Annotated in this window: 53 protein-coding genes (1 of these 53 running past the window's edge); 27 read left to right on the top strand and 26 right to left on the bottom strand. The window is 47.2% G+C overall.

Annotated features, from left to right (window positions below; genetic code table 11):
- Positions 1–167 carry the beginning of an NHL repeat-containing protein gene (locus QUB10_RS03120; protein WP_333199463.1) on the bottom strand. It extends 2,590 nt beyond the left edge of the window, so the window shows 167 of its 2,757 coding nt (coding positions 1–167); the start codon lies at positions 165–167; its stop codon lies off the left edge, out of view.
- Between the two features lie 301 nt (positions 168–468).
- Positions 469–1,866: an amidase gene (locus tag QUB10_RS03115; protein WP_333199461.1), complete on the bottom strand. Its 1,398-nt coding sequence runs from the start codon at positions 1,864–1,866 to the stop codon at positions 469–471.
- A 303-nt stretch (positions 1,867–2,169) separates the two neighbouring features.
- Between QUB10_RS03115 and QUB10_RS03110 the strand changes: the two genes are divergently transcribed.
- Both QUB10_RS03110 and QUB10_RS03105 read left to right on the top strand, forming a co-directional pair.
- Complete coding sequence (locus QUB10_RS03110) at positions 2,170–3,438, top strand: type IV pilus twitching motility protein PilT (protein ID WP_333199459.1); 1,269 nt, start codon at positions 2,170–2,172, stop codon at positions 3,436–3,438.
- A gap of 68 nt (positions 3,439–3,506) precedes the next feature.
- On the top strand, positions 3,507–4,307 hold the full coding sequence (locus QUB10_RS03105) for a circadian clock KaiB family protein (protein ID WP_333199457.1): 801 nt from the start codon (positions 3,507–3,509) through the stop codon (positions 4,305–4,307).
- A 467-nt stretch (positions 4,308–4,774) separates the two neighbouring features.
- On the opposite strand, the gene QUB10_RS03100 is transcribed toward QUB10_RS03105, so the two are convergent.
- On the bottom strand, positions 4,775–6,415 hold the full coding sequence (locus QUB10_RS03100) for a thioredoxin-like domain-containing protein (RefSeq protein WP_333199456.1): 1,641 nt from the start codon (positions 6,413–6,415) through the stop codon (positions 4,775–4,777).
- A gap of 295 nt (positions 6,416–6,710) precedes the next feature.
- Between QUB10_RS03100 and QUB10_RS03095 the strand changes: the two genes are divergently transcribed.
- Both QUB10_RS03095 and QUB10_RS03090 read left to right on the top strand, forming a co-directional pair.
- Complete coding sequence (locus QUB10_RS03095) at positions 6,711–7,421, top strand: hypothetical protein (protein WP_333199454.1); 711 nt, start codon at positions 6,711–6,713, stop codon at positions 7,419–7,421.
- Positions 7,421–7,897: a DUF2726 domain-containing protein gene (locus QUB10_RS03090; RefSeq protein WP_333199451.1), complete on the top strand. Its 477-nt coding sequence runs from the start codon at positions 7,421–7,423 to the stop codon at positions 7,895–7,897. Before QUB10_RS03095 ends, QUB10_RS03090 begins: the two co-directional genes overlap by 1 nt.
- Before the next feature lie 260 nt (positions 7,898–8,157).
- Here the strand turns inward: QUB10_RS03090 and rppB are convergent, their stop codons facing one another.
- The 6 genes from rppB to QUB10_RS03060 form a co-directional block, all read right to left on the bottom strand.
- Positions 8,158–9,489, bottom strand: a complete 1,332-nt coding sequence (gene rppB / locus QUB10_RS03085; protein ID WP_333199449.1) for a two-component system sensor histidine kinase RppB — start codon at positions 9,487–9,489, stop codon at positions 8,158–8,160.
- Position 9,490: 1 nt separating this feature from the next.
- Positions 9,491–10,204 carry a two-component system response regulator RppA gene (gene rppA / locus QUB10_RS03080; RefSeq protein WP_333199447.1) on the bottom strand — a complete coding sequence of 238 codons (714 nt, stop codon included), beginning with the start codon at positions 10,202–10,204 and terminating at the stop codon, positions 9,491–9,493.
- Positions 10,201–13,350, bottom strand: coding sequence for an efflux RND transporter permease subunit (locus tag QUB10_RS03075; RefSeq protein WP_333199445.1), 3,150 nt, complete (start codon positions 13,348–13,350; stop codon positions 10,201–10,203). The genes rppA and QUB10_RS03075 overlap by 4 nt, the downstream gene beginning before the upstream one ends.
- 106 nt (positions 13,351–13,456) lie before the next feature.
- Entirely contained in the window at positions 13,457–14,116 is a 660-nt protein-coding gene (locus QUB10_RS03070) for a hypothetical protein (RefSeq protein ID WP_333199443.1), read from the bottom strand.
- Between the two features lie 391 nt (positions 14,117–14,507).
- Complete coding sequence (arsM, locus tag QUB10_RS03065; RefSeq protein ID WP_333199441.1) at positions 14,508–15,476, bottom strand: arsenosugar biosynthesis arsenite methyltransferase ArsM; 969 nt, start codon at positions 15,474–15,476, stop codon at positions 14,508–14,510.
- A gap of 83 nt (positions 15,477–15,559) precedes the next feature.
- Positions 15,560–17,188: a hypothetical protein gene (locus tag QUB10_RS03060; protein WP_333199439.1), complete on the bottom strand. Its 1,629-nt coding sequence runs from the start codon at positions 17,186–17,188 to the stop codon at positions 15,560–15,562.
- A 761-nt stretch (positions 17,189–17,949) separates the two neighbouring features.
- On the opposite strand from QUB10_RS03060, the gene psaA reads away from it, so the two are divergent.
- From psaA to QUB10_RS03035, 5 genes are all read left to right on the top strand, one after another.
- Positions 17,950–20,244: a photosystem I core protein PsaA gene (psaA, locus tag QUB10_RS03055; RefSeq protein ID WP_333199437.1), complete on the top strand. Its 2,295-nt coding sequence runs from the start codon at positions 17,950–17,952 to the stop codon at positions 20,242–20,244.
- 110 nt (positions 20,245–20,354) lie between these two features.
- On the top strand, positions 20,355–22,583 hold the full coding sequence (gene psaB / locus QUB10_RS03050) for a photosystem I core protein PsaB (RefSeq protein ID WP_333103716.1): 2,229 nt from the start codon (positions 20,355–20,357) through the stop codon (positions 22,581–22,583).
- Between the two features lie 86 nt (positions 22,584–22,669).
- Positions 22,670–23,755, top strand: coding sequence for a DMT family transporter (locus QUB10_RS03045; protein WP_333199435.1), 1,086 nt, complete (start codon positions 22,670–22,672; stop codon positions 23,753–23,755).
- Positions 23,756–23,997: 242 nt separating this feature from the next.
- Positions 23,998–25,353 (top strand): AAA family ATPase, encoded by a 1,356-nt coding sequence (locus QUB10_RS03040; protein WP_333199433.1) that lies wholly within the window; start codon positions 23,998–24,000, stop codon positions 25,351–25,353.
- A 2-nt stretch (positions 25,354–25,355) separates the two neighbouring features.
- The gene (locus tag QUB10_RS03035; protein WP_333199431.1) at positions 25,356–25,892 is read left to right on the top strand and encodes a hypothetical protein; all 537 of its coding nucleotides are present in this window, start codon (positions 25,356–25,358) and stop codon (positions 25,890–25,892) included.
- 79 nt (positions 25,893–25,971) lie between these two features.
- Here QUB10_RS03035 and QUB10_RS03030 read toward each other — a convergent pair whose 3' ends face one another.
- The 4 genes from QUB10_RS03030 to QUB10_RS03015 all read right to left on the bottom strand — a co-directional run bounded on the left by QUB10_RS03030 (position 25,972) and on the right by QUB10_RS03015 (position 27,213).
- Entirely contained in the window at positions 25,972–26,166 is a 195-nt protein-coding gene (locus QUB10_RS03030) for a hypothetical protein (protein ID WP_333055355.1), read from the bottom strand.
- A gap of 142 nt (positions 26,167–26,308) precedes the next feature.
- On the bottom strand, positions 26,309–26,521 hold the full coding sequence (locus QUB10_RS03025) for a helix-turn-helix domain-containing protein (protein ID WP_006631308.1): 213 nt from the start codon (positions 26,519–26,521) through the stop codon (positions 26,309–26,311).
- Between the two features lie 88 nt (positions 26,522–26,609).
- Positions 26,610–26,822 carry a helix-turn-helix domain-containing protein gene (locus QUB10_RS03020; RefSeq protein WP_006631306.1) on the bottom strand — a complete coding sequence of 71 codons (213 nt, stop codon included), beginning with the start codon at positions 26,820–26,822 and terminating at the stop codon, positions 26,610–26,612.
- A 76-nt stretch (positions 26,823–26,898) separates the two neighbouring features.
- Positions 26,899–27,213, bottom strand: a complete 315-nt coding sequence (locus QUB10_RS03015) for a helix-turn-helix domain-containing protein (RefSeq protein WP_445300822.1) — start codon at positions 27,211–27,213, stop codon at positions 26,899–26,901.
- A 35-nt stretch (positions 27,214–27,248) separates the two neighbouring features.
- Between QUB10_RS03015 and QUB10_RS03010 the strand changes: the two genes are divergently transcribed.
- Positions 27,249–27,719 (top strand): hypothetical protein, encoded by a 471-nt coding sequence (locus tag QUB10_RS03010; protein WP_333199429.1) that lies wholly within the window; start codon positions 27,249–27,251, stop codon positions 27,717–27,719.
- Between the two features lie 317 nt (positions 27,720–28,036).
- On the top strand, positions 28,037–28,255 hold the full coding sequence (locus tag QUB10_RS03005; protein ID WP_333199638.1) for a type II toxin-antitoxin system HicB family antitoxin: 219 nt from the start codon (positions 28,037–28,039) through the stop codon (positions 28,253–28,255).
- On the opposite strand, the gene QUB10_RS03000 is transcribed toward QUB10_RS03005, so the two are convergent.
- The 8 genes from QUB10_RS03000 to QUB10_RS02965 all read right to left on the bottom strand — a co-directional run bounded on the left by QUB10_RS03000 (position 28,252) and on the right by QUB10_RS02965 (position 37,758).
- Positions 28,252–28,458, bottom strand: a complete 207-nt coding sequence (locus QUB10_RS03000; RefSeq protein WP_172190588.1) for a hypothetical protein — start codon at positions 28,456–28,458, stop codon at positions 28,252–28,254. The genes QUB10_RS03005 and QUB10_RS03000 overlap by 4 nt on opposite strands.
- Before the next feature lie 292 nt (positions 28,459–28,750).
- A complete protein-coding gene (locus tag QUB10_RS02995) occupies positions 28,751–30,073 on the bottom strand; it encodes a CO2 hydration protein (RefSeq protein ID WP_333199427.1) in 1,323 nt (440 codons plus the stop codon).
- A gap of 201 nt (positions 30,074–30,274) precedes the next feature.
- The gene (locus QUB10_RS02990) at positions 30,275–31,825 is read right to left on the bottom strand and encodes an NADH-quinone oxidoreductase subunit M (RefSeq protein ID WP_333199425.1); all 1,551 of its coding nucleotides are present in this window, start codon (positions 31,823–31,825) and stop codon (positions 30,275–30,277) included.
- A 107-nt stretch (positions 31,826–31,932) separates the two neighbouring features.
- Positions 31,933–32,652 carry a carbonic anhydrase gene (locus tag QUB10_RS02985; RefSeq protein WP_333199423.1) on the bottom strand — a complete coding sequence of 240 codons (720 nt, stop codon included), beginning with the start codon at positions 32,650–32,652 and terminating at the stop codon, positions 31,933–31,935.
- Positions 32,653–32,756: 104 nt separating this feature from the next.
- Positions 32,757–34,616, bottom strand: a complete 1,860-nt coding sequence (locus QUB10_RS02980; RefSeq protein WP_333199421.1) for an NAD(P)H-quinone oxidoreductase subunit F — start codon at positions 34,614–34,616, stop codon at positions 32,757–32,759.
- A gap of 334 nt (positions 34,617–34,950) precedes the next feature.
- A complete protein-coding gene (locus QUB10_RS02975; RefSeq protein WP_333199419.1) occupies positions 34,951–35,934 on the bottom strand; it encodes a glycosyltransferase in 984 nt (327 codons plus the stop codon).
- 339 nt (positions 35,935–36,273) lie between these two features.
- Positions 36,274–37,389 carry a phospho-N-acetylmuramoyl-pentapeptide-transferase gene (gene mraY / locus QUB10_RS02970; protein WP_333199417.1) on the bottom strand — a complete coding sequence of 372 codons (1,116 nt, stop codon included), beginning with the start codon at positions 37,387–37,389 and terminating at the stop codon, positions 36,274–36,276.
- A 129-nt stretch (positions 37,390–37,518) separates the two neighbouring features.
- Complete coding sequence (locus QUB10_RS02965; protein WP_006631296.1) at positions 37,519–37,758, bottom strand: DUF3134 domain-containing protein; 240 nt, start codon at positions 37,756–37,758, stop codon at positions 37,519–37,521.
- A 412-nt stretch (positions 37,759–38,170) separates the two neighbouring features.
- Here QUB10_RS02965 and QUB10_RS02960 point away from each other — a divergent pair, with 412 nt between their 5' ends.
- The 3 genes from QUB10_RS02960 (at position 38,171) to QUB10_RS02950 (ending at position 41,114) form a co-directional block, all read left to right on the top strand.
- Positions 38,171–39,847 (top strand): glycosyltransferase family 4 protein, encoded by a 1,677-nt coding sequence (locus tag QUB10_RS02960; protein WP_333199415.1) that lies wholly within the window; start codon positions 38,171–38,173, stop codon positions 39,845–39,847.
- 158 nt (positions 39,848–40,005) lie between these two features.
- A complete protein-coding gene (locus tag QUB10_RS02955) occupies positions 40,006–40,590 on the top strand; it encodes a PAP/fibrillin family protein (protein WP_333199413.1) in 585 nt (194 codons plus the stop codon).
- An 83-nt stretch (positions 40,591–40,673) separates the two neighbouring features.
- Positions 40,674–41,114 carry a retroviral-like aspartic protease family protein gene (locus QUB10_RS02950; protein ID WP_333199411.1) on the top strand — a complete coding sequence of 147 codons (441 nt, stop codon included), beginning with the start codon at positions 40,674–40,676 and terminating at the stop codon, positions 41,112–41,114.
- A 42-nt stretch (positions 41,115–41,156) separates the two neighbouring features.
- Here the strand turns inward: QUB10_RS02950 and QUB10_RS02945 are convergent, their stop codons facing one another.
- Positions 41,157–41,396 carry a helix-turn-helix transcriptional regulator gene (locus QUB10_RS02945; RefSeq protein ID WP_333105633.1) on the bottom strand — a complete coding sequence of 80 codons (240 nt, stop codon included), beginning with the start codon at positions 41,394–41,396 and terminating at the stop codon, positions 41,157–41,159.
- Between the two features lie 164 nt (positions 41,397–41,560).
- On the opposite strand from QUB10_RS02945, the gene QUB10_RS02940 reads away from it, so the two are divergent.
- From QUB10_RS02940 to QUB10_RS02900, 9 genes are all read left to right on the top strand, one after another.
- Positions 41,561–41,821 carry a hypothetical protein gene (locus QUB10_RS02940; RefSeq protein WP_333199409.1) on the top strand — a complete coding sequence of 87 codons (261 nt, stop codon included), beginning with the start codon at positions 41,561–41,563 and terminating at the stop codon, positions 41,819–41,821.
- A 231-nt stretch (positions 41,822–42,052) separates the two neighbouring features.
- Positions 42,053–42,721, top strand: a complete 669-nt coding sequence (locus tag QUB10_RS02935) for a Uma2 family endonuclease (protein WP_333199407.1) — start codon at positions 42,053–42,055, stop codon at positions 42,719–42,721.
- Between the two features lie 169 nt (positions 42,722–42,890).
- Positions 42,891–43,193, top strand: coding sequence for a DUF433 domain-containing protein (locus QUB10_RS02930; protein WP_333199406.1), 303 nt, complete (start codon positions 42,891–42,893; stop codon positions 43,191–43,193).
- Positions 43,190–43,555: a DUF5615 family PIN-like protein gene (locus QUB10_RS02925; RefSeq protein WP_333199403.1), complete on the top strand. Its 366-nt coding sequence runs from the start codon at positions 43,190–43,192 to the stop codon at positions 43,553–43,555. Before QUB10_RS02930 ends, QUB10_RS02925 begins: the two co-directional genes overlap by 4 nt.
- Positions 43,556–43,718: 163 nt before the next feature.
- On the top strand, positions 43,719–44,534 hold the full coding sequence (locus QUB10_RS02920; protein ID WP_333199401.1) for a PD-(D/E)XK nuclease family protein: 816 nt from the start codon (positions 43,719–43,721) through the stop codon (positions 44,532–44,534).
- A 118-nt stretch (positions 44,535–44,652) separates the two neighbouring features.
- The gene (locus QUB10_RS02915; protein ID WP_333199399.1) at positions 44,653–47,208 is read left to right on the top strand and encodes a DHH family phosphoesterase; all 2,556 of its coding nucleotides are present in this window, start codon (positions 44,653–44,655) and stop codon (positions 47,206–47,208) included.
- Between the two features lie 34 nt (positions 47,209–47,242).
- The gene (locus tag QUB10_RS02910) at positions 47,243–47,386 is read left to right on the top strand and encodes a hypothetical protein (RefSeq protein ID WP_333199397.1); all 144 of its coding nucleotides are present in this window, start codon (positions 47,243–47,245) and stop codon (positions 47,384–47,386) included.
- A gap of 351 nt (positions 47,387–47,737) precedes the next feature.
- The gene (locus tag QUB10_RS02905; RefSeq protein WP_333199395.1) at positions 47,738–50,041 is read left to right on the top strand and encodes a serine/threonine phosphatase; all 2,304 of its coding nucleotides are present in this window, start codon (positions 47,738–47,740) and stop codon (positions 50,039–50,041) included.
- A 955-nt stretch (positions 50,042–50,996) separates the two neighbouring features.
- Positions 50,997–52,238 (top strand): protein kinase domain-containing protein, encoded by a 1,242-nt coding sequence (locus QUB10_RS02900; RefSeq protein ID WP_333199393.1) that lies wholly within the window; start codon positions 50,997–50,999, stop codon positions 52,236–52,238.
- Positions 52,239–52,446: 208 nt separating this feature from the next.
- Here QUB10_RS02900 and QUB10_RS02895 read toward each other — a convergent pair whose 3' ends face one another.
- On the bottom strand, positions 52,447–52,665 hold the full coding sequence (locus QUB10_RS02895; protein WP_193973492.1) for a DUF4327 family protein: 219 nt from the start codon (positions 52,663–52,665) through the stop codon (positions 52,447–52,449).
- 469 nt (positions 52,666–53,134) lie between these two features.
- On the bottom strand, positions 53,135–53,272 hold the full coding sequence (locus QUB10_RS02890) for a hypothetical protein (protein ID WP_333199390.1): 138 nt from the start codon (positions 53,270–53,272) through the stop codon (positions 53,135–53,137).
- A 32-nt stretch (positions 53,273–53,304) separates the two neighbouring features.
- Here QUB10_RS02890 and QUB10_RS02885 point away from each other — a divergent pair, with 32 nt between their 5' ends.
- The gene (locus QUB10_RS02885; protein WP_333037021.1) at positions 53,305–54,285 is read left to right on the top strand and encodes an aspartate carbamoyltransferase catalytic subunit; all 981 of its coding nucleotides are present in this window, start codon (positions 53,305–53,307) and stop codon (positions 54,283–54,285) included.
- Between the two features lie 135 nt (positions 54,286–54,420).
- Here the strand turns inward: QUB10_RS02885 and QUB10_RS02880 are convergent, their stop codons facing one another.
- Positions 54,421–54,825 (bottom strand): SH3 domain-containing protein, encoded by a 405-nt coding sequence (locus QUB10_RS02880; RefSeq protein ID WP_333199388.1) that lies wholly within the window; start codon positions 54,823–54,825, stop codon positions 54,421–54,423.
- Between the two features lie 636 nt (positions 54,826–55,461).
- On the opposite strand from QUB10_RS02880, the gene QUB10_RS02875 reads away from it, so the two are divergent.
- The 3 genes from QUB10_RS02875 (at position 55,462) to QUB10_RS02865 (ending at position 57,462) form a co-directional block, all read left to right on the top strand.
- Positions 55,462–55,953, top strand: a complete 492-nt coding sequence (locus tag QUB10_RS02875) for a molybdenum cofactor biosynthesis protein MoaE (RefSeq protein WP_333199386.1) — start codon at positions 55,462–55,464, stop codon at positions 55,951–55,953.
- A 121-nt stretch (positions 55,954–56,074) separates the two neighbouring features.
- Positions 56,075–56,734 carry a sigma-70 family RNA polymerase sigma factor gene (locus QUB10_RS02870; RefSeq protein ID WP_333127308.1) on the top strand — a complete coding sequence of 220 codons (660 nt, stop codon included), beginning with the start codon at positions 56,075–56,077 and terminating at the stop codon, positions 56,732–56,734.
- A 140-nt stretch (positions 56,735–56,874) separates the two neighbouring features.
- On the top strand, positions 56,875–57,462 hold the full coding sequence (locus QUB10_RS02865) for a zf-HC2 domain-containing protein (RefSeq protein WP_333199384.1): 588 nt from the start codon (positions 56,875–56,877) through the stop codon (positions 57,460–57,462).
- On the opposite strand, the gene QUB10_RS02860 is transcribed toward QUB10_RS02865, so the two are convergent.
- A partial coding sequence (locus QUB10_RS02860; RefSeq protein ID WP_333199382.1) for a hypothetical protein occupies positions 57,453–57,671 on the bottom strand: 219 nt, incomplete at its 5' end. The two genes, QUB10_RS02865 and QUB10_RS02860, sit on opposite strands and share 10 nt — an antisense overlap.

The following is a 57,671-nucleotide window of genomic DNA, read 5'->3' as shown; positions in this document are numbered from 1 at the left end:
GTCAAATCGTAGCTGGTATCAAATAAAATATTGGTATCGCCGACGGCACTTTGGCTGATCCGATTTAAGCGATCGAACTTACTGAATAAGTCTAGTATTTCCGCTGAAACACCCGCAACATTTCCCGGAATCGGATTTTCTGGAAACCGTCCTGCTGTGTTAAACATAAGCTATTTTTTTAGATACACCCGCCATCGGGAATTAATTTGAAAGAATTATACCCTCTTTTCCAAACAAGTCAAGTACATTAAGAAGTGTTTTATATTTTTTTATTACCCAAATTAAACCTGAAATTTGTCCCCTTTCTCAATCCTATCGTTTGCCGTTGCATCAATATTGTTCAAATGTCAAACAGTCAACAGTCAATAAAAATTTATGCGAAAAACCCGATTTCTAGTTCCCCGCACACAAATCCTGATTTGGCATACCCCTAAAACAGGGAAACGTGCTTTTATCCCTTGCTATTCCCTATTTAAAATCTAAAACCGGGAAAGGTTTCGCCGCTTCCATCTGCGCCGCTAAAGCAATTAAAGTTGCTTCCGCCGCCGGCCGCCCGATAATTTGAATTCCCACGGGCAAACCGTTGTTATCTAAAAGGGCAGGAAGTGCGATCGCAGGCAAACCGCTAGCATTAAACGGCGGACAAGGAGCTACCCAATTAATAATGCGCTGCAAAGTTTCTTCAAAACTCAAATCCGCCCACTCCCCAACCCGGATTGGCGAGTGCATATAAGTCGGCAAAACTAACACATCAAATTTTTCAAAGAATCCCACAATCCGCCGTGAAATAACCTGCATTTGATTCACCGCCCGTAAATATTCCCCAGCCGAAATAGTTCTTTCTAACAGCCAGCGATTCATCGGTTCCAAAGCAGGGCCTGGAATGCCGCTTGCCGCCGCCCCAGACTGCCAAATTGCGATAAACGGTTCGATTAAACCCGTAAAATCAGGGCATCCCGGTTCGACATCGTGACCCAAATCAGTCAGTAACTTAACGGTTTCGAGTACCGCTTGCTGACAGATAGCCGAAGCCTCGCCCACAGGGGAAATACTGGTAGAAAAAGCAATTCGTAGCTTGCCTAACTCTTGAGTGGAAGCCTCTAAAAACGTCGGATTTGAATCGGGTAGCCAGTACGGATCGCCTGTTGTGTAGCCTGACATCACGTCCAAAAGTGCGGCGGCGTCAGCTACAGTGCGCGCCAGTGGCCCGTTGGCCGAAATGCCGCTGAGGTAATCTCCGACAGGTGCCCAGGAAACTCGCCCCCGCGACGGTTTAATGCCCACTAAACCGCAGCAGGAAGCTGGGCCTCGAATCGAACCGCCGCCGTCTGAACCTTGGGCGATCGCACACAAACCCGCTGCTACAGCGGCCGCTGAGCCTCCGCTGGAACCTCCGGGCGTATACTCTAAATTCCAGGGATTGCGCGCCCGCAGGAAACCTGGGGGTTCGGTGTAAGGTAATGAGCCAATTTGAGAGGTGGCTGTTTTTCCCAGAATGTTAAATCCTGCTGCTTTGATCCGCCATACTACTGACTCGTCGTAGGCAGAGATGTTACCCAGCAAAGCCTGAGTGCCGTAAGTACACGGAACGCCGGTAACTGGTGTCAAGTCTTTAATCGCAATGGGCACTCCGAAAAAAGGTGGCAATTCCTGTGGCTTGTTTAACCCAGCTAGTTGTTCGGTTTGAGATTTAGCTAGGGCGATCGCCCGCTCGGCCGTTACTGTAAAATAACTGCCCAGCTCAGGGTTTAATCGCTCAATGCGTTCCAAGTACAGATTTACAATTTCTAAAGGCGACACTTCCAGGGTGCGGATCGACTCCGCCAACTCCAGAGCTGGAGTAAAAGCCCGATCGACAGAATTCATCCCTTTAACTCCTTAATATTTTGTAAAGTATCAATTTATACTGCTTTGCTGCGGAAAACTTTTTTCATTAAAAAAAATTATCCAAAAATGTGGAGAATCCATATTCGGGCGTATCGAGAGCGATCGCATCCTCCAATTGGCAGAATATTTCCTTATTAGTGCAGCACTACGACCCCCTCTTAGGATAGACTGAGAACAACAGTTAAGCTTTTGTGCAAGAGACGCACAATGGCGATCGGCATTGTTCAACTCCCACAAATCATCTGTTCGAGTCAGCCTTCTCACCAACTTAAGGTAGCGCATATGACACAACAGCATCCGCCAGCTCCTCGCCCGCCCGTACCCGGAGCCCCCCCACCGCCCGGAATGCCCCGCCCTCCAGCTCCCGGGATGCCCCCCAGAGCAGCAGGAATGCCACCAGCACCGCCGCCCGCACCAGCACCAGCAGCGCCACCCGCACCAGCGCCGCAATCCTTCGCCACACCTAAAAGCCCGATATCTAGCAGCGGCGGAGCTCCGACTTTGAAAGAGCTAGTCATGCGAGCCAAAGAAGAAGGAGTATCCGACCTTCACCTCGGAGTAAACGAAGTTCCCCGCTTCCGCAAGCGGGGCGAGATTGCCGACATCGGCTATCCACCGACGGATTTAGATACGTTTTTTGGCTGGTTGCGGGAGTGCATGAGCGATGAAGAAATTGAAATTTTCCAAAAAACCCTAGACTTTGACGGCGCTTTCGACTTCGGGTTCGTCCGGATTCGGATCAGTTGCATGGACTCCTTGGCCGGCCCGGCAATGGTGCTGCGGTTAATTCCTGCCAAAATCTTGACAATGGAGGAATTGAAACTGCCGGAGGTATTTAGGAAAATATGTGGCTACCACAAAGGGCTGATTTTGGTGACAGGCCCGACAGGTTCGGGTAAGTCTACCACGTTGGCCGCGATGATCGACTACATCAATAAGAATAAAGCCTACAATATCATCACGATCGAAGACCCGGTAGAATTCGTACACGAAAGCAAAAAATCCTTGATTAAGCACCGGGAAGTCGGCAGGCACACCCTCAAGTTTATGAGCGCTCTCAAAGGCGCTCTGCGACAAGACCCGGATATGCTGCTAGTAGGAGAAATTCGGGACAGAGAGACGGTGGAAATCGCCCTCAAAGCCTCTCAAACCGGTCACTTAGTTGCAGGAACCCTGCACACCAACAGTGCGGTTAAGACCCTGAACCGGATTCTTGATATGTTCGGGGCGGAAGAACAGGATGCCATACGGGTTTCAATTTCCGAATCCCTAGTGGCGATTATTGCTCAACTGCTGTGCAAAACCACAGACGGAAAGCGGGCTGCTTTCCACGACGTTATGATCAATACCGACGTGGTTAAGGAATACATTCTGAAGGGCCAGAATGAGGAAATTAATCAAATCATGATCAAAGATACTTATGAAGGCATGACGACGATGAATAAGTCGCTCTACGGCCTTTATCAAGAAGGTCGGATTACTGAAGAACTTTGTGTAGAGAACTCGCCGTTCCCGAACGAAATGGCTCAGATGCTCCGAGGTCGAGTCTAAAGGTCGAGTGTTAACAGTTAGCAGTTAAAAGTTAACTGTTAACTGTTAACTTTTATTGGTGTACTGAATTGAAAGTCGATCGCCCGATTTTGCCAGAATTTTTCAAAGGCATTGCGCTGTTTACGCCAGGGGGAGACTTAATCTATTGCATAGACCCCCACAAGCAAACTCGCTGGCATTTGCAGTTGTGCGTAGCTCTACAGGAGATCCTCGGTTTGTCGGAACCGCCGCATTTTCTGATACCTTGCTACACGGCAACCGTTGACTCCTGGCTCGATCCAGGCGATAGGCAGGTGCGGGTTGCTGCGGAGGCTTACCCCCCCGTGCTGCGACATCAAACGCTGCTGAACGCCATTTTTGGGACTGGCGACTTAGTGTGGCATCCCCGCAGCGAAGAAATGTGCGAACCGATGGCAATCGCTACTTATCACGAACAATTCCCCGAACTTTGGGAAAATCACGACTTAGTTGTACAGTATGCCAGCTCCGAAGCTCGATCGGACTGGAACAGTTCGATAGTAACTCCCTTGGGCTTTCCGCCATCGCAGCAGACTCGGCTTCCCAAACCAACAGCACTCACCCCACCGCCACAAACTCAAGGGTACGTTTTGCGTCTGTTTGTTTCCGGCAGCAACCCCAGCACCGAACGCACCCTCGAAACTTTACACCAGTTCTTAGAGAAATGCCTCGATCGTCCCTACACTTTAAAAGTAATTGATGTTTTGAAACATCCAGACCAAGCTGAGGCAGATCAGATTTCAGCAACTCCTACTTTGATTAAAATCTGGCCGAAACCCGTGCGACGAATTGTCGGCGAATTGAACGATAATGAAAAAATAGTGCGGCTGCTGAGCTATGCGGAATTTTAGATTGGGGCGAGGATATTTGCCATTATTTAATAGGGGCGATCGCGGTTTTAGTAGCGATAGAATTCACAACATTTATTCATTCATTCCTGCACCCAAAAAGTGGTTTGGCTTTCTACTTAGGAGCGCGAATTAAATAACTTACAATTTTAATTGTTATTGTGGGATGGGCGTCCCGCCCGTCCAAAAAGGACGGGCGGGACGCCCATCCCACTTTCAAGAGTGGAAGTTATTTAATTTTCATTCCTTATATCGGTTAGGTGTTCTTTGGCCGTACACCCTAAATATATAGGTTCTCCATCCAGGAGTGAATTGCGGGTGAGGCACTGCACTCACCGCGAATAATTAGGTTAACTTACTTGGCTTGAAAATTGTGGTAAGGTGCGCCGAAGAGCACCCTACTTTACCACAATCAATCGGGCAATCAGGAGAATTGAAAACCCTGGCTAATAGGAAAAAGGTCGATCGACTTAATCAGGAAGACAAACATCCGGGGCGCACAAACTGGGGAAATCCAAAGTTGTGACTTCCAGCGTATCCAACTCAACTCTCCGAATTACATGATTGTTCGTATCAGCAACAAACAAATGAGGCCCGATCGCACTCAACCCTGAAGGTTCAAAAAATCGAGCCTTGAGACCTTTAGCATCAACCAAACCTGCTGTACCATCTCCAATCATTGTTCTGCACGTACCGCCCCGGTGGTCGATCCGCTTAATTTTGTGATTGTAAGTATCAGCCACCCAGAGGTAATTTTGAGCGTATTCAACACCCAAACAGTGCTGTAACCTGACCTCATCAGCGCGACCATCTTTATCCCCAAAACCAAACAATTCACCGCTACCGCAAACAGTCCGCACCTTCGGGTCTTCATCTATACCCACAGCACGAATCGAACTAATTTCGCTGTCGGCAACAAACAACTCCGATCGATCCGTAGACAGGCCACTGGGCTGAGAAAAAGCAGATTCTGCAAGATTCCCGTCAACACAGGATTCTCGGCCAATACCTGCATAAGTGCCGATCGTGCCAGTGTCTAACTGCATTTCCCAAATTTGGTGGGAACCCGCCATTGCAATAAAAAGTCTATTTCCAACTCTTTCTAAATCCCAAGGCGAATTCAATTGCGTTTCTAAACCCTTGCCGCTGCGGGGTGAAATTTCGTGACTTTGTTCGCCCGTACCAGCAACAGTTTCCACCCGTTGAGTCGTAAAATCAATCTTTCTGAGAGCATGATTTTCCGTATCAGCAACATATAGAATTTGACTTTCTGCATCAAAAGCCATACCTTGAGGTGCATAAAACTCAGCCTCTTCAAAGTCCCCATCAGCTAAACCCGGTTTGCCACTACCGATGACGTGCAGCACCTCACCTTCGAGGGTGCTGACAACAATCCTATTGTGACCGGAATCGGCAATAAATAAGCAAGAACCGACTAAGTTTTGTATAACTGAATTAGCAGGCCCTGGCAATACAGTTTCATCTACAGATTCATTTTCCTGACTCATTTCGCCCAAAAGCGCAACCTGTTGGTGAAGATGTTTTGCCTCCGTTGCAGCGATCGCAAATGCCAGCACTTTACCGGGAAAAGCCAGCGGTGTTGATACAGGTTTGCGCTGTTTTTCTAAGGTAAAACGCAGTTGTTTAAAGTTAAGTGCATTTTTGTCTTTGTATTCAGCAATTAACTTGCCAACTAACTCGTCAAGTGCTTCTCTATTGCCTTCGCCCGAAACAAAGCCGACGACATAACTTTCAGGATCGATCACCATTAAAGTCGGCCAAGCGCGAACCGCGTAGCTTTGCCAAACTTTCATGCCGCTGTCAACGATTACAGGATGTTCGATATCGTAGCGGAGGATAGCTTGGCGGATGTTTTCTACTTCTTTTTCGTTTTCAAATTTAGCCGAGTGAACGCCGATAACCGTGAGGGAATCTTTATATTTTTGTTCGAGGTATTTTAAGTCGGGCAGGACGTGCAAGCAGTTGATGCAGCAGTACGTCCAGAAGTCGAGGAGGACGACGCGCCCTTTGAGAGATTCAATGGATAAAGGTTTCTCGGTATTTAGCCAGGGGTAGTTTCCGGGGAATTCTGGTGCTCTGACGCGAGGCATGGCATCTCCTGGGTAGGATGTGAATGATTTTTTTACTTCTTTAATTTAGCGGGAAGTTTGGCAGGATGGGAAGAAAGCTGATTAAACCAGGGTTTTTGGACATAGGCAAGATGCGAGTGCGACAAGAGGGGGGCGAGGGGGGCGATCGGGCTTCATTGTCCTTGTTGCGTATAAATACTCAAAAAATTCCTCTTGACCTAATATCTAAAAAAATTATCAAAGGTACTTGACATTTCAGGATGACAAGCTTAAGCTATATCTAGGAACTTTAGCTAAGGTTATGAGAAATCACCCAATGTCCAAAACTATCTATGATGTCATCCAGCGTTTTGAGGTAGAAAAAGGCGTACCCCGCCTGATTTCAACCAATATTCAAGTGATTGAAGGTGGCGAAGATTTGATGTCTTTAGCTGCAAATTTACTCAAGCAACTGGGCTTCTATGACAAGTTTGACGAAAAGCGCACATCTCAATATATAGGGTACAGACTTAAAAACCCGAGGAAAGGAGATAAGCGCTATCAACTTGTTTTAGCTCAGCGGAAAGAGGGTTTATGTATTTCCATTCCCCAAGACAGATTAGAACCATATCTCCTCAACATGAAGTCTCATGTAGTCATCCAAGAACAAGTGGTTAGAGGTGAAAATCTAAAAGCAAGTTATTGGATATTACCTAGTAAAAGAGAGCAGTTTTTGAATTCCATAAAAGGAGAATATTGGCATCTTTTTGAGGAATTTGAAATAGGGGTCAAGAGGGAAATCAAAGGAGATGTTTACCTAAATTCTTATAAAGATTACGAAAACTCATATACAAATTGGGTAGAAGTTTTTCCCAGCGAGATACTGGATGAATTTCAAGCAGATACTTTGAGCAATGACCCCCAATCTTATCTAATAATTAATCCCGATAAACTGTTTCCCTACGCATGGCAAGTATCTATCAATTCAAGTGAAGTTCTAGAAGAGTTCCTTAGTTACTTTGCAAAAATTCTCATGGAGGTACAATAATGTCTGTAAAAGCTAAAAAACTTGTCAACCCTTACGAAGCAAGAATGCTTGAGTTCCTTCACACCTGTGTAGGCAACAACTATAAAATTCATACACAGGTGAGCTTATCCCAAATGTGCGAACAAGTTAGCAACCTTGACTGGGAACTAAAAAAGTTTTTATTTAGCAGTGCTGTGGATGCTCTAATCACAGACTTGAACTACAATCCTTGCCTAGTAGTAGAGTTTCAGTCTCAATACCACGATAGCCCAGAAGCGAAAGAGCGCGATCGCAAAAAAGCTACTTTACTTGAGTTTGCCAAAGTTCCCTTAATTTACTCGCGGGTAAAAGACTGGGGTTTGTTATATCTCTCTTCTCAAGAGGAGGAAGTAGTTTACAATTTATACACAGGACAAAACCGGGAAAATGCCCAAGCACTAATCACACAATATTGCAGGGAATCAGTCGCGCATCAAGTCCCGGCTGTAGCTTGGTAACTAGGAATAGTTAGGTTATTTATGTCCGAAAATACCAAGCTAATTAATATATGGCTTCGGGGTGGAGTCACCAACAATACACTCTTCTTGCTTCTCCAAAATTTTATCTTTACTTTTCCCTGCGGTTATTTTCCCAAATAACCAATACTCCGTTAATTTTGGTCTGGTCGATCGCACTTACGATCGAGTTAACCCACAGATTGATATTCTGCGGTTCCCCTTGCAAAGGCAATCTTGACGCGATCGCAGTAAGATTGTTCTCATTTGAGTGGTAGACGGATTGTAAATGTACTGCCTTTTCCTAACTCACTCTGGACTTGAATGCTGCCTTGATGAGCCACTGCGATCGCAGCCGCAATCGATAGCCCTAATCCTGCCCCACCTGTAGCTCTAGAGCGATCGCTCTGCACTCGGTAGAAACGATCGAAAATTCGCGTTTGCTCGGCTGGGTTGATACCAACACCTGTATCTTGAACTTGAATTATGGCTTCCTTGTCGGTGCAATCGAGGATGGCAAGGATTAGCCCTCCTGGGGGAGTGTAGTTAATAGCGTTGGTAATTAAGTTCGTCACCATCCCGTAAAGTTGGGCTTCATCCCCAAGAATTACAACGGCTCGCGAAGCACGAATTTCTAACTTCAATTCCACCGAAGCCACCATTGCTAAACCTGCAAGTTCTTCTACTAAATCGCCGATCAGATAGTTGAAACAGCAATGCTGCAATTGAGTCGGAATCTGTTGTTGCTCAAGTCTACAAATAAACAATAAATCTTTCACTAACCTAGAAAGGCGGATGTTTTGTCGTTCGATAATATCGAGGTTTTGACTAACCTCCGGTAAATCTTCAGCCAGACGAGTATCCTCAACAGTAGCCTGAATGACAGCCAGAGGCGTTCGCAATTCATGAGCGGCATCGGAGGTGAATTGTTGCATCTGGCGATAGGACTGATAAATTGGTCGCATCGCTAATCCAGATAACCACCAACTCGCTCCTCCCACTAGCAGCATGACCAAGGGTAAGCCTAAAAAGAGCAACAATCGCAAGGTGTTAAGATAGGCATCCCATTCTTTGAGCGATCGTCCAATTTGCATATAACCCCAAGGCAAACCGCTGTTTGTTCTGAGTAATAGAGAAATTTGATAAAAGCGATCGCCATTAGAAAGATGCAGAATTTGCCAAAACTCTTTTGGTGCAAAGTTTTCTAATACATCCGGCTGCTCTCCAACCTTTGCTAATATTTCCCCAGATTGGTCTAAAAAGCGGAGATAATATCCCTCCTGCTGAAACACCCTAGCAGTATGTCGCGCCCCGTCATTGCCTGAAGAGTAACAGTTTTCATTCCACAGACACAAACCGGGCAAAATAGTTTTCAAGCTGGATGAAAGCTGTCCCGGTTGTTGTAATTGTGGTTCGATAGTGTCATGCAGCGTTCCGGCTAAGGACTGTAGTTTTTGCTGGAGAATGTATCGCTGCGTGTGAAACACAACCTGATAGACTGCAACACCGCATATACCTAACAACAACCCCAGGACGATCGCATACCAACCCGCAAGTTGCCAGCGCGTGCGGTTAAATAGCTTGTTGGAGTGCATATTACTTGCTCAAGCGATACCCGAATCCATGAACCGTTTCAATCATCCCGTCGCAGCCATAATCTGCCAGCTTGCGGCGCAACAGACGAATTCTAGCAGCAACTACATTGCTCATCGGGTCAGTATCAACATCCCACAAACGAGTCAAAAGTCGATCGCGCGTGAGGATTTGGTTCGGATGCTGCATGAAATATTCCAGTAACCGAAACTCATTAGCCGTCAGAGGAATCACCGTTAGCTGTCCTTCGTCATCGGTAGTAAAGATGATGGATTTAGTATAGTCAAGCCGCAATCGCCCCACCTCTAGTTGGGCAGGATTGAAATAGGGCGACTGTTCTGGAGACAAACTCCGTCCTCGTCGCTGGAGTGCCCGCAACCGAGCTAACAATTCTGCTTTAATAAACGGTTTCATCAGATAGTCATCAGCACCCGCATCTAGCCCTGCCACCATATCCTCTGTTCGATCTTTTGCCGTCAACATCAAAACGGGTAATGGATTATTCTGCTGGCGCAAGCGTTGGCATAGTTCGACGCCAGAGATTTCCGGCAGCAACCAGTCAAAAATGGCAACCGTGTACTCGATCCATTGGTCTTCCAGATAGTTCCAAGCAGTTGTGCCATCTTGCACCCAATCCACTAGGTACTTTTCTCGGCTCAAGGTGCGTTGCACGATGGCACCCAAATCGGGTTCGTCTTCCGCCAGCAGAATTCTCATTCGATCGCTACCTCATCCCCTTTCGTTGGTGGCTGCTCCACGTTGTAGTTTCTCAGATCGGGCACTTTCATCACCCGTTTAGGCATTAGAAACTTGCCAAATCGAGCATACAATGCAGGTAGAACCAGTAGGGTGAGAGCAGTTGAGGTAAAGAGTCCGCCGAGGACGACGATCGCTAGCGGCTGCAACAATTCCTTACCAGCCCCACCGCTTAAAACCAGGGGAATCATCCCTAATGCCGAGGTGAGTGCTGTCATCAAAATTGCCAGCAACCGTTCCGTCGAACCTTCCACAATGACCTTGGGAAGCGGCATTCCTTGCGCCAGTTTGGTGTTGTAGTTGTCTACAAGCAGCAATCCATTTCGCGTCGCTACGCCAAACAGGGTAACAAAGCCCACCATTGACGGAACTGAGATAACGCCGCCCGTCAGCAGGACTGAGATAACACCGCCAACCAGGGCTAATGGTAAGTTGATCATAACCATCAGCATGGCAGGAACGGATTTCACCGTGAAGTACATCAATACGGCGATCGCTAGCACTGCTAATATTCCGAAAATTAGGAAGTTTTGAGCAGCCCGTTGTTCCGACTCATACTGTCCGCCGTACTGAATATAGTAGCCCTGGGGCAGTTGCACTGATTGCTTAACCTTGGAGCGAATGTCACCGACGACCGAAGCAACATCGCGTCCCTGTACGTTGGCTGACACTACAATTAAACGTGAGACATTTTCCCGGTTAATCGTGTTCGGGCCATTGCCAAAGTCAACCTTTGCCACTTGCGAAAGCGGGATGATTTGACCTGTTGGGGTATTAACTTGGAGGTTGCGAATCGTGTTGAGATTGCGACGGGCTGATTCGTTGACCCAAACCAACACATCGACCAACTGTTGACCATCCGGCACCTGACCCACCACGCGACCATTCAGGGCTGTTTCCGTGAAATCGGACAATTGGGCGATCGTCAATCCATAGCGGGCGGCTGCATCTCGGTTAAATTGAATTTGTACTTGACGGATCGGTATTTGGGGCTCAAGCTGAAGGTCTACCAATCCCTTCACGCCTTTCATTGTCGTTTCGATTTGTTCTCCAATGCGCCGTAGTTCTTGTAAATCGTTGCCGAATACTTTAATGGCGATCGCACTTCTCACCCCCGACAACACTTCATCCATCCGGTGACTGATAAATCCACCGACATTGCCGGCAACTCCCGGAAACTGACCCAATACTTCGCGCAAAGCTTGGATTGCCGCAGGACGGTTTTGCATCGCTGCTTCACTCAGTTCCACGTCCAAGTGTGCCAAGTTCACCGATGCCGCATCCGGATCGCCCGGAGCACGCCCCGATCGCAGTTGTACTGATTCAAACCGGGGGTCATCCTTAAGGGCGGTTTGAATCGCTAAGCCAACGCGATTGGTTGATTCCAATGACGAACCCGGATAAAGGGCGATCGCATTCATCAGCGATCGTTCCTGGAACGTTGGCAGAAAATCCCGTCCTAACGTCGGCACAATCAACATTGCCGCTACCATTGAGGCTGTGGCCAATCCTACAATTAAGGTAGAGCGACGCATCGCCATTCGCAGCAACGGATCGTAAAGTTGTTTAGACCACCGGGCTAGGAAGGGTTCTGTCGTCTGCATCCGGCTGTGCGGTAACAGAATGGCACACAATGCAGGCGAGATAATCAGCGATTCCAGGCTGGAGATGACAACCACCACTAGGTAGGCAATGCCCATCGGGGTGAAGATCCGCCCCTCTACCCCAGAGAGTGTGAAAATCGGTGAAAAGACAATAATCCCAATTAACGTCGCTCCAATCAGCGACTCGCGCACCTCCTGAGAACCCTCAAAAATAATCTCCATTGCTGGCTTGGGATTGGGCGAGAGGCGATTTTCCCGTAAGCGGCGGTCGGTATTTTCGCAGTAGACGATCGCATCATCCACTGCTGTCCCGATCGCCACTACCAATCCGCCGAGGGTCATGGTGTTGAGTTCCAGTCCGATCCAGGAACACACTAACAGCGAGAACAGTAGCGAGAGAAAGAAATCCAGCAAACAGATGGTGAGGGTGCGCCAGTTCATCAGAAAGGGAATCAGGATGGCTGCGACAATCAAACTGCCTTCGATCAAGGCCGATCGCACATTACCAACCGAGGCATCAATGTAGGCATCTTGCCGGAAAGTGACATTCGCCTTTACATCCTTGGGTAAACCTGGTTTAATTTCCTCCATCGCCTCGATGATGGCTTGCGTGACGGTGGGACTATCCACCAAAGGTTGCTTGTTGACCATCACGACCACAGCCCGTTTAGTATTCCAACTGGCATCGCCTCGCTGGAGTGCAGCCCCAATCTTCACCTCTGCCACATCCCGCAGTAGAATGGGTTTTCCCTCCTGCACCTTGACCACAGCTTTTTGCAAATCTGCGATCGTCTGGATTTGTCCCTCTCCCCGAATGACCAATTCGCGATCGGGGTCAATCAACAATCCACCGGCAGTTTTGGCATTTGCCTCGTTTGCCGCCTTGACGACTTCCTGTAGCGAAACCTTCAACGCTTTGAGTTTTTCAGGATTCGCAATCACCTGAAACTGCTGCAAATCTCCGCCGTAAACCAGCACTTGCGATACGCCTGGAACTGCCAACAACCGATTGTTGACTTTGCCATCCACCAAACGTCGCACTTCCATGATCGATGTAGTGTCAGACGTGAACGCATATTGAATCACCGTCCCAATGGGGGGAGCTAAGGGCGATATCTGCGGTGTACCTATGCCTTCTGGAAGTCGGTCTTGCGCGTCCTGCAAGCGCTCTGCCACGAGTTGACGAGCTTGATAGGGGTCAGTACCCCATTTAAACACCACCCGCAATACAGAAATTCCTACGGCTGAGGAGGTACGGACGACTTCAACTCCTGGTGTTCCGTTTACCGCACTTTCTAGCGGTAACGTCACCAAGGATTCCACTGCTTCCGGCGCAAGACCGGGGGCTTCTGTCTGTACTTCTACTTGAGGGGGCGCAAAGTTGGGCAACACGTCGAGGGGCATTCGACTTACAGTATGTGTACTCCAGATGGTTAGGGCGATCGCCCCGATCACCACTAACCATCGTTGAGCAATAGACCATTTGGGGATGACGTTTAACATAAAAATGAAATTTGGATAGCATTAGGCAAGTTTTTAGGAGACGGAGTAAATATCTTTACTCCGTCGCGATCGACTGTTACCAAAAATCTTGGTTTTTGAATGTCTATTAGTCCTTGCCTTTTAACCCAAAGAGGGCGAATCCACCCATCAGTAAAACTCCTGCGCCTGCTACCCACATCAAAGGTGACGATCCTTGAGCAGGCTGCGTTTCTGCTGGCGATGTAGCGGCCGATGCTTGCGTTTCTGCTGGCGATGTAGCGGGTGATGCTTGCGTTTCTACTTGCGATGTAGCGGGTGATGCCTGGGTTTGGGCCTGCGGTTTACCTCGCAATGCCTCCGAGTACAAAAACGTTGCCCCCTGCATCACAATCTGATTTCCCGGAACTAAATTGCCTTCTTTAATTTCCACCACATCTCCAGAGTCGCTACCAATCTGAACTGAGATTGGTTTGTAGGTTGTTCCTTCCTGGATGTAGACGAGCTTTTGCCCATTGGCATCAACTAAGCTGGTGCTGGGAACTTTGAGAATACCTCCATCGGTTGTAGGGGCAATTGCCTCTGTCTTAATTCCCAATGCGGTTGCTTTACTGGCATCAACTTCGATCGGCTGCATAATCTTCGCCGCATCGCCACCTGCAAACTCGTTGTCATGCCCAACGTGTGCCAGCACCGGGGCCGAAGCCGTGCACAAAACTAATCCCAAAACAAAACTAGACCCGTAACGGACGATCGATAATGAACTTGAATTTAAAGATTTCGATAGCATGGAAATTTCCTCCTCACATTTAGCGAACGGGGGTGATGAAGACAGCCACTCCTCTCAAGAGCAATCTATTCCTTACTTCAGAGTTGTGAACCTTCTCCCGCTAGGATGTCAGGGGGAAATAAAAATTTGATGAAAATTTGAGGCGAAGTCTAAAATTAGAGACCTCTAAGCTGTTGCGGCCTTTAAATTGTATGTCAAAAAAAATCAAAGTCTTGTGGGGAGTATGGTTGGGCGTCCCGCCCGCCCTGAATATACAATTCAAATGCGCGACAGCTTATACCATTGCTCACTAACATGAGGTGCAAAGAGGGCATAGGAAGCGCCCACACCTCACTTCTTTGAGAAACGCTCTATTCCCCAAAGATTACAGCCACATTATTGCGAAATAAATCTAACAACAACCGCCGCCGTTATAATGCCAAGTCGAATCAGTAATCAACACCTTATCCGGCATTAATCCCCCCAACTTTCCAGCAGTTTTATCGCAGACAGCCGCCGGAACTCCCCGCTGCAAAACGTGACCCGCCCCGTCATCAAACAGCTCTTCAGACCCCGTATAAATCGCCGTCTTGCCAGTGAAAATGCAAGCTCCGTCATCCGGTACATCCACTTTGAAAGACACCGAATCTAGGCTTTCTAACAGCAAATCTGCATCCAATTGATAATTGTGTTTATCCAGCAATCGGTAAGGACGGCGCGCCCGCACTTCGACTTGCCCAAAACCAACGTCTACAAGGTGTTGAACGTATTCTGCGTATGTCAAAGCGCCGGACAAACACAAGGCCCGCAAGCGTTGGTCTTCCTTCAAATGCTGCGGAATGGGCCGAGTTGCGATCGGATCGCTCATCAACAATCTGCCACCCGGTTTTAACACTCGATAAGTCTCTTTTAATGCTTTAGCTAAATCCGCTGGTTCAAAGATATTAAACAAGCAGTTTTGGGCCACAACATCTACAGAAGCATCCGGCACCGGCAACGCAAAAGCATCGCCTTCACAAATTTCTACAAAACTCGGATCAAACCAATCATTTTCGTGAGCGGCTATTTGCAAGTTTCGTGCAGCCGCCTCTCGCATTGCTGGAACCGGATCGACGGCAATAACCGCTCCTTTGTGTCTAGAAAAATATGCAAATTGTAGTGCTTCCAAGCCGCCGCCTACACCTACATAAAGCACGAAGGGATTGCCGACGAGTTCGGCGGCGTGAACGGTTGTGCCGCAGCCGTAATTCATTTCTTGCATTTGTTGGGGAATTTTTAATCCTGGCAATTGCAAGGGGCTACTTTGGACGCAGCAAAGTCCGATTTGGGGTGTTTCGGCAACATCGCTGTAGAATTTGGCGGCTGTTTCGAGGTAGGTCATTTTTTAGTGTGCTAATTTTTGATTTTTGACCGCAGATGGAGCACGGGCGAGACGCCCATGCCACGAATCCCAGAAAGTTTTTGTTAGGTGGAAAATTCGACTTTTTGTTCGGATTTTGGCTGATTTTCGGGTTCGGAAACTGTTGGTTCGGGAGGGGCTAATTCGCTGGTTGGCTGGCTAGCAGTTTCAGCGGCAACTGGTGGCGTTGGCGGTACAAGATTGGGAGACTGTTCTGGTATCGCGGGAGCGACTACTTTTGGTACTGGAGCTTTTTCTGTTATTTCTGGCAGAGTTGGTGGCTCTGAAGGATTAGCAGGTTGGGGTTCTTGATGCAAGAAGTTGCGGAACCGATTGTAGTATCCTTTATATTCCTGTTTTTTGGTTTGGGGAGATGCTGTTGGGGTCGGTTCGATTATTTTAACGGGTACAACAACTTTCGGGGTTTCTAACTGTGGAGTTGCTGTCGGTGTCGGTTCTATTACTTGAACTGGTTCTACAATTTTCGGTGCTTCGAGTTGGGGGGTTGCTGTTGGTGTTGGTTCTATTGCTTGAATTGGTTCTACAATTTTCGGCGCTTCGAGTTGGGGGGTTGCTGTCGGTGTCGGTTCTATTACTTGAATGGGAGCAATTTCGGGAGCGACTGTTGGCTGTAAGCTTGGTTGGGTAACAGGGGTTTCTGGAACCGCTGGTGAGGGTTGGACAACTGGTGTTTTTTCTAATGCAGGTGTCGGTGTCGGTTCGGGGGTTGGGGTTGGTGTGGGTGCGGGGGCTTGGTAGGTGGGATCGACTATACCGCGACTTTCTGCTGCTGTTAGTTCGCCCCGCACTAATTTTGAAAGAGGCTCTTGGCCGAGCGGTTGGAAATTTATCAGTCTGACTGTATTATTAAAGGCGTTTTTGACGATATTTCCCCGTTCGTCAATTAATTCTAGCTGTACCCAGTTTTTCCCTGGTTTGAATCCTTTAAGATATATAGGTTGCCACTGGTCGATCGCAAAGCTTTGGCCGTTGACTGTGGCTCGAATTTTCCAATCGAGTATTTCATCTTGGGAATTTTCTTGCGCCACTTCGTGCGGAGGGGCATTTGTCAAGTAAAAGTCGAGCAGGATGGGTTCTGCCCCGTAGCTGCCTTGGGGGCTGTTGTACGTTAATAGGGGCAATGTTCGATCGGGATTATTGTCGTCTGTTTTGGTAAAAACGTGAAAGGTGGTTTGAGCCACGGCACCTTGGTTTTTAAAGCTTTCTTCCCAAGGGCGAGCGGCAAACACTTGCAGGGTATGGGTTCCGGGTTCTAAATTCGACAGCGTTAAAGGTTGGTTGATGTCGTAAACTGCTGCATAAGGTTGGTTGTCTAATAAAACTTGTAGATGGGGGCCCAAACCCAAGTTTGCCTCTTTGAACATGGGCAAGTCCTTCACTTGGAACTCAACAGACACATTTATATCCTGAAGCACTTCGTCAGGTTTTGGATTCAAAATACTAATTTGAGGCTGGTAGATGTCTAGAGCCTGACGCAGTTGTTGAATGGCTTCTGGGGGAGAAACCTCTGAGATTCTGTTTACTGGGGCGGTAGCTGAGCCGCTCTTGTTCCCTGATTTGGGCAATTCGGGATGGCCCGCCCCACAACTTGCTAAACCCAAAATTAATAATGCTACTGCGAACAATGCCAGCAGCCTGCCCGCAACCGTTCTGTGCCAATTGATCCCAATCACGCAACCATACTCCTAGAAGCCTTCTCATAGGGAACTATAGCCCAAAAATGAATTTAGTATTGGGGAATTGCCGGCTTTGGAATTCCCAAGTCGCGTAGGAACCCGGATTGAGGCAGCAGCGGGCAACCCATCCTCTCCCACTCTTAATTGCCGCAGCCTTTTTCCAAAACATATAGCGGTTCTCAAGCGTGGTGAGGTATGGGGGCTTTGTCCTAGGCCTAGGCCTATGCCCACGGAGGCCTATGCCCTATGCCCGCGAGAGCACCTCATGTTACTGAGAAAGGCTATATATCTAGAAATGAGTATTCCTAAATTACCTTATCTTTGAGTTTTGTAAAGTTAATGGCAGTACCCCTTGACTTTTTAGAGCGACTGTGGGATTTAAAGGCGTTATTACATCAAGAATAGAGGCTTTTTTAAGTATTGTTAACAAGCGATTAATACTCCTCTAGCAAGCTTATAATTCATAAAACTCCCTCAAAAGGAGCAGCCGTATCAAGTCAGAATCAAGGAGGCGATCGGCGGCTCCAGATAGCGAGAAGAGTTGGCAGTACCCAGTCACATTGTTAGCGACACTGGGAAACTGGCTTCTTCACAGAAGCAAAATGCTTGGGGAGACGATGCACCTGCGTCTAGCTCTGCAAAGAGTAAAGTGCAGTGAAGTGTCGGCTTTTTCGAGAATCCCCCGCCTAATCAAGCGTGGGGAGTGTCCGGTACAGTGTTCAGTTCTCGTTCCTTGTCTTACCGAGAGGAGAGTCTTCATGACCATTAGTCCTCCAGAGCGAGAGGTAAAAGCTAGGGTAGTAGTCGATAAAAATCCGGTTCCAACTTCTTTCGAGAAGTGGTCAAAACCCGGTCATTTTGATCGCACTCTAGCTAAGGGGCCAAAAACCACCACTTGGATTTGGAACCTCCACGCTAACGCTCACGACTTTGACAGTCATACAAGTGACTTAGAAGACGTTTCGCGCAAAATCTTTAGCGCTCACTTCGGCCACTTGGCAGTAATCTTCGTATGGTTGAGTGGCGCATATTTCCACGGCGCTAAATTTTCCAATTACGAAGCTTGGCTGACAAATCCTACAGCCATCAAGCCCAGCGCTCAAGTGGTCTGGCCGATTTTTGGTCAAGAAATTTTAAATGCAGATGTAGGCGGCGGCTTTCACGGGATTCAGATCACCTCTGGTCTATTCCAACTGTGGCGCGCCAACGGCATCACTAACTCATACCAGCTATATTGCACTGCGATCGGCGCCCTGGTAATGGCAGCTTTGATGCTGTTTGCCGGTTGGTTCCACTATCACGTCCGCGCTCCGAAACTGGAATGGTTCCAGAACGTGGAATCGATGATGAACCACCACTTGGCAGTTTTGTTAGGCTGCGGGTGCTTGGGCTTCGCAGGACAACAAATTCACGTTGCTCTGCCGATCAATGCTTGCATGGACGCGATCGATGCAGGTGCACCGCTGACAGTCGGCGGTAAGCTGATCAAAACAGTTGCCGACATCCCCCTGCCGCACGAGTGGATTTTGACACCGGGCTTGATGGCTGACATCTACCCGAGTTTCGCTAAAGGTTTAACCCCCTTCTTCACCCTCAACTGGGGCGCATATACAGACTTCCTGACCTTCAAAGGCGGTCTGAACCCCACCACAGGCGGTTTGTGGCTGACTGATACAGCACACCACCACTTAGCTTTGGCAGTGCTATTCATCGTCGCTGGTCATATGTACCGGACGAACTGGGGCATCGGCCACAGCATGAAAGAAATCCTAGAGAACCACAAAGGCCCCTTCACTGGTGAAGGTCACAAAGGTCTCTACGAAATCCTGACTAATTCTTGGCACGCGCAACTGTCGATTAACTTGGCACTGATGGGCTCTTTGAGCATCATCGTCGCCCAACACATGTACGCGATGCCTCCGTATCCGTACATCGCGACCGACTACCCGACTCAGCTATCCCTGTTCACCCACCACATGTGGATTGGCGGATTCCTGATTGTTGGAGCAGCCGCTCACGGAGCAATCTTCATGGTTCGGGATTACGATCCCGCTGGAAATGTCAACAACTTGTTGGATCGCGTGATCCGTCATAGAGATGCGATCATTTCCCACCTGAACTGGGTTTGTATATTCTTGGGCTTCCACAGCTTCGGTTTGTACGTTCACAACGACACAATGCGGGCTTTCGGTCGTCCTCAAGATTTGTTCTCGGATACCGGGATTCAGTTGCGTCCGATATTTGCCCAGTGGGTGCAAAACATCCACGCTTTGGCTCCGGGCACAACAGCGCCTAATGCTACGGAAATCGTTAGCCACGCTTTTGGCGGCGGTGCAGTAGTAGTCGCCGGCAAAGTAGCGATGATGCCGATCGAGTTGGGTACGGCGGATTTCATGATCCACCACATCCACGCTTTCACCATTCACGTTACAGTCCTGATTCTCTTGAAGGGCGTGTTGTTTGCACGCAGTTCTCGCTTGGTTCCTGACAAAGGCAACTTGGGCTTCCGGTTCCCTTGCGACGGCCCCGGCCGTGGCGGCACCTGCCAAGTTTCTGGTTGGGATCACGTGTTCCTAGGCTTGTTCTGGATGTACAACTGCATCTCGATCGTGATTTTCCACTTTAGCTGGAAAATGCAGTCGGACGTGTGGGGAACAGTATCGCCAGACGGCACAATTTCTCACATTACCGGCGGCAACTTCGCACAAAGTTCGATCACGATTAACGGCTGGCTGCGGGACTTCCTTTGGGCGCAAGCTTCTCAGGTGATTCAGTCCTACGGTTCGGCACTGTCGGCCTACGGTCTGATGTTCCTAGCTGGACACTTCGTCTTCGCCTTCAGCTTGATGTTCCTGTTCAGCGGCCGCGGCTACTGGCAAGAACTAATTGAGTCGATTGTTTGGGCTCACAACAAGCTCAAGGTAGCTCCGTCGATTCAGCCTCGCGCTCTGAGCATTATTCAGGGTCGGGCTGTGGGTGTAGCTCACTACCTCCTAGGAGGAATTGTCACTACGTGGGCATTTTTCCTAGCGCGAATCATTTCGGTAGGGTAAACTACCCCTAGGTTTTGGATTCTCGATTTGGGAGGAATCTCAAATCGAGAATCCAAACTCCGAACCGAATCCCTTCAATTTTGTTCAGGATTCAGGATTAATCAAGGCTTATGGCAACGAAATTTCCAAAATTTAGCCAAGACCTTGCCCAAGACCCGACCACACGGCGGATCTGGTACGGGATTGCCACAGCACACGACTTTGAAAGCCACGATGGCATGACCGAAGAAAATCTTTACCAAAAGATTTTTGCTTCTCACTTCGGCCACGTAGCAATCATTTTCTTGTGGACATCGGGCAGCCTGTTCCACGTAGCATGGCAAGGTAACTTTGAACAGTGGATTAAAGACCCTCTAAACGTCCGCCCGATCGCTCACGCGATTTGGGACCCGCAATTCGGCGCTCCAGCAGTAGAAGCTTTCACTCAAGGCGGCGCTTCTAACCCGGTGGATATCTCTTACTCTGGTGTCTACCATTGGTGGTTCACCCAAGGGATTCGGACAAACGCCGACCTGTATCAAGGAGCTATCTTCTTGCTACTACTGGCGGCTGTCTTCCTGTTCGCAGGTTGGTTGCACCTCCAGCCCAAGTACCGCCCCAGCTTGTCTTGGTTCAAAAATGCTGAATCTCGCCTCAACCACCACTTGGCTGGTTTGTTCGGTGTCAGCTCTTTGGCTTGGACTGGTCACATGGTTCACGTTGCTATCCCCGAATCTCGCGGACAGCACGTAGGTTGGGACAACTTCTTGTCTACTCCGCCTCACCCGGCCGGTTTGGCTCCGTTCTTCAGTGGTAACTGGGGCGTATACGCCGAGAATCCAGATGCAGCAAACCATGTCTTCGGTACTTCCGAAGGCGCTGGAACCGCAATTCTGACTTTCTTGGGTGGCTTCCACCCTCAAACAGAATCCCTGTGGCTGACAGACATCGCTCACCACCACTTGGCGATCGCAGTTCTGTTTATCGTTGCCGGTCATATGTACCGGACTAACTTCGGTATCGGTCACAGCATCAAAGAGATGTTGGATTCTAAGGCTGGTTTGGTCGGCGGCAAGAGTGAAGGACAGTTCAACTTGCCTCACCAAGGCTTGTATGAAACCTACAACAACTCGCTGCACTTCCAACTGGCATTTCACCTCGCTGCTTTGGGCGTAATTACCTCCTTGGTAGCACAGCATATGTACGCGATGCCTCCCTACGCTTTCATAGGTAAGGACTTCACGACTCAGGCTGCGCTTTACACCCACCACCAGTACATTGCTGGATTCATCATGGTCGGCGCTTTCGCCCACGGAGCTATCTTCTTGGTGCGGGACTACGATCCTGAAGCAAACAAAGGCAACGTGCTCGATCGCGTGTTGCAGCACAAAGAAGCGATTATCTCTCACTTGAGCTGGGTGTCGCTGTTCTTGGGCTTCCACACTCTCGGCTTGTACGTTCACAATGACGTTGTAGTTGCTTTCGGAACTCCTGAAAAGCAAATCTTGATTGAACCAGTGTTCGCACAGTTCATCCAAGCTGCTCACGGAAAAGCTCTCTACGGCATGGACGTGCTGTTGTCTAACCCTGACAGCATTGCTTCTACCGCTTGGCCGAACTACGGCAACGTATGGCTCCCAGGCTGGTTGGACGCGATTAACAGCGGTACTAATTCTCTGTTCTTGGCGATCGGACCTGGCGATTTCTTGGTTCACCACGCGATCGCACTAGGCTTGCACACCACCACCTTGATCTTGGTCAAGGGCGCTCTGGATGCACGCGGTTCTAAGCTGATGCCGGACAAAAAAGACTTCGGTTATGCTTTCCCTTGCGACGGCCCCGGCCGTGGCGGTACTTGCGACATCTCTGCTTGGGACGCGATGTACCTGTCTGTATTCTGGATGTTGAACACCCTAGCTTGGGTAACGTTCTACTGGCACTGGAAGCACCTGGGCATCTGGCAAGGTAACGTGGCTCAGTTCAATGAGTCTTCTACCTACCTGATGGGCTGGTTCCGCGATTACCTCTGGCTGTACTCTTCTCAGTTGATCAACGGTTACAACCCGTATGGTACTAACAACTTGTCAGTCTGGGCTTGGATGTTCTTATTCGGACACCTTGTTTGGGCAACTGGTTTCATGTTCCTGATCTCTTGGAGAGGTTACTGGCAAGAGTTGATCGAGACTTTGGTTTGGGCTCACGAGCGCACTCCTTTGGCTAACTTGGTTCGCTGGAAAGACAAGCCTGTTGCTTTGTCGATCGTCCAAGGTCGTTTGGTTGGCTTAGTTCACTTTACTGTGGGCAACGTCCTCACTTACGCGGCCTTTGTAATTGCCTCGACAGCCGGGAAATTCGGGTAACTCTGAACTCTGGTTTCTAGGTAATTAACTAAAATCCCCCGCCTTCTAGCGGGGGATTTTTTTTATATTTGTGTCAATTACCGCCTATGCAACAGTGGTATAAAGAAGATATGCCATTATATATTCATGTTGATATTATCGTGTCTCAATTATTCAACCGCATCCCTGGACGAACCTATTTATTACTAGCAATCCTCATTTTTGCTGCCTCTAACTCTGTCATTCGCAAACTGACCGATTTAGGAGCGCAGAACCCGATAGACGGCAGAAATTTGATTTCACTTTGTAATGTTTTATTTGTAGGGAATCTCTGCGCGTTAGCAGTTTTATTCCTGGTTTATCGCCAGCAATGTACAGTGCAAAATTTCCGATCGATTCCCAGTAAAACATGGTGGGGGTTGATGGGAATTTCTTTGCTATCTGGGGCATTGGCTCCAGCCTTAACTTTTATGGCATTGGATTTAACCGCTGTCAATAATGTGGTACTGATTGGACGCATTGAGCCGCCTCTGATTTTAGCGCTGTCCATTCTAATTTTGGGCGATCGCGTCAATCTTTGGGTGATTGCGGGGGCGATGGTTTCGTTTGTCGGTGTTGCACTGACTATTGTATTGCAAGCCCCGACTACCGATATGATGGGCATGGGCGGATTGACGATCGGCAGAGGCGAATTCATGGCAGCATCCGGGGCGATCGCGTTAGCCATTTCGACGATTATTAGTAAAGTCACGCTCAAACAAATTCCGTTAGGATTGTTCTCTATTATCAGAACAACACTGGGAACAGTTGTTTTCTTTATTGTCGTTTTAATCTTATATACTCCCACCCACTTTATCGATGTTTTTGCGCCCTTCCTCTGGCAGTGGATGCTCGTCTATGGTGCGATTATTGTTGTTGGCGGACAACTGTGCTGGTTTACCGGACTAAAAACGACGGGCGCTGCCGATGTATCCCTCGCCAGTTCGTTTAGTCCCATCGCGGGGATTTTAGCCGCCTATTTGATTTTATCGGAAACGCCCACAACAGCTCAATACATCGGCGGCAGCATCATTTTAATCGGGATCGTTCTCAATCAAATTGGCGTTTTTCGCAAGCAAACCCAACCCACCCCTCAACCTCCTGTAAGTCCGGCAAAAGAGATGGATATGGAGGTGGGATTCAAAGGGATTTAATGGTGAATACCCAGCCTTAGTTAAGGGGCGATCGAGTCAAAACTTAAAAGGGATTGGAACATACTACAGATTCTTAGTTACAATAAGTAACCCTAGAAGTTGATATTCGCAATAGTCCGATTAATGTTCGTCAGCGGGAGAATGCTAAGCGGTTGGCTGAGTCTGTCAAGCGGGAATAAAAGTGCGATCTATCCTCTAAACCTCATTTTGGGTAATAATAGAAAAAAGCCTGAGTTTTCAACATGGTTCAACTGTCTTCTGACTGGAATAATGAGGCTTATGTGTCTCTGCATCTGGTTCAGACAATGCTGGAAATGGCGGATTTGCCTCGCAAGAGTAGTTATTCTCACTGGATTCCAGAGTTTAAGGTTAAAATACCTAAGCTGACTGCCAATGGTCAGATAGTTTGGACTCAAAAAGAAGTTGATTTCTTAGTAGAAGACTTGAGTAGGTATATTAACTTTTTGGTTGAAATTAAGACGGCTAAAACTAGACTTGATGCGGAAGCTCGCCTTCAATTAGAAACGTATCTGAAATATTCTAATACAAGATTTGGGATACTGATTGACCCATTTTCAGTGGAGATTTACGAATATACACAAGGGTTCGCGACTCTAAAGTGTAAGGACAATATAGAAAACCCAGAACAAATTCAACCAGTAGCAAATTTCGTTAGAAGTTTTTTGGATACAGTTAAAATGCGTACAATTGCAATTCATACATCCAAAGGCGGGGTTGGTAAAACTACTTTAGTTGTCAACATTGCCTATGAGCTGGCAAAATTAGGTAACAGAGTTTTAGTTATTGACTTAGACGATCAAGCTCATGCAAGCCTATCCTTGGGAGTCAACAAAGCTGACGAATTTGACAAAGCTTCAACCTTAGAAGAATTTGACAAAGTTTTGGATTCTTTTCAGGATAGAAAAGAAGTTATAGAGTTTTTGAAAGACTATGACACCAAAAGTTTTAACTACAAAGAATATATACAGATTTCCCCAATTAATCAAATTTTCCGTAAAACAAAGAGTTTTGGGAAAATAGATGTTTTACCCAGTAGCTACAAAACTACAGATGTTGCTCTGGCCAACTTGGGCGGTATTCGTGAAAAGCGGCTAGATAAGGCTTTGCGACAATCCGGTATAGCTAATGATTACGATTATGTAGTTATTGATACACCGCCAAGCGCTACTACAATTGCTAGTAATGGACTCTATGCAGCTCAATATGTGGTGATACCATCCCAGATGGAATATCTTTCAGTCTATGGCATCAGAACTCCAATCGGACGAGCTAGAGAAGTTCAAGATGAAATGGGAAAGCGGGGAGCTATTCTGGGAATTGTACCAATGATGACAGAAAAAAATGTGAAAATTCATACTACAATTAAGCAGTCAGTAGAGAAAAGATTTCAGGGGATCACGATTCTGCCAGAAATAAAGAGAGCTACTGCTGTTGGTCAAGCATCTCAAGCTCGTCAGCCTATTTCTTTGTTTGCTGAACATAATAAAGGAGCAGCCGAAGTTGCAAAGCAATTCTCCGCCTTAACCCAAGAAATAGTGCTAAGAATCAATCAGATTGAAAGTTCAGTAGGAATGTAGAAATGGTAAAATTTTATAAAGGGATTGAGAGTCAGCCTAGCCTTGTGGTTTTAAATCAGATAGAGGTTTCTCAAGAAAAATCGGGAACTTCAAAGTCTGATTTAAAAAAAGTTTCCGAAAGCTTGAAGGTGTGGGAATTTAACTTAGCCCTGCCAATCGTTTGTATTACTGATGAGGAAGACAAATACCACTTGCTAACTGGGCTACCAATCTATGAAGCAGCAGTTGAAGCAGAGCTTGAGCGAATTTGGGTATTTCTAATTGCAGCCAAACAACCAGAAGTAGAATCAGCGATTGAACAAGCTGTTTTGCAGTCAAAGCTGAATCAAAGAGTGGTTGAGCCTCAAGACGTTACAGATTTCTTGGATTTTATTAACAATCCAAAATCTGACCTTACCTCAATCCCTGGAGTTAAAGATGGATACGCAAAGCTGATCCGCGATAAGCGTGTTTACAGTTCTCTGGAAGATATGCAGAAAAAACTAGGTGCTAAGCGGGGCTTAAATTGGCTAAGAGCATACAAGCAATCAAAAAGCTAAGCTCGCCAGTTCTTGAAGTTTTGAGAAGTGCGATCGCCCCAAACCTCACTTCACCAAAATGGCGATCGCCCTCATCGCCTCAAATCTCCCCTTTCACCTGCATCTGATGCACCTTGTCAGCCAACTCTTGCAGGCGCTTTTCGTCCAACTCGTCAATCGCCAGCATCCCGACATAGATGATTTCCTTCAGCGTTAGTCGGGTTGCTAGCGCCTTTTTCTGCACAAGTTCCTTAATTATGGGGCTGACTCCAATGGCGGTACTGGCTCTAGTCACAAAACTAACCGGAGATTAACAACTTTGACTAAATCTTAGCACCTTTAAGCTGAGCTTTTAGCTGCGATGCAAAATGCTTAAGCGCGTCTTGACAAGACGAAATACAATGGTTTATCGTCGAAATGTGGAAAGGCCGATCGACCTATTCCTCAATAATCTCCACCAAGTCCTCAATCATCACATCAAATGCCCGCGCTAACTTGTACAGGGCGGTAAAGTCAACCATTGATATTTCTGAACGACGAGCATAGCTGGTTATGGTGCTATAGATCACGCCCGATCGCTCCGCCACCTCCTTGAATGTCCAGCCCCTCTCGGCCGCTAGCTCTCGCACTTTAACTCTGACTAAACCCATGCTTGACAAATAATGCAGTTGCGTTTTAAGATAATTGCATCTGAAAAAGCGATCGCCCTCCGGCGTAGAAAACTAAAGGCCGATCGACCTATTCTTCCAAAACCTCAACCAAATCCTCAATCATCACATCAAAAGTCCGAGCTAACTTCAGCAGCAAAGTAAAGTCAACCGTTGTCAGCCCTGGACAGCGAGCATAATGCTTGACCGTGTTGTATACCACCCCAGAACGTTCTGAAACTTCCTTGAATGTCCAACCTTTCTCTGCTGCTAGTTCTCTGACTTTAATTCTGACTAAACCCATGCTTGACAATTCAGGCAATTGCGTAGTGTTTTTGTAAAAATAGATTATTTGACCAAGAATACTTAGCGGCGATCGGCTACTCCTCTAAAATCTCCACCAAATCCTCAATCATAATATCGAAAATGCGAGCCAGCCTGTGCAAGTAGGCAAAATTAACGGTTGTCATGCCTTGACATTGGGCGTAGTTTCTAATGGTGCTGTAACCAACACCCGATCGATCTGAAACTTCCTTAAGTGTCCAGCCGTTCTGGTCTGCAAACTCCCGAATCCGCAACCTCACCAAGCCTTTGCTCATACTTACTTGACAAATGACAATCTGCTGTCGTTTAATATTAGATATCTGAAAAAGCGATCGCCTCACGTCTGGACAACTAAGGGCGATCGCCTTCAAAAATTAAATAGACAGTTACTAGCTGTCTACAAGCCATGATAGCATCATCCCAGCTAAAATCAAGCACCCTCACCTGCTCAAAAATTCTCCACAAATCGCCAATCCTGCATCCGCTGGCGAGATTCGTTACCGAAGAAACAGTCGCACTCCTGTTCAATATCGCAGCAGACGAGATTTATCGCATCGAATGCTGTCGCTACATGGTGTACGTGCACGCCAAAGGCATCAGCCGCTTTGTCAGCTACGCCGATTTTCCCCCTATTTTAGAGGTAAAGCCGATCGCACCTCAAGATTTTGGCAGATGGTACAAACGCTGGAAAAGCAAGCAAGCACCAGCATTTTGGACGAAATTCTACACCCACAAGTTCAAAAAAGCTGTTTCAGTTGACAGCTTGCTAGAGTGGGGCAAATTGGTAGCTACTGTTAAATCGGTCATTTCTGGGGCCGCGCTGCAACAGCTACGAGATGTCTATGCCCAAGAAAAAGATTTGATGGAGAAATTTTAAAGTGCGATCGCCCCGACAAGCAATTGCGAGAATGGGGCAAGGAAAAATTAAAATAAATGGCTAAGTGAGAAAATGGAGGTAGAAAATGGACAATCACCAGGTCTAGAAAAATTCGCGAGTTAAAAGCTCAGATTACCCGTGAGGGCTTTATTTATTTGCCAAAACGCGGAAAAGGCAGCCATGAGAGATGGCAGCATCCTTTGATTGGCAAGACATTAACAATTCCAGGCAAAGACGGAGATGATGTGCCACGCTATGAGAGAGAAGCAGTTGTCAATATTGTTAGCCGAACTCGACGAGTTAAAGGAGGAAGATTCATGAATCGATACAGTATGATCGTCCAATGGTCTGACGAGGATCAACTTTTCCTCGTGACGATTCCAGAGTTTGCCGATCGCGTTGTCATGCCCTGTACCCACGGCCAAACCCGCGAAGAAGCAATCCGACATGGCGAAGAAGTGATCGAAATGTATCTGGAAGCTTGGCAGGAAGAAGGTGAATTCATCCCCCCACCCAACATTCTTCAAATCGCTTAGAAGACTTCATCTTCAATTCCCAGCCACCATTCGCCGAGATTCATTAAATCTTTGTGAAGGTCAGTAAGTTCTGTCATATACTCTTCAGCAGAAATCTCCGATCGCCTTTCTTGCAATTTTTTCAGCCGCAGTTGCACCAACAGCCAAGGTTTGGAAATCCCGTCCTTTGCTTCGATATATTTGGCTAGATCTTTGCTGTCCATAATTATTGGTTATTTGTTATTGGTTAGATCGTTTCCGGTTGTATGGGAATGATTAAACCGCAGAGAACGCAGAGAACGCAGAGAAATCAGAGGAAAAGAAGAGAGAGAGGAATAATTATGATGCCAAGTAGCTTAATATTATAGGACTTTTGAAACGGCTTAAAAAAGCTCTAATTTTTCCCAGTCGGTGTCAACCGACTTGAGCTTTGAGCCAGGGGTTTCAACCCCTGGCGGACTGGCGGACTAACGGATTGGCGGACTTGGAAGCTAAGATGTCTCCCGCAAACATCTTTTACCTATAATCCGAAGTCTGAATATTCTTGAGCTTCGCCGCATATTTCATGCCGTATTCCGGGCGACAGAAGCGATCGATCTGAGACTCAAAGAAAGCCCGATTTGCCTTCAAATGCTTGGGATTCGGGTCATCTAAAGGATACAAAAGAGCAGTCCGCAAAGCTTGAATCACCGCCGAAGTAACGCAGTACATCGATCGCTGAAATGTCACCCCAATTTGATTGAGGATATCATCTTCGCCGCGACAGCGCTGTTTGTAGAAATCCATCAAATACGGCGGCAGGAAATGCAGCATATCTTGTGCTAGCAAAGTCGGCGGAATCCCTGCCGTACCTACGGGGAATTTGTCTGCATAAAGCACTCCGAAGTGGAAGTCTTTTTGGTCGTCAGGAACTTCTCTAGCTTGAGCGTTGTAAGATTTGGTGCCTCGGAACGGCGAAGTGCGATAAAATACAGCTTCCACGTAAGGTAACGCTGCTTCGTAAAGCCAAGTGAAACCTTTAGATTTGGGGATAATTTCGTACTTCTCGCCGTCGATGTAAACGTGGTGGTAAATCGGGCGTCCGGCGATCGCAAATATGCCATTTACTAGGAAATCCATAGCCTGCGGGACTGTGGTAACTTTCCCTTCGTCGTACAAGTCGGAAACCTCAAAAAACACCGGCGCCATGACTTCCCAGAATAAACCGAGATTGCTGTAATAAGACATTTGGCGGCATTGTTCTAAAAACATTTCGGGAAATGCTTTGTGAAGTGCCAGCATGAACGGGTCTTTTTTGAAGTAAGCTTTAATTGCCCGATCGGCATTAGCCTTATATTCGTCACTGTCCAAATAAGGATCGAATTGATTGGTGGGCACGTACAAGCCCCGGTGCCAAAGCATTGACCTCATGCACTCTTCCGCAAATTCCATGTTAATGCGATCGTGCCACAAATGGTGAAACAGCCGCGGGAGTTTACCAGTTTCACCCTTCTCCATGAACTCCAAAAGTTCCGGGTGAACACTTCCAGTCCCGCGCCAAATCCGCAAATCTGCACCGTCGCCTGCATAGTGATTTTGCAAGTCTAAATACTCCTGGGGCAAGAAGTATTTAAAGAAAGGAAGCGGCTGTAAAAATACTCGTTCGGCGATATAAAGCAAATCCCGCCAGTAAAAGTCCATCGGCACTGCGTAAGCTTTCCAGATAGCGATGATTTGCATCAGATTTTCCGGCGTATCTGGAATCATTGCGCCGCCCGCTTCTAGCCTGTGAATTATTTCGGCAAATTCGTGTTTGGAAGGAGGTAGTTTAGTTGCTGGTTTATTAGGGGTTTGTACCATTGTTTCTTCCTTTGTTTGAGTGAAATTGAATATTTATCTACTTCCAGCCTCTGCCTATTGGTGAGAACTTAACGTAAAACCGATAGTCCAGAAGTCCGGCAGGGGTTTCAACCCCTGCCTCAAAGCGAAAGTCCTCGCTATCAGGACTAGAAAACTCATTAGTCCTCATAGCGAGGACTTTCGCTATAAGCCCCGTGGAATTCATTCCCTGGCGGACTTCGTTTGTGTAGATGCGATTTCAATCGCTGACTTTTCCCCAGGATAGCTAATAGCAACTTGGGTATTTCTGTCAGCAGGCAGAGTAGCAACGATCGCATTTGTAGTAGATTCGCTCCACTTGAGCAGCCAAGCAGGTTGAATTCCCAATACAAAAATGATGCCCGCCAAAACCAGCGCCGGCATATTTTCCGCAAAGGTAACTGGAGGGTAGTAAGCCGTGGCATTGTCCAACTTCCCAAAACAGGTGCGGTTGAGCAGAATCACAAAGTAAACTGCTGTTAAACCCGAAGCTAAAATGCAGAGTAAAGTTGGAATTGGAAAGATCGAGAAACTGCCTTGAAACACTAAAAATTCGGCAATAAAACCTACCAAACCGGGAATTCCGGCGCTTGCCATACCGCCCAAAACTAACAGGGAACTGGCAGTGGGTAAACCCCGCATCGGGTTCATCAAACCGTTGAGCACGTCCAAATCCCGCGTGCCAACTTTGGTTTCGATGATGCCTACCAAATAAAACAGCAAAGCTAAAATCAAGCCGTGGCTTACCATTTGCCCCACAGCGCCGATTAATGCCAGCTTCGTACCCGCGGCGCAGGCAACTAGGATGTAACCCATATGTCCGATCGAACTATAGGCTACCATGCGCTTGATGTCTTTTTGGGCGATCGCGCTCAAAGCACCGTACATCACGCTCACAGTCCCGATAATCGCTAAAGCGGGAGCTATAATCGACCAAGTTTCGGGAAACATCTGCAAGCCGAACCGCACTAAACCGTAAGTTCCCAACTTCGCCAGAATCCCTCCCAGCAGAATTGCTGTTGCAGGCGAAGCTTCGACGTAGGCATCCGGCAGCCAAGTGTGCAGCGGCACCAAGGGAATTTTAATTCCCAACCCAATTAGCAAAATTGTTAGCAGGATTAACTGCAAATTTCTCGGCAATTCTTGAGTGGTAATCGCACTGTAATCGAAATTTAAAGAACCGCTCAGCCAAGCCACACCCAAAAATGCTGCCAGCACTAAAAGTCCCGAAACTGCCGTGTAGATCAAAAACTTCATGGCAGCGTATTCCCGCTGCTTTCCGCCCCAAATCGCAATCAACAGGTAAAAAGGAATTAATTCTAGTTCGTAAAACAGTACAAACAGCAGCAAATTTTGAGACATCAAAGCTCCCGCCACACCCGCATTGATTAGCAAAATCAAAGCGTAGTAAAGCTGGGGGCGCTCCATCTTTTCGCCAGTGCCATAAATGACTAATAGCGTCAGCAAAGCACTTAAAACCAGCAGTGGCAAGGACAAGCCGTCAATGCCCAAGTTGTAGCTCAAACCTAATTGCGGAATCCAAGGCCAATATTCTTGAAATTGCAGTCCTGAATTTGTCGTGTCGAATTGAGTAAGCAGCCAGATATTTAACAGGAAAATAGCTGCAGCAAAAGCTGAGGCTACTGAACGTAGCCGCATCGTATTCATGTTTCCGGGCAGGAACCCGACTACCGCAGCGCCCAACGCGGGCAACCAGAGCAAGGCACTAAGCATAATCTGTGAAGAGTGAAGAGTAAATTATCAATTTTGTACCCTGTTGCGATTGATAATTTGAGGGTTTAGATGTTAACTTTTACCTCAATTATCAATCTAAAATTGCATCATGACTCAACAAGAATATTGACTTTTCCCGTGTCTAAATCGTAGTATCCACCGACAACTTTCAGTTTATTCTCCGCAATTAACTTAGAGATAACTGGAGATGCTTTCAACCTTTGAGCTTGCAGCACCACATTGGCTTTTGAGGCATTTTCTAGCTTGTCGCCCGCTTGGTTTTTCGAGCTTTCGACAGCAGGCTTAATTGCGTCGAGCAAACTGCCAATTTGACCGGGAACTTGAGCTCCTTTGATGGTTGCGTCTACCGCACCGCACCTTTTGTGCCCGATTACCACAAGCACTTTTGCTCCCAATACCAGCGTGCCAAATTCCAGGCTGCCAACTTCTTCTGGAGTAGCAACATTTCCGGCCACGCGACAGACAAATAAATCTCCCAATCCTTGATCGAAGATAATCTCGGAAGGAAAGCGAGAATCTGCACAGCCGAGAATAGCAGCAAAGGGTTTTTGAGCTTTGGCAACTTCGACGAGGCGGGGTAAGTCTTGGTTGGGACTTTGGCGTTTTCTCTCAACAAATCGCTGGTTTCCGTCCATTAACTGTTTCAGAGCTGCATCGGGAGTCAAGTCATTTTGAGCAATTGCTGGTTCGGGTGCAGCCAAATCAGCGCCTGCTCGTGCTGCGAGTATTCCTGTACCAATGGCTCCTGCGACAAATTTGAGGGAATTGCGGCGGGAAAGATTGAAGTGTCTGTTGTTTGAGGTCATTTATGCTGCCTTATTTGAACGAGTGGGAAATCTTTGTTCAAGACTTCATCTTTTTAAGATTTTAGATTAAAACTGTTACCTAAAATCTTAAAATTTATATCTCTTTACCCGCCTACAATCAGCGACAGGCGAGCTAGCAGCGGCCAGCTTACGAGCAGTCCCAAAACTGCGACTCCGAACAGAATTGTCAGGGCGTAAAACTGAGTTTGACCGTTAACGTTGTATTTGAGGCTTTGCCCGCCGAAAACCGTTGCAAAACCGATTAAATTTACGAATCCATCAACAATATTGCGATCGACCCAAGAGATAATTTGAGCAACTAAACCGACTGCAAATATCACTGTCACGCGGTAAAGTTGGGCGGTGTAAAAGTCGTAGGCAAAAAAGTCTTGCAAAGCTTGAGAACCGATTCGCACCGGTTTTTCCCATTGCTCGTTCAGGTAAATAAATGCTCCGACACCGATGCCGATCGCCGTTGACAAAACTAGCAATCCAGTTGCGGTATAATTCAAACTTGCCCCCGGCAATAAATGCCACGCCGCCAGCAAGTGCGGAACGTGCAAAGTAAAGCCCATTAAAACAGTCATCGGCAAGATAAAAGGCCAGTGAACTTCCGGCGAGCGTTCGGTCATTTGCTTTGGTTTGCCGCCGAAAACTAAACCGAAGACGCGCACCAAGCCAAAAGCAGTGACGCCGTTTACAAACAGCACTATTCCTAACAAGAAAGGGTGAGTTTGCGAAAGCCCGGATGTGAAGTCTTCTAAAGCCCAGAAACAGCCGAAGGGCGGCAGTCCCACCAATCCAGCGCTACCGACAATAAACGATATCGCCGATATCGGCCGCTTTCTCCACAAACCGCCGAGAGCTCGGACATCCTGAGTGATGCTGTTCCAAACTACCGAACCGATGCTCATCACCAGCAAACCCATTGCCAAGCTGTAGGCAAATATCAATGTCAGGGCTGTCTGGGCTTGTCCGGTGCCGACGGCGATAAATACTAAGCCCATGTAAGAGCTGACTATATAAGAAAGCGTGCGCTTGATGTCAATTTGGGCGATCGCAATTAATGAAGCACCAACCGCCGTCGCAGCACCTACAATAATAGTTGTCTTCAGTCCGATTGGCGACAAAGCAATCACTGGCTGCAACTTAATTAATATCCAAGCACCAGTTTCCACAACTACGGTGTTCCGCAAAATTGTCGCCGGCAGCGGGCCTTCCATCGCCTCATCCAGCCAAAGGTGCAAGGGAAACTGAGCGCACTTACCCATCGGGCCAGCAATCAAAGCTAAGCTCAACAGCGTCGCTACAGTGGGGTCAAGCTTTGCAGTCTCGGCCCAAACAGCCAACTCGTCAAAATTCCAAGTTCCAGCCAGCGGCAGAATTGCGACTACTCCCATCAGCAGGAATAAGTCACCCACCCGCTTGGTTAAGAAAGCGTCGCGGGCTCCTGTCACCACCAAAGACTGATTGAACCACAGCCCGACTAGCAGGTAAGTACCCAAAGTCAGAACTTCCAAAATCATGTAACTGAAGAAGAGAGAATTGCACAGTACCAAGCCGCACATCCCCGCTTCAAACAGCCCCATCAAGGAAAACAACCGAGCCCAGCCCCAGTCCATTTCCATGTAACCGAAAGCATAAATCTGCGCTAGCAAGTTCAGTCCGGTAATCAAAACTGTCGCCCCGACGGTGACAGCAGAGATTTCAACGGGAATGGTTAAGTCTAAACCTGCTACATTCAGCCAGGGAATGAACTGGTGTTGCGCTGGTTGGTTCCAGATAGCTGTGAGGGCGATGACGCCGTGTAGGAAAGCGAACAACGTTAATATGGCGTTCACATAACCTGATGGTCTTGGCCCCGTGCGACGGGTAACTGCCGGAAACCACAGTATCGACAGAACTCCACCGATGAGTGGATAGCAAGGTATAAACCAAACCGTCTGGAGTAAGATTTGAGCCATTGGCATTACCTGTAAAGGTTACAAAAATTTAAAATTCTGAGAATAATTACGATCGCGCTGACGACAGCACTGAAAAGCCAGAAGGCAGAATTAGAGGCTATTTTGGCGTCAGTATTCGAGTTACTCGTTGTTTTGAGACTAGGGGGAAAGAATAGACTTATTAATTTTATATTAAGTATTGCGTTAAATTATCATATTTCTGATTCAGCATATTTATCGGTACCGATAAGCTCTACTTATAGGTATATATAGGGGCGGATTGTGTACAAACGAATATTTGTCGATCGCAAGTGCGATCGAACAATGATTTATTGCTCTAAAATATTAAAACCGATTAAAACCGCTCAATCTGCCAAGCTGATTCGGGAAGTTTGGCTTGGCGCTGTCCCATCGACCTTGCCCTAACATTCAAAAGACCGATCGGCGTATTAAACAAATCTACCATATCGGATCGGCTGCTCGCACTTTTGGCCGCTGCCACCGGAAATTCCTTTAACAGCCACCTAGCCAGCCGGTAAAAATATTCCCCTGTTGTGAATTCTCGCATCAAATCGACACCGTAGAGTTCGTGCAAATATTTATTAGATTCGCCGTACCGATACCATTGACTTTGCAACAGTTTTATTGTAGAACGGTGGCGGTGTCGGACGATCGCATTTTCGGCAAAATGTAATTTATAGGATGTTTCCCGCAAAATCCGCCAGCATAAGTCAGCATCGCCGCCGCTGGTGAGATGCGGGCGAAATAACCCTATTTGTTGTAAAACTAGCCTCCGTACAGCTAAATTTGCGGTTTGGGCGTAGGGACAAAAAGGGTGAGCGAGAGTATGTTTTTGAGATAAAGTATTTTGGCGATCGGCGTGTTGTTCTAAAATAGTTTTACCGGGTAGTGCGACTATTTCCCCAGCGCTAATTCCTACTTCTAAGTCAACAAATGGCTTAACTAAATTTTCCAGCCAGTCAGATTCCGGGCGACAGTCTGCATCGGTAAATGCAATCATTTCGCCTGTGGATGCGCGAATTCCTTTATTGCGGGCGGCGTAGGAACTTTGAATCTGATTTTCGCTGAGGTGGCGAATGGTTATTTGATTGAAATTGCTTCCCCCCCTTACCAAGGGGGGGACTGAGGGGGGGTTAGAGGCTGTTGTTTGGAGGATTGCTGAAGTGTGATCGCGACTGTTGTTGTCTACTAAGAGATATTCTACTCTGTGTGGCGGATAAGTTTGTGATCGCAGGCACTCGATCAACTCCGGCAAATCCATCTCGCCGTTGTAAACAGGCACAACCACCGAAACTTGAGGTAAAAACGTTTTAGTCATTCACAAACAACCGTAAACGGTAGCATAACTAATATTGAGTAATATTAAACGAACCGCGCAGGCGCTAAGGACGCTAAGGAAGATAAATAAGCAAATGTAGTTCTTACTTTGTCCTATAAGCGTCTTCGCGGTTCTTCAAATAATTAAAAAGTGTTACTAAGTTCCATTGCCTTAACGGGGATATAACTTGTCAAAATTATAACTTCGGACTCTTAAACAGGCAAGATGCCTGTTCCACAACTGCATTCAGTTATTGTGGAACAGGCATCTTGCCTGTTTCTTTGAAATAGTAGAAAATATCTCTTACATCCCCTGTACAATCCGTCACCCCATCCGTTCTCAACTGTTTCCCGTCAACATCAAAATCATTAACACTAACACCCCGTTGCTTATATAAAAAATGCCAACAACCTGAGTTTCCAACCAGCCGCACAACTCTAAATGATGGTGCAGAGGAGCCATTCTTAACAGACGCTTGCCGATTCCATCCGGCCCTTTTGTAGCTTTGTAATAACCTACTTGAGCAATTACTGACAGCGTTTCAATAAAGAAAATGCCGCTGATAATTAATAATATCCAAAGGCTATTTGTTAATAAAGCTACCGCACCCAACGCACCGCCCAAAGCTAAAGCACCTGTATCACCCATAAACACCTTGGCTGGATTGCGGTTGTGAGCTAAGAAACCGAAACAACTGCCGCTGATGCAAGCGCAAAATATCATTAATTCTGGCGAAGTTGAGGCTACAGATGCACCTAATCCCAAAAGTGCGATCGCGCCCAAACCGCCCATCAACCCGTCAACACCATCGGTAAGATTAGTAGCATTGCTTTCGGCAACTAGCACAAAACCAGCCAGTGGCCAGAACAGCAAACCTAATGGCAATACCCAACCGAAAGGCAAAGCCACATTTGTAGAAATAGCAGGTTGATGAAACATCAGCCACAGACAAAATAGAGCAGCAAAACTTATTTGCAAAGCCAATTTCATCCGAGGGGAAATACCTTTGTTCGACTTCCGTCGCAGAATTTGCCAGTCATCGATCCAGCCAATGAAACCGTAAGCTAAAGTTAAAGCCGATACGGCAACAACATCTGAGTTAAACTTAGACCAAAGTAAAGCGACTGCTACCCCTGCAGGTACAAAAAAGATGCCTCCCATTGTCGGCGTTCCCGCTTTTTTCAAATGAGCTTGGGGGCCGTCTTCGCGAATTATTTGTCCTGCTTTTAGTTGCTGGAGTACGGGCACAACTGCATAGCCCAACCCCGACGCAACTAAAGCACAAACAACTAGCGGCATAAATAGCGATGCAGGTAAATTCAAAAATCTACCCGCTGCTACATCTAAACCGATCGCTACAGTGCCGAGCCCCAAACCCAGCAGCAGGAATAAATTCTTGCCTGTAAGTTTGAAAGGCAGACTTAAAGGGATTTTCTCATCCAAAAAGTTATCCATAACACTCCTCACCACACACTATTTGAGAATAAGCAATTGACAATGGGGAATAGGGTGCGATACAGGAGATTGAGAAATCTCTTAGTTTTTCTTCCCTGTTTCCGGTTGATTTCTTCACCCTTCTACCCGTTATTCTTCGCCTACACTCACATCCTCTTCTACTTCCTCTTCTAAATCATCGTAAGGACTGTCGTCAACTGCCATCAGTTCAGAAATTTCTTCTTCGTGCAGATAGTCGGGTTCTTGAACATCCCTTGCTAACAGGCGATTGTTAGATTCCAACCAGTCTAAAAGAGAAGATTGCTGTTTTAATGGAATTACATCCGCAGGTAAATGGCGAGGTATTTGACGCAGAGATGGGTTGTACATGATTCTTGGTTTTTAAAGACAAAGACGCGATCGAGTAGAGGTAACGTTTTGCCGACGAACTGCTCCTTTGATCAAGCACTTGCAAATCGGGCATTTAGCAAGGCTAAAGCATTATACCACAGGCACTGTTTGGTTCCGGATCGGATAAGATGGGAGACCGAAAAGGCGATCGCCCCCAAGCATCGGCCTCAGAATAACACTAAAATCCGCTCTTGCCAATCCTTCTTTAGCCGTAAGCATTGTAATCTAAGACGATCGTCTTTAAGATATCGCGGGACAAGCGGCGATCGTATTGTGCAAGCTTCGCTAACGGCAAGGGTTTGATTCACAACAGTCTCCTGGTTTTTCATCAAAGCCTGAGCTCGAATGCCCTCTGGCTTCTTCAGTCAACTCTCAAGCAATAAATCTCAGAATGGATACAACGGCAGCGGTTTTATACAACAAAGAGGGCTACCACACCGGAGGCAAAAAACTTCTGGGGCGTCATTCAGCCGGAGAAGGGTTTCTCAAAAGCTTAGTCCAACACGGAACCGCTGACTCTCTCTATTGTTGCGCCGATAGCGCAACAACCTTTAAGGAGTTTTGTTCGCACATCCAACCTTGGCTGCAAAAACCTCGGAAAGTGCGCTGGATTCCGATGGAACGACCGGATTTGCTATCTCAACCGGGCACAATTTACCGACCCGATCCGGTTCTGTCGCAGATGGTTTGGGCGCGCAGATTTGTCGATCAGCGGGCGTACAGCGTTTGCGGCGTTACTCACACGATCGGTACAAAATACATCATGGAGGCGATCGGCGATTTGATCACCGCACCCATGCAGCCTTGGGATGCCCTGATCTGCACCTCTGCAGCCGTGAAAACTGCAGTAGAAGGAGTGATGAGGGAGTGGTCTGAATATTTAGCCCAGCGTAACGGCGGTAAACCGGAAATTTTGGTCAAATTCCCCGTTATTCCCCTAGGAGTGGATTGCAGCGCGTTTCCGCAGGGTGTGGAAGCAGTTAATAGTCGCCGCCAACTGCGAGAAAAACTCGGCATTTCTCCCGAAGATATTGTTGTGTTATTTGTCGGTCGATTGACTTTTTCTGCAAAAGCTCATCCGGTACCCATGTACATCTCCCTAGAACGGGCCGCACAACAGACAAAAGCCAAAATCCACTTAATTCAAGCCGGTTGGATCGAAGATCCGAGAGAAGAACCCGACTTTAAAAATAGCGCACAAATATTTTGTCCCTCGGTGAATGCTATTTTTTTAGATGGGAGACAGCCGGAAATTAGAATAAATATTTGGTCGGCCGCCGACATTTTCATTTCGCTGTCCGACAACATTCAAGAATCCTTTGGACTGACACCCATAGAAGCTATGGCGAACGGACTGCCGGCCATAGTCTCCGATTGGAACGGATACAAAGAATCTGTACGCCACGAAATAGACGGCTTCCGCATTCCCACACTCATCCCGCCCCCCGAATCTTGTTTAGATTTAGCCCTAAATTATCTTGACGACAGCTTAAATTGGCCGACTTACATGGGTCACACTTCCCTCGCGACAGCAGTAGACATTGATGCTTGCACCCTGGCGTTGTGTGAATTAATTGAAAACCCCGAATTGAGAAAGCGGATGGGGGAAAATGCCAGACAAAGGGCGAGGGAAATTTATGATTGGAAAGTAGTAATTGCTGCTTACGAACAATTGTGGCGGGAATTAGCAGAAATTCGCCAGGGGGCACCGGAGTCAGCACCTTTAAAACCTGGGAAGCCACCTTATCCCCTAGGCGACGATCCGTTTCGGGTATTGGCTAATTATGCGACTAGAAGTTTAAGCAATGAGATGATGCTGAGTCTGGGTGCGATCGCCACACCAGAACTTTTAAAGCAGGTACAGACAATTAGGTTTACCAGTTTTGGTGAGGATAGGAGAAGATCTGTTAGCATTCAGATGGAGATATTGGACACAATTAAGCAGGAAGGTGCGATCGGCGTGGGGGAACTTATCCGACGCTACGTTAAAAACGAGCAAGAATTAGCCGACCTATATCGGACTCTGCTCTATCTGGTGAAATTTGGTATCTTAGTTATTAGTTGTTAATACTCTGCGGACTCGGCGATTAAAATCGCTACTACACAAAATTTCCTCCCTCTCGCTTGAGACAGAAGAAAAGAGCGGTCTGACTTTTGCCTCACCTTCGATAATTAATCCGTGTATTCGTGTCAAAATCCGTGTCGTGCCTTCCTTCTTAAAAAATCATGCTTAGAAAATCTGCACTATTAGAGATAATTGCTGGTAAGAATCGAGGTTTGCTGGCTACTCCCACCGACAAACAAGCGATTTTAAGCGCGATCGCCCAATTGGAAGATTACAACCCCACATCACGCCCTGTCGAAGCCGGAGAGCTTTTAAATGGTGATTGGCGGTTATTGTATACCACCAGCCGCGAACTGCTGAATCTCGACAGTTTTCCCTTGGTAAAATTGGGTCAAATTTATCAATCTATCCGCGTCAAAGAATCTAAAATTTACAACATTGGCGAACTTTACGGCTTGCCTTATTTGGAAGGAATTGTCAGTGTGGCGGCGAGATTTGAGCCAACTTCCGAACGGCGAGTGCAGGTCAAGTTTGAGCGGTCAATTTTCGGTTTAAGCAGGTTGATTGGCTATGAATTTCCGGGGAAGTTTATCGATGAGATTGAGTCGGGGAAAAAGTTCGCTGCTGTAGATTTTGGGCTGGATACTCGCGAACAGCAGGGATGGCTTGATATCACTTATTTGGATAAAGATTTGCGGATTGGACGGGGGAATAAAGACAGTGTTTTTGTCTTGACAAAAGAGTGATTTTGTGATGTGTGATTAAGTGCGATCGCCCCTTAACTCAAAAGTTGCAATCCGTCTAAAATGATACCGAGAGGGATAGAATTATGACATCAACAATCAAAGAAACAATGGGCAAAATTACCACAACGCTGACAATCACGAATCATGCCGATCAAATTCGCCTTGAAGATGGCGCGATTCCTGCTGAGCGAGTACGTTCTATTACAATCAAAAATGTGCTGGTAGATACTGGGGCGACTACTTTATGCTTGCCGCAGGATGCGATCGCCCAACTCGGTTTAAAACTCCTCAGAACAGTGCCTGTCGCAACGGCAACAGGCATCGGTACGGCGCGCATTTTTGAAGATGCAAAAATTTCATTAATGGGAAGAGACGCGACTTTTGAGTGCATAGAACTGCCCGCAGGAGCCGATCCGTTATTGGGCGTCATTCCCTTAGAAGCATTAGGAATTGAATTAGATTTGCAGAAACAAACACTCGTGCTGTTGCCGCTGAGTCCGACGGCGAGTTATTTAAGAATTTGAATTTAGCATAGGTTGGGAAATAACATAAAAAGCAATTTATTGTTACTCCGTCAGTTTTGTCTGTTCTTTCTTTTCCATCGGCATTGACTTTTTGACAGCTAGCACTAACTCCGCTTCGGTACATCGATACAAGTCCCGCATTCGGAATACTTGCCAAACTTCCATTTTTGGCAATGTTCGACCCTTTTCCCAGTTGCGAATTGAAGATTCCGCACATTCTAGTATATGTGCTACGTCTATAATTTTCAGCCCTGCACGTTCTCTTAAGGCTCTCAGATCCATAGCTGACCGAACCTTTTGATGGACAAAACGTTAAGTTTTACCGTCAATAGTTGACGGATATGACCGATTTGGTGTTTAATCATAGTAGTAGAGGCGTTAGTCGATTTCCGGCAAGAGACTTACTAACGCCCTTTCCTGTAGTCCATAGAGGATACTAAACCATCATGCCACAAAACGGTTATCAACAGGGATTGGCAGCGAATCCTGGGGCGATCGCGTACCAAAAACGCCTTTACCCTTGGGCGATCGCCAAACTCATGCCCAGTATGCAGCGGGCGATTGTGGGGCGATTTCGCAGTCGATCGGATGCTGACGGACACTTGCTGTGTCTGCGTCAACTGATGCCTCAAGCAACACTTGTCGTAGTCTTTGACTTGCAACCCGACTTAGAAGTACCAATTGCGGCGCCCACAGCAATTCGATAAGCACAAGGATTGCGATCGTCATTTGTAGGGGCGGTGCCCCCGTGCCCGCCCCCTTCGTCTGACTGCAAGTCGATCTTTCTTGTATTTTCCTTCTTCCTTTTTAAGAATGACTCAGACTCGATAATTCATCCGTGTATCCGTGTCCTCATCCGTGTAGTGCCTTCCTTCTTCCTTCGGCTATAAATAGCGACTTAAGTTAGGATAAAAATATCCTCAATTTGCTTTTCAATCATGACTTCTACAACTGTAAAATTCATCTTGCCTCAAGTGGGTGAAATTCCTCAATGGCAAGCCGCGACATGGGAAGATTATGTAGCAGCCTGCGAAGATCCATCTTTGGAGGAAGCCAGAATATTTTTTTACGAAGGATATCTTTGGATAGATATGGGTAATGAAGGGCCTCAGCACGCCAGATTTAACAACCTCTTGACGCTGGTATTTTACGCCTGGTTTGTCAGCAAAGGAGGACAAGCTTTCGATGATTTGGGTGGATGTGTAATTGAGAAGCCAAAGGTGGGAGGAGGTGCGCCCGATCGCATTTTATATGTCGGCGGAGAGTTCATCCAGTGGCAAAAAGGGGAACCGCGCCGACTTAATCTAAATAAATCGCGAATTCCCGATTTAGTGATAGAAACTTCCGATACGACTTTGGCCAGCGATTTAGATGAAAAAAAGCAGTTGTATGCTGCTTTGGGAATTCCTGAGTATTGGGTAGTAGATATTAAGGGCGAGAGAGTTTTGGCATTTCGCTTGCAGGAAAACGGGAAATATCAGCAATGCGAAATTTCCGGTGCGCTTGAGGGATTGCCAATTGCTTTACTATCGGAGACTTTGAAACTTTTGGGTGAGGGAAATGGGACGGCGGCGATGTGGTTTGCTCAACAAATTGGGAATTTGTAGAGAGGTTGGCGAAAAGCACGCGCGAGCGTAGCTATCCCGTAGGGAATGGCTCTTAATTTTTCTCAATTCTTTACGCAATTATCGCTTAAAGAGAACCATCATGGGCATAAACAGTTACACATTTTTAGAAGAAATCTATATAATCAAGTTAAGTGACTTGAGAAAATGTATGACAACAACTGTAGTAGACATCGGGACTTTAATTATCCGCGATCCCAACCTTCGAGGCGGCCGTCCGATTATTGCTGAAACTGGTACTTCTGTCCGCCGCATCGCCGTTTTGTACAAGCAGGGTAACAGTGCGGAAGAAATTGCTAGGCTGATGACTCACTTATCGATCGCACAAGTTTATGCAGCTTTAACGTATTATCATGCTAATCGAGAAGAGATTGATACAGATTTAGCTGAGGAACAAGAAGCTTACGAGAAGTTAGCAGAGTTACACTACAAAAACCTCCAGACAAATTCATGAGCCTTATTCTACTGCTGCTAGACGAAGATGCGATGAATTCGGCTCTGCTTGATGCTCTACGCCTGCGGAGTGTTGATGTTATTTCTGTTGCAGAAATAGGAATGCTGTCTCGCAGCGATGAAGAATTTTTGTATTGGGCTCATGAAAATCATCGAGTAACATATAGCTTTAATACTAGGGATTTTTATCGATTGCATACTAATTTTAGCACGCAAGGGGAAGAACATATGGGGATAATTTTGGGACAGCAGAATTATTCAGTTGGGGAACAATTGCGTCGCTTGCTAAAAATTATAGCTAGTAAATCTGCAGAGGAAATGTACAATCAAGTCGAGTTTTTAAGTGCTTGGGGTGAAGGATAAGCGATCGCACTTGGGAAAGACAAGGGCGATCGCACTCTCCTCCAAAAATGCGATCAAAATTATCTGCGTGCATCTGCGTCATCTGCCTCAATCTGCGGTCCAAAAAAAGATTAATCGCCTCGCTTACCAGCATAAAAAATATAAAAGATAAAATCCTAAAAAAATGCTCCGACTCTCCCAAACCCAACTCAAAATCCTCAAAGAATGCCCCCGCAAATTCCAACACAGCTACCTCGAACTCCTAGCCACCACCGCATCCCCAGAACACAAAGAAAAACTCACATGGGGAAGCCACTTTCACCTATTAATGCAGCAGCGAGAACTCGGACTTCCCATTGAATTCATCATCCAACAAGACCCCGAACTGGGACGCTGTGTGGCAGCATTTATCAACACCGCACCCGAACTTTTCGCCAATTCAGAAAATAGCGAGCGAGTTTTCCGCCAAGCCGAACACCCCCGCACCCTAATTTTCCAAGACTACCTATTCACCGTTATCTATGACTTGCTAATAGCAGAACCAAACGCCGCCAAAATTCTCGACTGGAAAACCTATCCCCGCCCTCAAAAATCAAAATGGATAGCCGAAAGTTGGCAAACTCGCCTCTATTTATACGTGTTAGTAGAAACCAGCGACTATTCCCCCGAACAAGTTTCCATGACATACTGGTTCGTACAATTGCAAGGAGAAGAACCGCCGCAAAAACTCACATTTGATTACAACCAAACAGAACACGATCGCACAAAACAAGATTTAACCCACCTATTGCAGCAGCTAACCGACTGGCGACAGCGCTATACCGAAGGCGGCGAATTCTTACCCCAAGTAGAAATTAGTTCCAATCTTTGCGATTCCTGTCAATTTGCCACTCGCTGCAACCGCACAACAGACACAAAAATTACCTCACCCGATCTTCTCGCAGAAACTCCTACAGATTGGCTGCCAAATCTTGCTATAATCGATGAAATATTTATTTAATTCAAATCTTGTACTATGCAACTATTAGTCGCCCGGTGGGGGCGGGTTTATAGATATTGTGGATGTGAATGAAAGATTGTTGGTGAACCCGCCCCTACAGGAATTAATGAAATAACTTATGACAGAAATACTTCAAAATTTGCCAACTCAACCCCTATCCCAGCCCCCAGCTTGGCTGATCCAAGCTGTCAGAAACCATGCACCAGAACTCCCCGGAAACTATGCCGCTGCACTTCTCTGGTATAGAGGAATTCACAACCCCGAACAAATACCCGGTTTCTTGAATCCCCAACTTTACCAACCAGCAAGTCCCTTTGAATTCGGACTAGAAATGAACTGGGCGATAGAAAGAATCCAGCAAGCACGAAACAGCGCAGAAAAAGTCGCAATTTGGGGAGACTTCGACGCCGACGGCATTACCTCAACCTCCGTTTTGTGGGATGGACTGGGAGAATTTTTTACTCAAAATGACCAACTAATTTATTACATTCCCAACCGCTTAACCGAATCTCACGGACTCAATATCACAGGAATAGACGCCTTAGCAAAATCGGGAATTAGCTTAATTATTACCTGCGATACTGGCAGTACAAACATCGCCGAAATCGAATACGCCACCAGCTTAAACATCGATACAATTATCACCGACCATCATACATTACCAGACGATCGCCCGCCAGCTACAGCCATTATCAATCCCCGCTACTTTCCCCCAAACCACCAACTATTTAACCTTTCAGGAGTGGGAGTAGCTTACAAATTAATTGAAGCATTATATCACACATTACCGGATATTCCGCAGCGCCCGATCGCAGATTTATTAGAATTAGTAGCGATCGGCTTAATTGCCGATTTAGTCCAACTCACAGGAGACTGCCGCTACCTAGCACAACTCGGAATCGAACAACTGCAAAAACAACTCACAAATCCCACCCGCCCAGGAGTTGCAAAATTGCTCGAACTGTGCAAAAGATCGGGCGATCGCCCAACCGACATTTCCTTCGGCCTCGGCCCCCGAATCAACGCCGTCAGCCGCATTCAAGGTGACGCCAGCTTCTGCGTAGAACTCCTCACCAGCCGCGACAAAAAACGCTGCGAAGAACTAGCAAATTTAACCGAAATTGCCAACTCCCGGCGCAAATCTTTACAAAAAGATGTTGCCAAAGATGCCGCCTACAAATTAGCCAAACTCGACCTCTCAACTACTAGCGTCATCGTCCTCAGCGACCCCCAATGGCCCGTAGGAGTATTAGGATTAGTAGCGGGACAAATCGCCCAAGAATACGGCCGCCCCGTGATTTTATTCAGCACAGAAGGAAGCGAAGAAATTAACGAAAATTCCCCCGAAACGCAATTTACCTCTTTCTTAGATCCAGAATCAAAAACACTTTCCCCATGCAAAATTGCCAGGGGTTCCGCCCGTTCTGCCAATCAAATTGACCTTTACCAATTAGTCAAAGACCAAGCGCATTTATTGGACAGATTTGGTGGTCATCCCTTCGCCGCCGGATTGAGTCTCCCCGTTGAAAATATCCCCCTATTTACCGATGCGGTAAATCAGCAACTGCGACAACAATACAGTACAGATAGTTTAACAGCCGCCCCAGTTCAAGCAGACCTAAAAATTACTGTCTCCGAATTAGGCAAAGACTTATTTCAAGAACTAAAATTGCTCGAACCGTGCGGTATGGGCAACCCCGCACCCAAATTGCTGATTGAAAACTGCTGGTTTGAAAATCTCTGGAATCAAAAAATAAAGGATTTGAAAGGGCAAAAAGTAGAATATCTTAAAACCGAATTTACAATTAGGGATGAATCTACCGATATGGGATTTCCCGGCATTTGGTGGGGACACAATCAAAACGAAGTTCCCCAAGGCCGCTGCGATGTCACCGTTGAACTAGATTTTAATACTTACAAATCGCGGTATGAAGTGCGTCTCGTAGCAGTGCGGGAACGCACGGAAGACAACCAAATAAATTCCCCGACTCAAATAGATTGGATTGTAGACTGGCGCAATAGAAATAACGAGGAAGAGTTGTTAGGCGCTAGCACAAACTTAGAATTTCAAATGCCGATCGACAATCTAGTTTACAATTCCGAAAAGGTCGATCGCGAAAACTCGATCGTCCTCAAAGAATGCCCCGCAAGCTGGGACGAACTGCGGATCTGGTTTCGGCAAGCACAGCACACTCAGAAAAAACTCGCGATCGCCTACACCTTACCCCCACTCGTACCCCCACAGCAAATCTGCCAACAGCTAATCGGCATCGCCAAATACCTCAGCCGCACCAAAAAACCCGTCACCAGACAGCAACTTCGCCAAAAACTCGGCATCAGCGACACCTCCCTGCAACTAGGGTTCAAAACCCTAACATATCTCGGTTTTAAAATCAATTATCGCGATCGAGCTTTCCACATCACCAGACAACTCGAAACCGCACAGCAGCAAGACGCGCCCGATCAAATCCCCAAATCCTTATTAGATAGCCAATCCATCCAATCCTCCGTGCCAAATTCCCCTATCGCCGCCCGTTTTGCAGCGCAATTCCTAGCAGCACTCTCCGAAGAACAATTCCGGCGGAAATATTTCTGTGAAGTACCCCTTTCCACCATTGTGTCGATCGCCCGAGAAACCATTTTCCAAGAAGATTCTACAGCAAATCCCTTCTAACTGAGATATTGCACCATTCTTAAGAACAGGCAAGATGCCTGTTCCACAAGAAAATTCACTCTTTGTGGAACAGGCATCTTGCCTGTTGCGCTTTCCGGCCTGTTCCACAAGAAAATTCACTCTTTGTGGAACAGGCATCTTGCCTGTTGCTGACAATGGTGCAAGATATCAGTTCTAACTGAGATATTGCACCGTTGTTAAGAACGGGCTCTCCGGCCCGTTCCACTCATGAGATAACTTTTATTGTCGGGCCCGCACTCGCTCGCGCCGGTGGAGCTGGCTTTTGGGGCCCTGAAGCGAGAGAAATTTTTGTGGATAGGGCTTAAGAGGCCTATTCCTGACACGGATGCAACATCTCAGTTCTAAGAAATATCTTACTTCTGAATTCATCCCGATAAAATAAGGCATAGGGCAATGGGAGTTATCCGTTGCGAGTCAGACCCAAAACTCATAACTCCTAACTCACAGGCCAAAACCCAACAATCCCCACCGCTTTCACTCGATCGCCCATCTCCAATTTAAAACCCCTATGCTTCTGTGTCCCCGCTGCCAATTTGAAAATCCCAATCCAAACAAGTTTTGTCAACAATGCGGAAATTCCCTAATTTACAAACCTTGCCACGAATGCGGTGCCCAAGTCGCTTTTAGCGCCGCATTATGTCAGAATTGCGGCGTCGCAACAGGTCAAGTGTGGCGGGCCATTATCTGCGGTCGATCGAATTTTCCAGCAGTCGAGGCAGACGAGTCAACCATACCCCCAGCCGAATTTCCCCAAAAACCAGAGATGGTTCCAGAAATCCCATCGCCCCAAAACTCTGCAGAACCAATCACAGACGCCATTAAAACAAAAATCACCACCCCAGCCGAACCCCCAACAGCAGTCGAACCAACTTCTCCACTGACCGAAGTCGCCGAATTCAGCAGCCCAGAAATAGACGCTGTGGTAGCCGTGGGGGCGATCTTACCACCATCCTTTCAAACAACAGAAAAAAGCTCTAATACAGCACCAGAGCGCGAAATAACCCCATCACAGCAGCATTTTACAACCGCACCACAGCCTCAACAAATCCAGGAAGCAACCGAGAACCCCGACAGCCCAAACATAGCTGACATCTCCCCCCAATCTCCAGAATTCCCCATCCCCAATTCAGAATATTTAATCCCTTCCCAGCAAGCAGGAGCTTATTTAGACACTCAGCAGCGCTACCAACTCCTAGAAACCGTGCCGCCGAGAAAACGCTCAGACACAGTAGCAGTCACAGTATTGGACTGTCAGCCCCTGGAAATGTCACCCCTCAAAGCCATGCTAGCAGCCAACTCTGCCAGCGTCGCCCGACGAACATCCCCCTATACCGCAGCAATCAAAGGCGGAGAAAATTCAACCAATTCCGCCTTAGCAGAGCTTTGCCAAGGCATAGCTGAACCTTATCTGGCACTCCGGTGGCAATTCTCTCAAAACCTGCCAGTAATTCACGATAGCTGGTCAGACAACGAACAGGCAGTGCTGCTGCTAGAAGACTGTTCCCAATGGCCACTGCTGGTAGAACGCTGGAATCAACCCGAAACTTCCACCCAGCAAATTTTATACTGGTTGCACGAAATGACAGAACTATGGGCTGCCCTAGAACCCTGGCGCTGTCGGCAAAGCTTGTTGGAACTGACAAATTTGCGAGTCAACCCCGACTCTTCCTTTTCCTTGGCTTCTTTGCGGCTGCAATACCTCTATCCCGAACCGGCCGGCTCCAACCTGCAACTGGTAGATTTGGGGCAATTGTGGCAGGTGATATTTAGCCAGTCCGATCATCGCACTCAGTTTGGCGCATTGCTCGAGCTGCTGCAACAAATGTACAGAGGCGAGATTAACACGATCGAAGAATTGCGATCGCGTCTAGAAACAGTTCCTCTCGAACTCCAACCCGCACCTTCACCCAGCTCAACCCCGACGCGCAGGCATTACCGGAGCCCCGACGAGTCCCCCCCCGAAGTTGGCGAGGTCTTAACCCAGCCCATGCCACTCCAGATTTACAGCTTAGAAGACGCAGGCCTCACCGATGTGGGCCGCACCCGCGACCACAACGAAGACTTCTTCAGCATCTGGACTCAGCTCAACAAACTCGAAAGCTCCTTCGGTCGCATTTTTCAAACCAAAGGGCTTTACATTCTCTGCGACGGCATGGGCGGACACGACAGGGGAGAAGTAGCCAGCCAACTAGCGGCTGAAACTCTCAGAGAATTCTTTCAAACCCGTTGGGAAAATCAACTACCTCCGGCAGATACCATCCGCGAGGGAGTGCTGCTAGCCAACAAAGCCATCTTTGAAATCAATCAAAAGGACGGACGCTCCGGCAGCGCCCGCATGGGTACAACTCTAGTCGCAGTCTTAGTTCAAGACACCCAATTCGCCGTTGCCCACGTCGGCGACAGCCGCCTCTACCGACTGAGAAAGGGACAAACCCTAGAAAAAATCACCTCAGACCACGAAGTAGGGCAGCGCGAAATTAAGCGCGGGGTTGACCCGGAAACTGCTTATGCCCGTCCCGACGCCTATCAACTAACTCAAGCCATCGGCCCGCGAGACAGTAATTTTCTCAAGCCAGAGGTGCAGTTTTTAGACTTGTGCGAAGATACCTTATTAATTTTGGCTTCGGACGGCCTGACAGATAATGATTTGTTGGAAACTCACTGGCAGAACACTCTCGAACCCCTGTTCAATCCCCAAGCTGATCTCGACCTGGGAGTTGCCCAGTTGATTGAACTGGGCAACAAACGCAACGGTCACGACAATATCACGGCAATTATCATTCGGGCGCAGGTTGGCGCATTTCGATTTTAGAATTTGGATGCTGCCAACTTTTCCAAAGGTGGCGCTTTCCCCCGTGACTGCCTGGGTTAAACCTGCAATTGTTGCAGATAAAAAAAACAGCTTCTGCCGTTTCCTGGCAAGGCTTTACTGCTCGCTCTGTTCAGAGGTATCCGGTGTTAAAACAGCCTCGGTTTGAGTTGTAAAAAACTGATTACAGACCCATACAATTTCCTAAAAGCTGTGGAGGACTAACCATTTATCAGTATCTTTATTTTTGAGACTCTGTTCAGGTAATCTACCGGAAAAAGTTGCTTGACAATAAGTGAATTCATCATAGTTGAAAGAGCTTTCACTTACAAAAATAGTTAGTCTAATGAAAAAAAATCAACTACAATGAAGTGAGTCAATCGATTTTAGATTTTAGATTTTAGATTAAAGAATTGAAGCATTGACCCCACGCATAAATACGTTCGGCAAGTTTCATCTGATACAGGTTTTTTATTTCTGGACGGATGAATCACGTGGCGGGTATCCTGGATTCTTTCGGTCAGCAGGCGGGCTGATGCGACATCTGTTTTATACTCGATCGCTCTTGGGGCAATTTGGGCCTAGGCAGGAAGTGCCCGCGCTACCTATAGATGTGGGGGTAAATCACAACCTGCTGCTCCAGCAAATTTACGTAAAAGTTTAGCGATTGTTTACCTAGTTTTTGTAGTTTCAAGTGTTAAATCGATCGACTGTGTTTTAAGGAGCGATCGACCCCTCAGAAATTTTACGGATAATTGTTCCCAAAAAACTATTTATAACTTAATTGTTTATGGAATCTTTAATCATAATCAGGATATTATAAAGTTTTCCTGAAACTAACCTGTGAAGCTCATAAGTAATTTTTAATTTCTAATTTTTCAAAGCCCTACGCCCCAAATCTGTAAATTCCCGCCCACTCTCACTGCCAAATCAGGGAGTTCAACCACATCAATCGAAAATGCTGCTGACTCTTTTAGATCCAGAAAAACAGACCCCCCTGCAACAGTGGAGTTTCGAGAGCGAATCCATTATTCGCATCGGTCGCTCTCCTGAAAATCACGTTGTGCTCCCCAATGCTCTAGTGTCGCGGCAGCATCTGGAACTGCAAAGAGTTAATAGCGGGAAATCCAGTCAGTGGTACTTAGTCAATTCCGGGACAAATGGCACTTTGGTTAACGGTATTCTCATGTCTCAGGGTTGGATATCCGACGGTGCCATGATCCAGTTGGCGCGGGGCGGCCCAATTCTGCATTTCCAAGTGATTACTATTGAACTCGGCGGCCAAATTAAGGCGAACCCCACCGTCAATCTCGTGGCACCGAGGTGTACCCACGCGGGAAACCCGCCGGGGAATTTATTCTGCATCCACTGCGGCGAACCGATTAAAGTCGATCGCACTGTCCGACACTACCAAGTGCTGAGAACTTTGGGCCAAGGCGGTATGGGGACAACGACTTTAGCCTGGGATCGAGAGAAAGCAAAAGCTCAAAAACCCGGAAGTTCCCCCGCAGCTTCTCTGGTAGTCCTCAAGGAAATGAATGCTGACATGGCTCAAATAGTCAAAGCTCAAGAACTGTTTGAACGTGAAGCTAAAACTCTCAAGGCCCTCCACCATCCGGGAATTCCTCAGTTTTTTGACTTTTTTGTGGAAGGGGGTAAAAAATACTTGGTGATGGAAATGCTCCACGGCGAGGATTTAGAAAAACGCATCTACAACCGCGGGCCTGTTGCTCCCCAACAAGCAATAGAGTGGATGATCCAAACCTGTGAGGTTTTGGACTACATTCACTCTCAAAAACCCCCGATCGTCCACCGGGATATTAAACCTGCTAATTTGCTGGTGCGGCACCGGGACAATCGCATTACAGTGCTGGATTTTGGAGCCGTTAAAGAAATCGGCACTCCTCCGGGCACTCGCATCGGCGTTGAAGGCTACACCGCACCAGAACAAGACCGGGGACAGCCTCTCCCTCAGTCGGATTTATATGCTATTGGGCCTACTTTGATTTTTTTGCTGACGGCCCAAAGCCCTCAAAACTTTTACGGGAAAATAGCTGGAGGTTACGGGTTTAAGCTCGATAATATTCCGACTATCGCCCCCAAGCTGCGAGAGACCATTTTGCGAACCACGGCTGCTAAGCCTGGGGATCGCTTTCAAACAGCTCAACAATTAGCTCGAGCTTTAGCAGCTTCCCTTTAATAGAAGTCAGAAGTCATTAGTCATTGGTCATTAGTCATTAGTCATTAGTCATTGGTCATTAGTCATTAGTCATTAGTCATTAGTCATTAGGAACAGAGCAAAGGTCCGAGGGAAGAGGGAAGAAGCTAGCAACGGAAAATTCATCAAAGAAAATTTACCCGATCGCCTCGAAATTTCTCTCCGACACCCCAGTCCTCCGTCTCCTCTGTTATTCCTCGTCCCAAGCTTCTACAGCTATCAACTCGCTCACGGGGTCTTGCATAGAAAAATCAAACTCTAACAATTGCTGTTTCCAGTACGGCCATTCGTCGCCGTAAAGCAGAGCAATTTTCCAAATACTGTCTGTGGGCTTGATAATGTCAGACGTGACGAGAGAATGCACCTGACGCTGGAACTTAACCATCGGCTGTATCACCTTCTGGCTCATAATACCTCTTGAATTGTTTAAATCTTGTGTAATTACCACTTCCCAGCGCACACTCTTTATCGCAGTTTCGCCAAGAACAGTCTAGCCAAGATACGTGTAGATTTTAGTCGGGAAGCTACATATTAAACTTGTATCTCAACACTGTTCGTTTTGACAAGGCCCTATAAGCAAGACTGAATAGTCAAGACCGACTTCAAAGAATTAATCATCTGTGAAATGTCGCACTGTATGCTGTCGATCGGCAGTGGAAGGTTTGCCGCCTCAATTGTTTCCACATAGTAGTAGATGCAAGGGCTGCGCTCGGCTTGTTCTCGAAAAGGCTGAGTTTGCGTAGGAGAAACTGCAACTACTGCGCTTTCGCTGCTACAGCGTAATTTCCGCTTTCCTGCGGGTAAACCACACCTGTTTCACCTTCGACGCTGGGTTCGCTGTGAGAGTGGGATGTGAACTACATAAACTGATTATAGCTCTACTCACCGCAAAAGCGATCAAAAATTGTTGGATACTGTTGATCGCCACCCCTAAATGTCGATCGAACATTCAAAGGCGACAGCACAGCGGGCGTACCAGCAAGTTCCAAACCCATCGTCCGTCCTGATTGAGTCAATCTAAAATCTAAAATCTAAAATCTAAAATTGTATGACTTGGACAAGGCGACACATTCTCACTCTGGCTGATTTTACCTCGGACGAATACGATACAGTGCTGCAAACTGCGGCCAGTTTTCGGGAGGTGCTCGGCCGCCGCACGAAGAAAGTGCCGGCCCTGCAGGGTCAAGTGGTCGCGAATTTGTTTTTTGAACCTTCTACCCGGACTCGCAATAGTTTTGAGTTGGCGGCGAAGCGGCTGTCGGCGGATACGCTAAATTTTACGCCGGGAAGCTCTTCTCTAACGAAGGGGGAGACTATTCTGGATACGGCTAAGACTTATCTGGCGATGGGAACGGATTTGATGGTAATCCGGCACGAACAAGCTGGAGTTCCCAGCACGATTGCTTCGGAAATGGATCGCTTGGGTTCGAGAGTCAGCGTTCTCAATGCTGGAGACGGCCAGCACGAACACCCATCGCAAGGTTTGCTAGACTTATTTACTATCTGTGCTCTGTTAGATACCGAACGTCCGCGGCTGGAACTTTTAGCGGGCAAAAAAATTGCTGTGGTGGGGGATATCTTGCATTCACGGGTGGCTAGGTCTAATATTTGGAGTCTAACGGCTTCTGGGGCAGAGGTTCATTTGGCCGGGCCGCCGACTTTGCTGCCGCTGTTGTTTGCTGAGTGTGGCGATGGTAGGGAAGGCAAGTTATTTTTGCATTGGCAGCTTGAACCTGCTTTGGCCGATGCTGATTTTGTGATGACTTTGCGGCTGCAAAAGGAACGGATGAGCGACCATTTGCTGCCGAGTTTACGAGAGTACCATTCTTTGTACGGGATTACGCGCGATCGGCTGAAACTCTGCAAGCCGGATGTGAAGGTGTTGCACCCTGGCCCGGTTAACCGTGGCGTGGAAATTAGTTCGGATTTGATGGACGATGCCCAGTTTAGCCTGATTTCTCAGCAAGTTACCAGCGGCGTGGCGGTGCGGATGGCATTACTTTATCTAATCGGCGGGGGTAAAGTTTAGGCTGTTAGTTGTTAGTCATGAATTTCGGATATTCCCTAATTTTCAAGATCGATCGCCTCTTTACAATAATCGTTACCCGGTCTTACCGGGTAACGATTAAAACTCTTTCTAGAAACAAATTGCTCTAGTTAAGAGTTAGGAAAGCCAGGACGCAGACACCCAGCCACCACCTTTCAGTTGGGCCCAGCCGTGTTTGTAACGACCGGTCAATTTTACGTGGTCTCCATAATATAACTTGCCGATTACACCAGAACAGCTACTGGGGCGGTGGCGGATATTCAGTCGGCCGCCATTCGTGACAACTTTGGCGTAGCTGTGATGGCTGTGATGAGCGCGATGGCCACAGTGTTTGCGGTAGCAACCTGCTGCCTGGGCTTCGCCACCGACACTCAGAACAGATAGGGCTACTGCCATACCTGCAACGCCTATCCATGCAGAATTAGGAATTTTCAAGCCCAGTTGGTCTAACGACTTGACTTGGAGTTCGGACTCTGGAGATTCATAAGCAACAAAAGAGTGGCTCAATGCTAGTGCTTCCATAGTTTCCTCGTGATTGTTGTTAACCTTTCTTGGTACAGACTCAGGTCAAAACCTCAATTAACAGCCCAAATTATTAACTTATGTTTCATAAAAGCCACAAAAGGGCGTTAAGGTCTTGCTTTTGCCGAGTATTGGCTAATGTTCCTGAACCCTGCACAGGTATATCATGTCATTGATGTAGCTTTCCGGAACAAAAAAATAAATAAAGTTTACATCGACTGCTAACAATTTTGCCGACGCGGATCAGAACTCCGGGCAGAATTAAACTTAACTGTGTCCTTACAAAGGGAACGAAGTTATCGATTGGGGTGGGGAATGGCTTGTACTGAGTTGCGAATGACACTACTTATTTTGGTGCTTATTTATTGAATTGCTACAGCAATATCGGCAGTTAATTCTATCGAACAAGCATCCGGCTTGTCTTCAAGCACGATCTTAATTTGCTTCGGGCCAGTCATAGTGTAGCCGATCGCACTGGTGCAGAAGTTCGGGGCGATGGCGTCGGGCCCATGCCCGTGCTACGAGATGGGTCTAAAAATTAGCCTCCCAGTGTCCCCGACAAGAATGCAAGACAAATCCATCGCGACTTGATTTGTGTCAAGATCAATTAACTTATCCAGCACCACTTCTTTGGCAATGAACTCCTTCGCTGCACTTTCGATCGGCACAATTCCTCAACGCCATGAATCAGACAGCTTCGCCATTACCTTAGCGCCGTTGTCTGTAGAGGAAATATACGCTTTGGCAGATGACCCCGCGAACGGAGCCGTGGTAATGATGAGCGGTACAGTCCGCAACCAAACCGACGGTCAAGCTGTAGTTTCCCTAGAATATCAAGCCTACGAACCGATGGCGGTGCGAGTATTCCAGCAAATTGCTACTGAAATCCGCCGCCAGTGGGTCGATGTCAATCGGGTCGCTATTCACCACCGCGTCGGACACTTGCAGGTGGGCGAAATCAGCGTACTGGTGGCTGTTGGCTGTCCCCACCGGGACTCAGCCTTTGCAGCTTGCCAGTACGCCATAGATACGCTCAAACACAATGTACCGATTTGGAAAAAGGAACATTGGGCTGACGGTTCTAGCAGTTGGGTTAGTATTGGAGCGTGCGAGGTGGTCGGGCATTAGTCAATCGATGGGAGATTTGAGATTTGAGATTTGAGATTTGAGATTTGAGATTGAAGAGGGGAACTTGTTACGATCTCCTAACGTCAAAAAGTGTGGAATGTTCGATGAGCCAATTCCACCGATGAGCGACTTTATTTCCGTGTCCTGGTCTGCGGTTGTGGCGACCGTTCAAAGAGTGCAATTGCCAGCCGAAAAACTCTCTAATTATGACTTGGTGTTGCGGTGTCAGGAAGGAAATCGACCTGAGAGCACTGCCTTTTCAGAACTGTTGAAGCGGTATCAGTCCCACGTAGACAGGGTACTCTATCATTTGGCACCTGACTGGCAAGACCGAGCAGATTTGGCTCAGGAAGTCTGGATTCGGGTCTACCGCAATATTAACCGTTTGCAAGAGCCTGTTAAATTTCGGGGCTGGCTGAGCCGCATCGCCACTAATTTGTTTTACGATGAGTTGCGGAAGCGCAAGCGGGTGCGAACTCCGCTGTCGCTCGACGTACCTCGTACTCTGGAAGATGGCGAGGTTGATTGGGAAATTCCGGCTGACAGTCCGGGGCCTGATGAAGATTTGACGACTAGAGAATTTTACGACCAGTTGCGGGTGGCGATCGCAGATTTGCCGGAAGTCTTCCGCACGACCATTGTTTTGAGAGAAATAGAAGGTTTAGCCTATGAGGAAATAGCCGAAATGACCGGAGTTTCTCTGGGAACTGTCAAGTCTAGAATTGCTAGAGCTCGCCAAAGATTGCAGTTGGAATTGCAAAAATATCTTGATGGTAATTAGCAAGAGTAATTTCAGAGGCGGGTTAAGAAGATTTGATGAAGTTTGCTGTGACATCAAAACTTCTATTTTAAAATATAAATAAGCAGTAAATCATTCTAATAGCGAGTGCGTGATTCCCCAATTAGAGCAAGTCTGAAATTATGAATGGTAACTTTGAATCCGATAAAAATCAGAATCAGCAAGGCGTCGGGGATTCACTCGCTGAAGCTCAAGCTAACAACAATTATGCCCAGGGCAATGTAACTACTATGATGCGCGATCGCTTTGAATTGCTAAGTGCCTACCTCGACGGTGAAGTGACGGCGACAGAACGCCGGCAAGTTGAGGAGTGGCTGACAAATGACCCCACTACGAAGCGTTTGTACTCGCGACTGCTGATGATGCAGCAGAGTTTTCAGGCAATGCCGGTGCCTGCTGCGGAACAATCTGCCGAGGAGTTGGCGACGAAGGTTTTGCAACGGGTGGAACGCAAGCCGAAACGGACTTGGATTTTGGGTGGAAGTGCGATCGCAGCTTTGTTGGTTGCGGTGGTGTCTGGTGTCGGTGGCGGCCGCCAATTGTTTGCTCCTCAGTTTGCTCGATCGCCTGTTCCTGCTGAATCTGACGGTTTGATTATGGCTTTAAACGAGCCTCTGGTGGAGATGGTTAATCCCAACGATTTGATGCTTGGGGTGAATGCACCGATCATGGATATTCCCAAAGTTGGTGTAGCAACCCCTCAAAAGTAATGGCTAAAGGCGCAGTAGGATTGCTGTTTTGAGCAATAACGAAAGTTGCTAAGCTCCCTAAAAAAGGGGGCTTTTTGCCGTTTTTCCCAGTTTTTAAAGGTGGATAGATCCTTTGACGCTTTCCTGGCTTTGAACCCACATTCCGCACCCCCAACTGGCACATACGCGGATTGAGGAAGTAAAAGTGAATCATCGGAGATAATAATGAG

The organism is Microcoleus sp. B5-D4, assembly GCF_036705145.1.
In the GTDB taxonomy this organism is placed as follows: Bacteria; Cyanobacteriota; Cyanobacteriia; order Cyanobacteriales; family Microcoleaceae; genus Microcoleus.
This window is presented reverse-complemented; position numbering and strand designations above follow the sequence as displayed.

Coding starts and splice junctions, on each gene's coding strand:
- QUB10_RS03115 (WP_333199461.1), bottom strand. CDS start 1,866: ATGAATTCTGTCGATCGGGCTTTTACTCCAGCTCTGGAGTTGGCGGAG.
- QUB10_RS03110 (WP_333199459.1), top strand. CDS start 2,170: ATGACACAACAGCATCCGCCAGCTCCTCGCCCGCCCGTACCCGGAGCC.
- QUB10_RS03100 (WP_333199456.1), bottom strand. CDS start 6,415: ATGCCTCGCGTCAGAGCACCAGAATTCCCCGGAAACTACCCCTGGCTA.
- QUB10_RS03095 (WP_333199454.1), top strand. CDS start 6,711: ATGTCCAAAACTATCTATGATGTCATCCAGCGTTTTGAGGTAGAAAAA.
- QUB10_RS03090 (WP_333199451.1), top strand. CDS start 7,421: ATGTCTGTAAAAGCTAAAAAACTTGTCAACCCTTACGAAGCAAGAATG.
- rppB (WP_333199449.1), bottom strand. CDS start 9,489: ATGCACTCCAACAAGCTATTTAACCGCACGCGCTGGCAACTTGCGGGT.
- rppA (WP_333199447.1), bottom strand. CDS start 10,204: ATGAGAATTCTGCTGGCGGAAGACGAACCCGATTTGGGTGCCATCGTG.
- QUB10_RS03075 (WP_333199445.1), bottom strand. CDS start 13,350: ATGTTAAACGTCATCCCCAAATGGTCTATTGCTCAACGATGGTTAGTG.
- QUB10_RS03070 (WP_333199443.1), bottom strand. CDS start 14,116: ATGCTATCGAAATCTTTAAATTCAAGTTCATTATCGATCGTCCGTTAC.
- arsM (WP_333199441.1), bottom strand. CDS start 15,476: ATGACCTACCTCGAAACAGCCGCCAAATTCTACAGCGATGTTGCCGAA.
- psaA (WP_333199437.1), top strand. CDS start 17,950: ATGACCATTAGTCCTCCAGAGCGAGAGGTAAAAGCTAGGGTAGTAGTC.
- psaB (WP_333103716.1), top strand. CDS start 20,355: ATGGCAACGAAATTTCCAAAATTTAGCCAAGACCTTGCCCAAGACCCG.
- QUB10_RS03045 (WP_333199435.1), top strand. CDS start 22,670: ATGCAACAGTGGTATAAAGAAGATATGCCATTATATATTCATGTTGAT.
- QUB10_RS03040 (WP_333199433.1), top strand. CDS start 23,998: ATGGTTCAACTGTCTTCTGACTGGAATAATGAGGCTTATGTGTCTCTG.
- QUB10_RS03035 (WP_333199431.1), top strand. CDS start 25,356: ATGGTAAAATTTTATAAAGGGATTGAGAGTCAGCCTAGCCTTGTGGTT.
- QUB10_RS03025 (WP_006631308.1), bottom strand. CDS start 26,521: ATGGGTTTAGTCAGAGTTAAAGTGCGAGAGCTAGCGGCCGAGAGGGGC.
- QUB10_RS03020 (WP_006631306.1), bottom strand. CDS start 26,822: ATGGGTTTAGTCAGAATTAAAGTCAGAGAACTAGCAGCAGAGAAAGGT.
- QUB10_RS03010 (WP_333199429.1), top strand. CDS start 27,249: ATGATAGCATCATCCCAGCTAAAATCAAGCACCCTCACCTGCTCAAAA.
- QUB10_RS03005 (WP_333199638.1), top strand. CDS start 28,037: ATGAATCGATACAGTATGATCGTCCAATGGTCTGACGAGGATCAACTT.
- QUB10_RS03000 (WP_172190588.1), bottom strand. CDS start 28,458: ATGGACAGCAAAGATCTAGCCAAATATATCGAAGCAAAGGACGGGATT.
- QUB10_RS02995 (WP_333199427.1), bottom strand. CDS start 30,073: ATGGTACAAACCCCTAATAAACCAGCAACTAAACTACCTCCTTCCAAA.
- QUB10_RS02990 (WP_333199425.1), bottom strand. CDS start 31,825: ATGCTTAGTGCCTTGCTCTGGTTGCCCGCGTTGGGCGCTGCGGTAGTC.
- QUB10_RS02985 (WP_333199423.1), bottom strand. CDS start 32,652: ATGACCTCAAACAACAGACACTTCAATCTTTCCCGCCGCAATTCCCTC.
- QUB10_RS02980 (WP_333199421.1), bottom strand. CDS start 34,616: ATGGCTCAAATCTTACTCCAGACGGTTTGGTTTATACCTTGCTATCCA.
- QUB10_RS02975 (WP_333199419.1), bottom strand. CDS start 35,934: ATGACTAAAACGTTTTTACCTCAAGTTTCGGTGGTTGTGCCTGTTTAC.
- mraY (WP_333199417.1), bottom strand. CDS start 37,389: ATGGATAACTTTTTGGATGAGAAAATCCCTTTAAGTCTGCCTTTCAAA.
- QUB10_RS02965 (WP_006631296.1), bottom strand. CDS start 37,758: ATGTACAACCCATCTCTGCGTCAAATACCTCGCCATTTACCTGCGGAT.
- QUB10_RS02960 (WP_333199415.1), top strand. CDS start 38,171: ATGGATACAACGGCAGCGGTTTTATACAACAAAGAGGGCTACCACACC.
- QUB10_RS02955 (WP_333199413.1), top strand. CDS start 40,006: ATGCTTAGAAAATCTGCACTATTAGAGATAATTGCTGGTAAGAATCGA.
- QUB10_RS02950 (WP_333199411.1), top strand. CDS start 40,674: ATGACATCAACAATCAAAGAAACAATGGGCAAAATTACCACAACGCTG.
- QUB10_RS02945 (WP_333105633.1), bottom strand. CDS start 41,396: ATGGATCTGAGAGCCTTAAGAGAACGTGCAGGGCTGAAAATTATAGAC.
- QUB10_RS02940 (WP_333199409.1), top strand. CDS start 41,561: ATGCCACAAAACGGTTATCAACAGGGATTGGCAGCGAATCCTGGGGCG.
- QUB10_RS02935 (WP_333199407.1), top strand. CDS start 42,053: ATGACTTCTACAACTGTAAAATTCATCTTGCCTCAAGTGGGTGAAATT.
- QUB10_RS02930 (WP_333199406.1), top strand. CDS start 42,891: ATGACAACAACTGTAGTAGACATCGGGACTTTAATTATCCGCGATCCC.
- QUB10_RS02925 (WP_333199403.1), top strand. CDS start 43,190: ATGAGCCTTATTCTACTGCTGCTAGACGAAGATGCGATGAATTCGGCT.
- QUB10_RS02920 (WP_333199401.1), top strand. CDS start 43,719: ATGCTCCGACTCTCCCAAACCCAACTCAAAATCCTCAAAGAATGCCCC.
- QUB10_RS02915 (WP_333199399.1), top strand. CDS start 44,653: ATGACAGAAATACTTCAAAATTTGCCAACTCAACCCCTATCCCAGCCC.
- QUB10_RS02910 (WP_333199397.1), top strand. CDS start 47,243: ATGCCTGTTCCACAAGAAAATTCACTCTTTGTGGAACAGGCATCTTGC.
- QUB10_RS02905 (WP_333199395.1), top strand. CDS start 47,738: ATGCTTCTGTGTCCCCGCTGCCAATTTGAAAATCCCAATCCAAACAAG.
- QUB10_RS02900 (WP_333199393.1), top strand. CDS start 50,997: ATGCTGCTGACTCTTTTAGATCCAGAAAAACAGACCCCCCTGCAACAG.
- QUB10_RS02895 (WP_193973492.1), bottom strand. CDS start 52,665: ATGAGCCAGAAGGTGATACAGCCGATGGTTAAGTTCCAGCGTCAGGTG.
- QUB10_RS02885 (WP_333037021.1), top strand. CDS start 53,305: ATGACTTGGACAAGGCGACACATTCTCACTCTGGCTGATTTTACCTCG.
- QUB10_RS02880 (WP_333199388.1), bottom strand. CDS start 54,825: ATGGAAGCACTAGCATTGAGCCACTCTTTTGTTGCTTATGAATCTCCA.
- QUB10_RS02875 (WP_333199386.1), top strand. CDS start 55,462: ATGAACTCCTTCGCTGCACTTTCGATCGGCACAATTCCTCAACGCCAT.
- QUB10_RS02870 (WP_333127308.1), top strand. CDS start 56,075: ATGAGCGACTTTATTTCCGTGTCCTGGTCTGCGGTTGTGGCGACCGTT.
- QUB10_RS02865 (WP_333199384.1), top strand. CDS start 56,875: ATGAATGGTAACTTTGAATCCGATAAAAATCAGAATCAGCAAGGCGTC.